At 61.8% G+C, this 44,116-nt stretch carries 43 protein-coding genes (1 of these 43 cut by a window edge); 34 read left to right on the top strand and 9 right to left on the bottom strand.

What is annotated here, in order from left to right:
• The first annotated feature begins 100 nt into the window (after window positions 1-100).
• The gene (locus tag CWE01_RS25340) at window positions 101-1,105 is read left to right on the top strand and encodes a hypothetical protein (RefSeq protein ID WP_100943280.1); all 1,005 of its coding nucleotides are present in this window, start codon (window positions 101-103) and stop codon (window positions 1,103-1,105) included.
• 193 nt (window positions 1,106-1,298) lie between these two features.
• A complete protein-coding gene (locus CWE01_RS25335) occupies window positions 1,299-1,823 on the top strand; it encodes a hypothetical protein (RefSeq protein ID WP_100943279.1) in 525 nt (174 codons plus the stop codon).
• Between the two features lie 130 nt (window positions 1,824-1,953).
• Here the strand turns inward: CWE01_RS25335 and CWE01_RS25330 are convergent, their stop codons facing one another.
• On the bottom strand, window positions 1,954-2,268 hold the full coding sequence (locus tag CWE01_RS25330) for a hypothetical protein (protein ID WP_100943278.1): 315 nt from the start codon (window positions 2,266-2,268) through the stop codon (window positions 1,954-1,956).
• Window positions 2,269-2,615: 347 nt separating this feature from the next.
• On the opposite strand from CWE01_RS25330, the gene CWE01_RS25325 reads away from it, so the two are divergent.
• Window positions 2,616-3,245 carry a hypothetical protein gene (locus tag CWE01_RS25325; protein ID WP_100943277.1) on the top strand — a complete coding sequence of 210 codons (630 nt, stop codon included), beginning with the start codon at window positions 2,616-2,618 and terminating at the stop codon, window positions 3,243-3,245.
• Here the strand turns inward: CWE01_RS25325 and CWE01_RS25320 are convergent.
• The 3 genes from CWE01_RS25320 to CWE01_RS25310 all read right to left on the bottom strand — a co-directional run bounded on the left by CWE01_RS25320 (window position 3,204) and on the right by CWE01_RS25310 (window position 5,030).
• Window positions 3,204-3,878 carry a polysaccharide lyase family 7 protein gene (locus CWE01_RS25320; protein ID WP_100943276.1) on the bottom strand — a complete coding sequence of 225 codons (675 nt, stop codon included), beginning with the start codon at window positions 3,876-3,878 and terminating at the stop codon, window positions 3,204-3,206. The two genes, CWE01_RS25325 and CWE01_RS25320, sit on opposite strands and share 42 nt — an antisense overlap.
• A 147-nt stretch (window positions 3,879-4,025) precedes the next feature.
• The gene (locus CWE01_RS25315; RefSeq protein ID WP_100943275.1) at window positions 4,026-4,394 is read right to left on the bottom strand and encodes a VOC family protein; all 369 of its coding nucleotides are present in this window, start codon (window positions 4,392-4,394) and stop codon (window positions 4,026-4,028) included.
• A 105-nt stretch (window positions 4,395-4,499) separates the two neighbouring features.
• The gene (locus CWE01_RS25310; protein ID WP_100943274.1) at window positions 4,500-5,030 is read right to left on the bottom strand and encodes a GNAT family N-acetyltransferase; all 531 of its coding nucleotides are present in this window, start codon (window positions 5,028-5,030) and stop codon (window positions 4,500-4,502) included.
• A 368-nt stretch (window positions 5,031-5,398) separates the two neighbouring features.
• Here CWE01_RS25310 and CWE01_RS25305 point away from each other — a divergent pair, with 368 nt between their 5' ends.
• On the top strand, window positions 5,399-6,031 hold the full coding sequence (locus CWE01_RS25305; protein ID WP_100943273.1) for a LysE family translocator: 633 nt from the start codon (window positions 5,399-5,401) through the stop codon (window positions 6,029-6,031).
• A gap of 66 nt (window positions 6,032-6,097) precedes the next feature.
• Window positions 6,098-6,496 carry a DUF3224 domain-containing protein gene (locus CWE01_RS25300; RefSeq protein ID WP_100943272.1) on the top strand — a complete coding sequence of 133 codons (399 nt, stop codon included), beginning with the start codon at window positions 6,098-6,100 and terminating at the stop codon, window positions 6,494-6,496.
• Between the two features lie 45 nt (window positions 6,497-6,541).
• Here CWE01_RS25300 and CWE01_RS25295 read toward each other — a convergent pair whose 3' ends face one another.
• Complete coding sequence (locus CWE01_RS25295) at window positions 6,542-7,681, bottom strand: lactonase family protein (RefSeq protein WP_100943271.1); 1,140 nt, start codon at window positions 7,679-7,681, stop codon at window positions 6,542-6,544.
• 96 nt (window positions 7,682-7,777) lie between these two features.
• Complete coding sequence (locus tag CWE01_RS25290) at window positions 7,778-7,969, bottom strand: hypothetical protein (RefSeq protein ID WP_100943270.1); 192 nt, start codon at window positions 7,967-7,969, stop codon at window positions 7,778-7,780.
• Between the two features lie 417 nt (window positions 7,970-8,386).
• Between CWE01_RS25290 and CWE01_RS25285 the strand changes: the two genes are divergently transcribed.
• The 19 genes from CWE01_RS25285 to CWE01_RS25195 all read left to right on the top strand — a co-directional run bounded on the left by CWE01_RS25285 (window position 8,387) and on the right by CWE01_RS25195 (window position 33,174).
• A complete protein-coding gene (locus CWE01_RS25285) occupies window positions 8,387-9,394 on the top strand; it encodes an efflux RND transporter periplasmic adaptor subunit (RefSeq protein ID WP_177410513.1) in 1,008 nt (335 codons plus the stop codon).
• A gap of 52 nt (window positions 9,395-9,446) precedes the next feature.
• On the top strand, window positions 9,447-12,512 hold the full coding sequence (locus CWE01_RS25280) for an efflux RND transporter permease subunit (protein WP_100943268.1): 3,066 nt from the start codon (window positions 9,447-9,449) through the stop codon (window positions 12,510-12,512).
• A 5-nt stretch (window positions 12,513-12,517) separates the two neighbouring features.
• Complete coding sequence (locus tag CWE01_RS25275) at window positions 12,518-15,625, top strand: efflux RND transporter permease subunit (protein ID WP_100943288.1); 3,108 nt, start codon at window positions 12,518-12,520, stop codon at window positions 15,623-15,625.
• A 2-nt stretch (window positions 15,626-15,627) separates the two neighbouring features.
• A complete protein-coding gene (locus CWE01_RS25270; protein WP_256579410.1) occupies window positions 15,628-17,079 on the top strand; it encodes an efflux transporter outer membrane subunit in 1,452 nt (483 codons plus the stop codon).
• A 182-nt stretch (window positions 17,080-17,261) separates the two neighbouring features.
• A complete protein-coding gene (locus tag CWE01_RS25265) occupies window positions 17,262-18,308 on the top strand; it encodes a phytoene/squalene synthase family protein (RefSeq protein WP_100943267.1) in 1,047 nt (348 codons plus the stop codon).
• A 63-nt stretch (window positions 18,309-18,371) separates the two neighbouring features.
• Entirely contained in the window at window positions 18,372-19,574 is a 1,203-nt protein-coding gene (locus CWE01_RS25260) for a DUF3142 domain-containing protein (RefSeq protein ID WP_100943266.1), read from the top strand.
• Window positions 19,561-21,735, top strand: coding sequence for a hypothetical protein (locus tag CWE01_RS25255; RefSeq protein WP_100943265.1), 2,175 nt, complete (start codon window positions 19,561-19,563; stop codon window positions 21,733-21,735). Before CWE01_RS25260 ends, CWE01_RS25255 begins: the two co-directional genes overlap by 14 nt.
• Window positions 21,736-21,847: 112 nt before the next feature.
• Window positions 21,848-22,078: a hypothetical protein gene (locus CWE01_RS25250; protein WP_100943264.1), complete on the top strand. Its 231-nt coding sequence runs from the start codon at window positions 21,848-21,850 to the stop codon at window positions 22,076-22,078.
• A gap of 342 nt (window positions 22,079-22,420) precedes the next feature.
• Window positions 22,421-23,401: a nucleoside-specific channel-forming protein Tsx gene (locus CWE01_RS25245; RefSeq protein ID WP_100943263.1), complete on the top strand. Its 981-nt coding sequence runs from the start codon at window positions 22,421-22,423 to the stop codon at window positions 23,399-23,401.
• A gap of 23 nt (window positions 23,402-23,424) precedes the next feature.
• The gene (locus CWE01_RS25240) at window positions 23,425-24,462 is read left to right on the top strand and encodes a purine nucleoside permease (protein WP_100943262.1); all 1,038 of its coding nucleotides are present in this window, start codon (window positions 23,425-23,427) and stop codon (window positions 24,460-24,462) included.
• A gap of 68 nt (window positions 24,463-24,530) precedes the next feature.
• On the top strand, window positions 24,531-25,253 hold the full coding sequence (locus CWE01_RS25235) for an alpha/beta hydrolase (RefSeq protein ID WP_100943261.1): 723 nt from the start codon (window positions 24,531-24,533) through the stop codon (window positions 25,251-25,253).
• A gap of 125 nt (window positions 25,254-25,378) precedes the next feature.
• The gene (locus CWE01_RS25230; protein ID WP_100943260.1) at window positions 25,379-26,866 is read left to right on the top strand and encodes a helix-turn-helix transcriptional regulator; all 1,488 of its coding nucleotides are present in this window, start codon (window positions 25,379-25,381) and stop codon (window positions 26,864-26,866) included.
• A gap of 129 nt (window positions 26,867-26,995) precedes the next feature.
• Window positions 26,996-27,250, top strand: coding sequence for a DUF1652 domain-containing protein (locus CWE01_RS25225; RefSeq protein WP_100943259.1), 255 nt, complete (start codon window positions 26,996-26,998; stop codon window positions 27,248-27,250).
• 216 nt (window positions 27,251-27,466) lie between these two features.
• Complete coding sequence (locus CWE01_RS25220) at window positions 27,467-28,135, top strand: GntR family transcriptional regulator (RefSeq protein ID WP_100943258.1); 669 nt, start codon at window positions 27,467-27,469, stop codon at window positions 28,133-28,135.
• Window positions 28,136-28,208: 73 nt separating this feature from the next.
• Window positions 28,209-29,015 carry an ABC transporter substrate-binding protein gene (locus tag CWE01_RS25215; protein ID WP_100943257.1) on the top strand — a complete coding sequence of 269 codons (807 nt, stop codon included), beginning with the start codon at window positions 28,209-28,211 and terminating at the stop codon, window positions 29,013-29,015.
• 12 nt (window positions 29,016-29,027) lie between these two features.
• Window positions 29,028-29,801, top strand: a complete 774-nt coding sequence (locus CWE01_RS25210; protein ID WP_100943256.1) for an amino acid ABC transporter permease — start codon at window positions 29,028-29,030, stop codon at window positions 29,799-29,801.
• Between the two features lie 2 nt (window positions 29,802-29,803).
• Window positions 29,804-30,583, top strand: coding sequence for an amino acid ABC transporter ATP-binding protein (locus tag CWE01_RS25205; RefSeq protein ID WP_100943255.1), 780 nt, complete (start codon window positions 29,804-29,806; stop codon window positions 30,581-30,583).
• 30 nt (window positions 30,584-30,613) lie between these two features.
• Window positions 30,614-32,224 (top strand): gamma-glutamyltransferase family protein, encoded by a 1,611-nt coding sequence (locus tag CWE01_RS25200; RefSeq protein WP_100943254.1) that lies wholly within the window; start codon window positions 30,614-30,616, stop codon window positions 32,222-32,224.
• A gap of 62 nt (window positions 32,225-32,286) precedes the next feature.
• On the top strand, window positions 32,287-33,174 hold the full coding sequence (locus tag CWE01_RS25195) for a LysR family transcriptional regulator (RefSeq protein WP_100943253.1): 888 nt from the start codon (window positions 32,287-32,289) through the stop codon (window positions 33,172-33,174).
• A gap of 27 nt (window positions 33,175-33,201) precedes the next feature.
• Here CWE01_RS25195 and CWE01_RS25190 read toward each other — a convergent pair whose 3' ends face one another.
• The gene (locus tag CWE01_RS25190) at window positions 33,202-33,858 is read right to left on the bottom strand and encodes a peroxiredoxin-like family protein (protein ID WP_100943252.1); all 657 of its coding nucleotides are present in this window, start codon (window positions 33,856-33,858) and stop codon (window positions 33,202-33,204) included.
• Between the two features lie 180 nt (window positions 33,859-34,038).
• On the opposite strand from CWE01_RS25190, the gene CWE01_RS25185 reads away from it, so the two are divergent.
• Entirely contained in the window at window positions 34,039-35,337 is a 1,299-nt protein-coding gene (locus CWE01_RS25185) for a chloride channel protein (RefSeq protein WP_100943251.1), read from the top strand.
• Here CWE01_RS25185 and CWE01_RS25180 read toward each other — a convergent pair.
• Window positions 35,267-35,746: a hypothetical protein gene (locus CWE01_RS25180; RefSeq protein WP_100943250.1), complete on the bottom strand. Its 480-nt coding sequence runs from the start codon at window positions 35,744-35,746 to the stop codon at window positions 35,267-35,269. The two genes, CWE01_RS25185 and CWE01_RS25180, sit on opposite strands and share 71 nt — an antisense overlap.
• Window positions 35,747-35,829: 83 nt before the next feature.
• The gene (locus CWE01_RS25175; RefSeq protein WP_100943249.1) at window positions 35,830-36,702 is read right to left on the bottom strand and encodes a LysR family transcriptional regulator; all 873 of its coding nucleotides are present in this window, start codon (window positions 36,700-36,702) and stop codon (window positions 35,830-35,832) included.
• 102 nt (window positions 36,703-36,804) lie between these two features.
• Here CWE01_RS25175 and CWE01_RS25170 point away from each other — a divergent pair, with 102 nt between their 5' ends.
• The 9 genes from CWE01_RS25170 to CWE01_RS25130 all read left to right on the top strand — a co-directional run.
• On the top strand, window positions 36,805-37,926 hold the full coding sequence (locus tag CWE01_RS25170) for a muconate cycloisomerase family protein (RefSeq protein ID WP_100943248.1): 1,122 nt from the start codon (window positions 36,805-36,807) through the stop codon (window positions 37,924-37,926).
• A gap of 24 nt (window positions 37,927-37,950) precedes the next feature.
• A complete protein-coding gene (catC, locus tag CWE01_RS25165; protein ID WP_040067884.1) occupies window positions 37,951-38,241 on the top strand; it encodes a muconolactone Delta-isomerase in 291 nt (96 codons plus the stop codon).
• Window positions 38,242-38,294: 53 nt separating this feature from the next.
• Window positions 38,295-39,200 (top strand): catechol 1,2-dioxygenase, encoded by a 906-nt coding sequence (catA, locus tag CWE01_RS25160; protein ID WP_100943247.1) that lies wholly within the window; start codon window positions 38,295-38,297, stop codon window positions 39,198-39,200.
• A gap of 99 nt (window positions 39,201-39,299) precedes the next feature.
• Complete coding sequence (locus CWE01_RS25155) at window positions 39,300-40,268, top strand: AraC family transcriptional regulator (protein ID WP_100943246.1); 969 nt, start codon at window positions 39,300-39,302, stop codon at window positions 40,266-40,268.
• Between the two features lie 85 nt (window positions 40,269-40,353).
• Entirely contained in the window at window positions 40,354-41,730 is a 1,377-nt protein-coding gene (locus CWE01_RS25150) for a Rieske 2Fe-2S domain-containing protein (RefSeq protein WP_100943245.1), read from the top strand.
• Window positions 41,727-42,215 carry a benzoate 1,2-dioxygenase small subunit gene (benB, locus tag CWE01_RS25145; protein WP_100943244.1) on the top strand — a complete coding sequence of 163 codons (489 nt, stop codon included), beginning with the start codon at window positions 41,727-41,729 and terminating at the stop codon, window positions 42,213-42,215. Before CWE01_RS25150 ends, benB begins: the two co-directional genes overlap by 4 nt.
• 10 nt (window positions 42,216-42,225) lie before the next feature.
• Window positions 42,226-43,248: a benzoate 1,2-dioxygenase electron transfer component BenC gene (benC, locus tag CWE01_RS25140; RefSeq protein WP_100943243.1), complete on the top strand. Its 1,023-nt coding sequence runs from the start codon at window positions 42,226-42,228 to the stop codon at window positions 43,246-43,248.
• Window positions 43,249-43,258: 10 nt separating this feature from the next.
• Window positions 43,259-44,020, top strand: a complete 762-nt coding sequence (locus CWE01_RS25135; RefSeq protein WP_100943242.1) for a 1,6-dihydroxycyclohexa-2,4-diene-1-carboxylate dehydrogenase — start codon at window positions 43,259-43,261, stop codon at window positions 44,018-44,020.
• A gap of 54 nt (window positions 44,021-44,074) precedes the next feature.
• On the top strand, window positions 44,075-44,116 hold the 5' end (the start) of the coding sequence (locus tag CWE01_RS25130; protein ID WP_100943241.1) for a DUF2946 domain-containing protein. 423 nt of this gene lie beyond the right edge of the window; the window shows 42 of its 465 coding nt (coding positions 1-42); the start codon lies at window positions 44,075-44,077; the stop codon falls past the right edge of the window.

Raw genomic sequence — 44,116 nt, 5'->3', positions numbered from 1 at the left:
TAAGTAAGTGCCATTCAAATCAGTCCCCATTTTCCGCATTTCCTGGGCCATGGTAAGGTGAAAGCTATTTTCAATACCGCCCTGTGAGCATCTGGTTTCGATGATTTTCGGTCCTGATCCGTCCGTCATTCTGTTGATTGTCCTGCTGGTATTGCTGGCAGCGATGAGCGGTATCGGGTTGCTGTGGGTCCTGGTTGCCTTGCTGTTCGCGCCGCTGCGCCGTCATTTGCGGCGTAATCCTCGGCGTTATATGTGCTTGGTCGTGGTGGCCCTGGTGTTTGTCGGGCTGGGTGGAGTGATGTGGCGGGACTTCCAGCGTATCGACGATGACGAGCAGGCCCGGCAACAGGCGCTGAACCCTCGATTGCTGGTTGATCTGCGCCTGGGAGAACTGCATTTTCCAGCGGGCAGCCAGGCCCATCTCGGTACCTTGGAGCCTTTGGATTGGGACGGAAAGCCCCAGGCTCACGGCCTTGAAAGCTTGAAGTCCATTGAGTTGCCCGCATCCCTCGAGGTCCTGGGGTTGCCGGTGGTGGCGATTGATTTTTCGCCGGGCTATGACAGCTCCCGCGTCCACCTGGAGCATGACCATTTCGTGCAAGACTGGCACTGTGTCGCTGGCAGCTGGGCGACCTTCAGGCGAGAAATGGAGGACACGTACCGGCCAAGCCGCTGGCATTTTTCCGAGTGTGGCCTTGTCCCTGGCGTGAGTATTGCCGGTGTGAACTGGCCGGCTGGTACGGTGGTGCATGGCGCCGGTTCGGGCTGGATTCTGAGGGCTGAGGACACGGACAACCTGGACATTGCCCTCGACGGACTTCAATTGGCCGCGTTGCGCATGACCCTGGATCCACAGCGTGAGCCTGAGAGTTGGGAAGGGCAGTTGGCGCAGCCTGCCACGCTGGGGGACTGGCGTTACCCGACGGGTACGCGAGTTAGGGGAAATGCCCGTGGTGCTTGGCTGTTCAGCCCTTCTGGTGAACAGGACGCGGTCAATCTGCGCACGGGTGAAAAGGTCGCCCAGGGCCGCTCCATCCTCCAGCAGAGTGGCGCTGAAGCTTCGGTGACCATCAAGGCCAACAGTGAGGTCGGGGTGATCGACTAGTTTGTGATTACCCCGCAATGACCCTGCCGGGCACCGATGCGGATCAAGCGGTCGCGATACTGCAGCCTGCGCCAACCCAGTTAAAACTTCCGACACCAATGAAACATTTGTTAGTTGTCCCTCGCCGCTATGGCACGGACCATGTCCGTAGTAAACGCCAATCACGCTACTTCAGCACGAGGAAAACGGGTTCATGCATCAGAAGAAACGCTCGCCGCAGCACACGGTCATCCACCGCCTGGGCAGTCTGAGCCTGCGTACAGCGGGTGCGATCACAATTACCCTAGCTACCCTTGGTGGCGCACAAGCAGCCACATCCCCCGCTGATACCATCAAGGCATTCAAACTCTGCACTGGCGCGGATAACAACTCGCATGTACTCGAAGGGACCATCGACCAGACCATGCGCAACGACGTGACCGCCATTCACTTCAAGCAAACCCCGGCGCATGCCTCCTTTGATTGGCATAAGGACCCGGAGCCTCAGTACGTCATGACGCTGTCCGGCACCCTGGCGTTCGTGACCAAAACCGGTGAGAAATTCACCCTGCATCCGGGTGAAGTGCTGGTCGCGGAAGACAATACCGGCTCGGGGCATCGCTGGAATCTGGTCGACGATCAGCCCTGGCGGCGTGGGTATGTGGTCCTGAAGCCTGGCGCGCCGGACTCGTTCATCCCGAACGATCCGGTTGCTGCGAAGGTATGTAAAGCGTCTTAGGAATGCTTTACACCGCACCGCTGTAGCGCGCCACTGGCCCGGCAATCAACTGCCGGGCCAGCTCATCATTGGTCATGAGGTCAAGACCGCACATTCAGCCTGGTGCTACCCGGCCATGGCTGTACTGATCTCAGCTGTAGTCCTTGAACGTTTTGTCCTGCCATTCGCCAGAGTTGGGATTGAACACTTTGTCCGGTTTCTGTACCGGCCCTGAGGCCCCAGACCCGGTGTAACCTCTTTGAATAGAGGTGATTCCGCTGATAGGGACTTCATTGATCTGACCGCTGTAGGTGGTCGATTCAAGAAAGGCTTTTCCTGCCTGAGTGTCTACATTTCTCAGTTTGCCTTGTATGCACTGAGGCGACATGGCTCCGGGAAATTGCCCCCAGATGCGAAGGTATTCGCCAACAGGAATATTGTTAAGGTCTTCAGCAAAGTTGCTCATTCTGGTTCCCTCAGAAGGTGATAAAAATTAGCCGTTGCCTGGAAAATATAATCGCTCAGCTGGCAGGTATTAGAATGTTTGATATTTTTGCATATAGCATTTTGTTTTAGGGTGGGGCTGACCGTGTGCTATGAACACACCTTTATGTTGATGGTCAGCTCGCCCGTATATGGCCTGGTCTGTGTTTGTCGGTATTGTCGAAAAAAGGAGCCCATCGCTCAGTCCCCCGTTTTCCTATATCGGGCTTGGCAATCTCTTCAGGCAGGTGACTTGCCCAAGCGATACTCCTTGTAGACGGTGCTGTCATACTTTAACCTTCAAACCCACAGAAATAGCGAGCATCGAGCATGGCTTTTTTATCCAATGGCATCGAAATAGACCCGCAGTTGCCGTTGGGCGCCGAATGTCGCATCGACGCGGGTGGCAAGCTTCTTGGGTGGCTGTGTATCATGCTCTTCTTACCGATGGCCTGCTTTATGGTTTATGCGTTTACAGAAGAGCTCAGAAGTCGCTATCTTATTCACGATCTGCATTTCAATTTTTCAATGGTCTTTGGGGCGCTGTGCTGCATAATGTTTGTCTTGCTAGCTGGTTCAAATATCCAGCGAGTGCGCGCCGCGCACTTGCCGGTGGTGCTATTACGTCCGGGGGAGTTAAGGCTGTGCAACAGCCTGGCACCGATCACGCTGACGGATATACAGGCCATTGAATACTCGTTCTATCGCAATTCGGCGATCGTCATTCTGGTCATCAAACAGCAGGCTGCTCTACCGTTACTGGCTCCTCATCGGTTCGGCATGCCTGATGGCCGGCGCGTGTGGCGCAAGCACCGAGTTATCTTCCCGCTGCTTCAGCCAATGTACGCCGGCCAATTGGTAACGAACAGTTCAGTCATCCAGCGAATAGAACAGTATTGGGCTGCGGCTAACGCCAGATTAAACGTGAGTCACGGACAGTTGGCTGATAATGCAAATTGAGCCGTCGGTTGGCGGTGTGGCATCCGTATAGTCAATTTGATTGTAAATCCCTCCATGGAAATCGAAAGACTTGGACAGCCAGGAGCTTCCCAATTGAAGCGTTGGAGAGGAGGCGGACTGACCGCCGGTGCTGGCACTCACGATAATCGCGCCCCTAGAGTTGCTATGGATGCTCACCTTGAACTTCGCACCTAGCGCAACGTTACCCAGCAGAAATGCAGGCGTTGGATCGGCACCGTTGAATTCCTGTCGAAATGCATAAGTGAGTGAGTTCTTCTCCCAAAACACCTTGATTGCCGGATCTACATCGTCCTGAACGTGCATCTGTGAAACCACTACCTTCTGAGCAGAGTTTACCTTCACCAGGGTCATCTCTTGCCGGTTCCAATGATTGGCGGCGCCAAGCAGAGTCCAGTAAATCGACTCTTTCCATTCGCAGCGCGTTCGATGTGTGCTCTTGCTGGATGCGCCCTTGGTGGGGGCTGTGAGCTGAATAGATCCATCTGCCAGCCGGATGATTACGGTAGGGCATTCTGCGAGAGCCGTAGTGCCGTTCAGCTCCAGCGCTACCGGGTTAGTCGCTGACGTTGGCAACGGGGTCGCAATGTCGAAGCTACTGATATCTACGGTCATGATTATCATCCTTGTCATGAGGGAAGTGCTTGATATGGATGGGCGATTATAGACCACGGTTTTGTCCGCATTGGATTCGATTGAGCGCGGGTATCGAGCCTCGCGACCTCCTTGATCCATGCCGTGCCCAAACCGCCCACTTTGGGGTCAGCTTGATGGTTTTGAAAAGACGTTTACCAGGCTTCCATCTGGATCACGGAGCAGCAGGGAGGTATTGCCCCAGGGCATTATCGTTATTGGCATCACCACTTCCGCACCGCGTACCCGAAGTAGCACGGCCTCGACATCATCCACTTGAAACTCCAGGATTGCCGAGCGGTTGCTGGCGGCGACCGCCAATCCGTTGTTATGAAGACGGATCAGACGTTCATCGCTTATCGCCAGGACGACTCCGTCGAAGTGAATTTCGGCGAACCCGTCAGCAAGATGCCGGGGCTCAATGGTCGAGAGATTTTGATAGAACCGGACGAGGTGTTCAAACTTATTGGTAACGAGGCGGACAGACGAGAATTTCATGATTTGACCTGGCAGAAATGAGAGGCATCAATCTACTTCAGGCCTCTGTCAGTTTCTGACAGTATCGTTTTACAAAACCCGAGAAAAGGAGCAAGAAGTGGGATGTCAACCCTCAAATATTGCCCGCTCAATTTTATAAAAATAGTTTTCCTGCTGGCCCACAGTTAGCTGCTTTATTGATTTATGGGAGAGCTTTCCACCTATTTTCTCCATTGCCCGCTGCGAGCGAATATTTTGGCTGGCAACGTGGAACCAGACGGTGTCGACCCACAGAAACGCATGCTTGAGCATCAGGCGTTTCAGTTCTCCATTTGCGCCGCCACCCCATTTTTCGCGAGATAGGAAGGTGTATCCGATAGCAACCTCACGCTTTTCCTCGCTGAACTCATAGTAACGAGAACTGCCCACTACGTTGCTGCTGCCTCGGTCGATAACGACCAGCGCGCTCTGCGAGGTAAGGGCTTCGTTAAACCATTCGCGAAAGACCGGTTCCTGGTAGCGCGTCGGGCTCGGATGCTGAACCCAGATCAACGGGTCGGATGCGACGCTGTAAAGTGATTCGAAATCCCCGGCTTCCAGCGGGCGCAGCTCAAGTGACTCACCCAGAATTGACGGAGAGATGGGTAGGGCTTGCATCATTTTTCTCCTGAGGTTCGGATGACTTGTTCGGCAACCGCTCGAGTCCAACCGGCACATCAAAGCCTCCATTGCCCCGATGTGCAAACTCTCATGAGCAACGCCCAGCCGTTTGATCAGCCTTTGACGGTGACCGGGCCATGATTGTCGCAGTGGGTACCATGCGGATGGTGCAGATGCCCCTCCACCAGGTAGTCCACATGATCCCCGTGTGTGACTGCTTCATGCCCACAGCCAGGGCGATGTTGATGGGTGTGATCGGGATGCTTGTCGCACGTGCTCCTTTCTCTTTATCACCGCGGTGGCGCACCACTTGCATGTGACTGGTCTCATCTTTGGCGATTCCCTCCGGATCAAGGATTTTCCCTTTGGCACTGCACCTTTGGTTTACTTTCGCCCTGGCCTACCTGGCGACGACTTTGTCTCCAGGTCCAAACGTACTATTGGTCGTGCGCAACGCTCTACGCTACGGCCCTCCAGCCATGGCGGTGACACTGCTTGGCAACCTTGTCGCTCAATTGCTGGTGACCAGCGGCGTGGCACTGGGCGTGGGTGCCATCCTCATCGCCGTGCCTACGGCATTTCTGGCGTTAAAGGTCATTGGCGCCGGCTATCTGATCTACCTCGGGTTGCGCCAGTTGTTGGCCCGCACGCCTGTGACCCGGCCAGAAGGTGAGCCGCAAACCAGCCCGCCGTCATCGAAATGGAAAATTGGCATGGAGGCGTTTCTGGTTTCCGCGAGCAACCCCAAAACGCTGATTTTTCTCTGCGCTTTTTTACCGCAGTTTCTTGATCATGAGCGCCCCATTCCCGGGCAGTTCCTGATGATGTACCTGACCATTGCAGCTATCGTAGTGATGGTCCATTCGGTTTACTGCTACACCGCTTACCGATTCAGTAAACGCCTCAGCGCCGCACATTGGGTTGTGGCCTTGAAGCGCACCACTGGGGCGATATTCATCGGTCTGGGCGTACGCTTGCTGAACACCAGGGCGCTGTGAGCCGAAATCCGGTAAATCCAATTTATCAGTATGGAAGTTACCCATTCCTTTCTTGAGGAACATTCCATGAAAAGCACACGAGCATATGGCTCTTTTGAAATCAAACTAAACCCCGAAGCCCTTAGCGATCTTGCTGGCGGAACAGGTCTTGGACGCATGTCCTTCAACAAGGCATTTCACGGCGACCTCGTGGCGACCAGCCAAGGTGAAATGCTTTCTTTCCGTAGCAGTGTGCTGGGTTCCGCGGGCTACGTGGCGATGGAGACAGTGACCGGCACACTTCAGGGGCGCAATGGCAGCTTTGTATTGCAGCACAGCTCCACCATGACCCGCGGCGTAGCCGAGCAGTCCATTGATGTTGTGCCGGATTCCGGTACTGGGGGGCTGGCGGGGCTCGTAGGTCGCCTGGTGATCACTATTGCGGAAGGTCAGCATTCCTACCAGTTTGACTATTCACTGACCTGAGATAAGCAGGGAGAGGCGAGGGGGCTCACGCCTCTCCCTGGCACTTCACGGGTAACTGACCGCTTGCACCCAATTGGCGCCTTTACCAGACGGTGCGCTGGAGCTACGAGTGAGCGTGCCGTGCAGCGGATCGATGGCATAAACACCCACTTCAGGGCTTTTCTCTCCAGTAACCAACAGCCATTTCCCCGATGGGTCGACGGTGATCCCCCGTGGTTGCTGTTCGACCTTGATGTTCTGCAGGAAGCTCAGCTTGCCGCTTTTGCCGTCTACCGAAAAGGCACTGACCGTGCTGCCGGTGCGTTCAGAGGTGTAGAGGAAGCGCCCGTTGGGGGTGAGCTGGATATCGGCAGCCCAGATCAGATTGGCTGCCAGCGGTGGCGGGGTCGGTTGGCCAGGCTTGATCATCGGCCGGGCGATACCGCGTACCAGGCCGGAGTCAGCGGGGATGGCATTGACTTCGGACAGCTCGCTCAGGCGTCCGCTCTTCGGGTCGATGGCAAACGTGGTCACGGTGCCGGCCATCTCGCTGAGCAGGTAGAGGAAGCGGTTATCGGATGAGATCACCGGATGGCGGGGACCACTGCCCTTGGGCATGTCGATATGGCCCAACGGTGTGAGCTTGCCGCTGGCGGCGTCGAATTTGAACTCCAGGTATTGATCGGAACCCAGGTTGGCGGCGTACACGAAACGATTGGTCTTATCGACAATGATCGAGTGGGCGTTCGGGCCGGTCTTGATGACTTGTCGTACATCATCGCTCACCACGCCCTTGGCATCGATGGCATTGACGCTGATCAGGTCCTCGCCGTACGACGCGCCGAACAGATAGTGACCGGCCTTGTCCGTCGAGATGTAGGCCAGGCTGTCGGCAACCTTGGCGTTCTTCAGGTGCTTGAGGGCACCGTTGGCCGGGTTGATGGCGTAGGTCGCTACCGAATAGGGTTTGCCGCGTATGGAAGCGTAGAGCTTGCTGTGGTCTGGGCTCAGCGCCAGAGGCATGACGCCAGCCCCGACGTCGGTAGTGGCCAGCGGTTGCAATTGCCCCTTTGTCGACAGTTCATAGCTGCTGAGCGTACCGTCATTGGCGTTGGAAACGTAGACGTAGGTGTTGGCCCAGGTCAGTGGGGTGATCATCAACAGCGCGGCACTGGCGAAACCTTGCAGGGTTTTGGTTCGACTCATTTGAGGGGCTCTTTATTGTTGTTTTAATTGTCTGTCATCGTATGACTTGGCCTGATTGTTAGGCGGCCATACCTCCCTTGTCAATCCTGAGGTGGCTCAGGGCGGCACGGCTTGCCAGTGTCGTTCGATCAGCAGCGGTGCCGATAAGCTTTCTGCCTGCTGACACAACGCCATGGACCTGGCGATTGTTTCCAGGCCGGTACACGCCTCAATGCCCTGGCTCAAGTATCGAAACAGTGCTACACCGGTTCCCGTTGCGGCATCCATCTGGATGAGGGGTTGCTCCATGGTTCGGACTCCGTGACGTCTTCACCAACGGAGCACACTGCCGACCCGATGACTTGGGGAAATTCAGACTTTTTTGAATGACAAGGCATATAGGCTAGACCTCGCCCGACAGCGCGCAAGTGTGCACGGGCATTTCTCCACTCCGCTCGTCACTTGCTTAACTGACAAGAGTTTCACGATCGGCGTACTGAGCCAGAAAGCTCAGGTTCAGGTTGCCGGGCGCAACCTCGATAGCAGACTAATCTTCAGTGTCATGGCCAGTGGCCGTTGCCCGTACAGAAGCAAGCCCCAGGGGAGAGATGAGTGAAGCGCAGCAAAGGAACAGTAATTGTGCTGGTGGTCGTGGTGCTGGGGCTTCTTGTCGGGGGCTGGGTGCTTTATCACAGCTTGAACAAGCCCAAGGGCAAACCGCCTTCGATGGGCGATCCGGTGACGGCCGTCGCCGTCAAATTGATGGATGTGCCGGTGTACATCGATGCCCTGGGCACGGTGACGCCGACCCGCAGCGTGACCGTGGTCAGCCAGGTCTCCGGCATCCTGTCCTCGGTGGACTTCAAGGAAGGCCAGCGGGTCAGCAAGGGCCAGGTGGTGGCGCGCATCGATGACCGCGCGCTCAAGGCCCAGCTGGCCCAGGCCAAGGGCCTGCTGGCCCACGACCAGGCAGTGCTGGTCAATGCCCAGCGCGACCTGGCGCGCTTTCGCGAATTGATCAAGGTCGGCTCGGTCAGCCAGCAAACCCTCGATACCCAGGTCGCCACGGTGCAAGAGCAAGTGGGGACAGTGGCGGCGGACGACGGTGCGGTGCAGAACCTGCAAGTGCAGGTGAGTTACTGCACCATCACCTCGCCGGTGGATGGCATCGTCGGCCTGCGCCTGGTGGACCCCGGCAACTTCGTGTCCGCGGGCAGTACCACGGGGATCGCGGTGATCACCCAGATGAACCCGGCCACGGTGATCTTCGCGGTGCCTGAGGATGATCTGGGCGCCATCGACCAGGCCATGACCAAGGGCAAGGTCGATGTCCTGGCCTATGACCGCAACAAACATAACCTGCTGGCCAGCGGGACCTTGCTGGCCCTGGACAACCAGGTCGACACCACTACCGGCACGGTGCGGGTCAAGGCGCAATTCAACGACACCGGCAATGCGTTGTTCCCCAATCAGTTCGTCAACGCCCGGCTCAAGGCCGACGTCTTGCAGCAGGTCGCGGTGGTGCCGACCCTGGCGATCCAGCACGGTAGCAAGGGCGATTTCGTCTTCGTGGTGCAAGGCAACAAGGCCAGCTTGCGCAATATCAAGAGCGGGCCGGTCAGTGGCGACCTGACGGCGGTGCTGGAGAATGGCGTGAAAGTCGGCGAGCAGGTGATTACCGAAGGGGCCGACAAACTGGACAACGGCTCACCCGTCAAGGTGGTCAGCCAGTGAGTTCAGCAATGTCTCAGACACTCAGTTTGTGCCTCCCAGGTAGTCATTGCTCATGAACGTCTCCAGACCCTTTATCGAGCGCCCCATCGCAACCACGCTGTTGATGGTCGCCATCTTCCTGCTGGGGTTGCTCGGCTATCACTTTCTATCGGTTTCCGCCCTGCCCGAAGTCGATTACCCGACCATCCAGGTCTTCACCCAGTACCCCGGGGCCAGCCCGGATGTGATCAGTTCCTCGATCACCGCACCGCTGGAACGCCAGTTCGGTGAAATGCCCGGCCTCAAGTCGATGGGCTCCACCAGTTCCAATGGCGCTTCCGTTATCACCCTGCAATTCGACCTGTCGCTGTCGCTGGATATCGCCGAACAGGAAGTACAGGCTTCGATCAATGCCGCCGGCACCTTCCTGCCGGCCAACCTGCCGTACCCACCGGTCTACAGCAAGGTCAACCCGGCCGATGCACCGGTCCTGACGCTGTCGCTGACCTCCGATGTATTGCCGCTGACCAAGGTCGAGGACCTGGCCGACACCCGCCTGGCGCAGAAGATCTCGCAGATTTCCGGGGTCGGGCTGGTCACCATCAGCGGCGGCCAGCGCCCGGCGGTACGGATCGAGGCCAACACCTCGGCGCTCAACAGCATGGGCCTGTCCCTGGAGGATGTGCGCACTGCCCTGGGCGCGGCCAACGTCAACCAGGCCAAGGGCAATATCGACGGCAAGTTCCAGGCGTTCTCCATCGGTGCCAACGATCAACTGCAATCGGCCGAGGAATACCGCGACCTGGTGATCGCCTACAAGAACGGTGCTCCGATCCGCCTCGCGCAGATCGCCACCTCGATCCAGGGTGCGGAAAACCCACGGCAGGCGGCCTGGACCAACGACACACCGTCGATCGTGCTGAATATCCAGCGCCAGCCGGGCGCGAACGTGATCCAGGTGGTCGACCGGGTCCAGCAACTGCTGCCCAAACTGCGCGCCAGCCTGCCGGGGACGCTGAAAGTCAGCGTGCTGACCGACCGCACCCAGACCATTCGTGCCTCGGTCACCGACGTCCAGTATGAACTGGGCGTCGCGATACTGCTGGTGGTGCTGGTGATCTTCCTGTTCCTGCGCAATGTGCCGGCCACGATCATTCCGGCCGTCACCGTGCCGCTGACCCTGATCGGCACCCTGGCGGTGGCCTACGCCCTGGGCTTTTCCCTGAACAACCTGACCTTGATGGCGCTGACCATTGCCATCGGTTTTGTGGTCGATGACGCCATCGTCATGATTGAAAACATCACCCGATACCTGGAGGAGGGCGATACACCTTTGCAGGCCGCGCTCAAGGGCTCGGCACAGATCGGCTTCACCATCATTTCGCTGTCGGTGGCACTGATCGCGGTGATGATCCCGCTGCTGTTCATGGGCGATGTGGTCGGGCGGCTGTTTCGCGAGTTCGCCATGACGGTGGCGGTGACCATCGTGATTTCCGCGATCATCTCCCTGACCCTGACCCCGATGATGTGTTCGCGCATGCTGCGCAATCACAGCGGGGAGCGGCGTCCGGACTTTTTCGACAAGATCAACGGCTACTACGTCCGCGGCCTTGACTGGGTGTTGCTGCACCGCACCTTGACGCTGATTTCCATCGTTTGCACCGCCTTGCTGACCCTGTTCATCATTGTGATCATGCCCAAGGGCTTTTTCCCCGAACAGGACACCGGGCTGATCCAGGGCATTTCCCAGGGTTCACCCACCGTGTCGTTCCAGCAGATGGAGTTGCAACAGCAGAAACTTGCCGCACGGATTCTCAAGGACCCGGCGGTGGCCAGCCTGTCGTCCTTTGTCGGTATCGACCAGACCAACCCGACCATCAACCAGGGCAACCTGCTGATCAACCTCAAGGATCGCGGCGATCGCGACAGCGCGGCGGTGGTGATTCGTCGGTTGTCGGATGCCAATGCCGATGATTCCGGGGTGCGCCTGTACCTGCACAGCGTGCAGGACCTGACCCTCGACGCGACGATCTCGACCACCAGCTACCGCCTCGGCTTGCAGGCCACCGACCCGCAGGTCCTGGAGGAATGGACGACCAAACTGCTGGCGGCCATCGGCAAGGACCCGATGTTCAGCGATGTGCAAAGCCAGGCGATGCAGTTCGGCAACCAGATCCAGATCAATATCGACCGCGCCACGGCTTCCCGCCTGGGCGTCACGCCCCAGGCCATCGATAACGTGCTGTACGACGCCTTCGGCCAGCGCCAGGTGTCGACCATCTACACCCAGCTCAACCAGTATCACGTGGTCATGGCCACCGACCGGCCACCGCGCAATATCGCCGACCTGCTGACAGGACTTTATGTCACCACCAGCAGCGGTGCCGTGGCGCCCCTGGCGAGCATGGCCACCCAGCAGGTGATTCGCACGCCCATCACCATCAACCGGCTGGGCCAGTTCCCCTATGCCGACATCTCCTTCAACCTGGCTCCCGGCCAGACCCTGGGCGCGGCCGTGACGCGCCTGGATCAGATTGAAAAAGACGTCGACCTGCCCCTGACCGTACAGGCCAACCTGGAGGGCGCCGCCGCGACCTTCCAGTCCTCGCTGTCGAACCAGATCTTCCTGGTGGCGGCGGCGATTATCGTGGTCTACCTGATGCTCGGTGTGCTCTACGAGAGCTTCGTGCACCCGGTGACCATTCTCTCGACCTTGCTCTCGGCGGCCCTCGGCGCCTTGCTGGCGTTGCTGGTCACCGGTACCCAGTTCGACATCATCGGTCTGATCGGGATTGTGCTGTTGATCGGGATCGTCATGAAGAACGGCATCATGATGGTCGACTTCGCCCTGGAGTTGCAGCGCAAGGACGGACTCGACCCGGTGGCGGCGATTCGCAAGGCGGCGGAACTGCGTTTCCGGCCGATCCTGATGACCTCCATGGCCTCGCTGTTCGGTGCGGTGCCGTTGGCCTTGGGCACAGGCATCGGCTCGGAGCTGCGTCATCCGCTGGGCATCGCGATCATCGGCGGGCTGTTGCTCAGCCAGTTGCTGACGCTGTTTTCCACGCCGGTGATTTTCCTGGCGATGAACCAGCTGGAACGTCGCTTCAGCAAGCGTCAAGCCGAGACTGAGGGCTGATGCCGATGAACATCAGCGCGCCGTTTATCCAACGCCCGATTGCAACCATCCTGCTGGCGGTCGGCCTGGCCCTGTTTGGCTGGCTGGCGTTCCTGTTGTTGCCGGTGGCACCGTTGCCGCAAGTCGACTTTCCGACCATCAGTGTCCGTGCCTCGCTGCCGGGCGCCGATCCGGAAACCGTCGCCACGTCGGTGGCTACGCCACTGGAACGGCAGTTCGGGCAAATCGCCGGGGTGACCCAGATGACCTCGTCGAGCAGCCTGGGTTCGACCCGCATCAACCTGCAATTCGACCTGAACCGCAATATCGACGGCGCCGCCCGCGACGTCCAGGCGGCCATCAACGCCGCCCGCAGCAACCTGCCCAGCGATTTGTCGGGTAATCCGACCTACCGCAAGGTCAACCCGGCCGACTCGCCGATCATGATCATCAGCCTGACCTCCGACAGTGCCACGCCGGGCCAGATGTATGACGTGGCCTCGACCTTGCTCGAGCAGAAACTGCTGCAGACCAGCGGTGTCGGCGACGTCAACGTCGGTGGCGGGGCGCTGCCGGCGGTGCGTATCGAACTCAACCCGGACCGGCTCAACCATTACGGTGTCAGCCTGGAGCAGGTCCGCGCGGCGATCACCGCCTCGAACGCCAACCTGCCCAAGGGCGCGCTGTCCATCGACGATCTCTCCTACGGGATCGGCGCCAACGACATGCTGTTCAAACCCGAGGATTACGCGCCGCTGATAGTCAAGCAGAGCAACGGTGACGTGGTGCATATCGCCGACCTGGGTTATGTCCGCGAGGATGTCGAGGACCTGCGCAACTTCGGCCTGTCCAACGGCCGGCCGGCGGTGTTGCTGGTGGTGTTCAAGCAGCCGGGGGCCAACGTCATCGAGACGGTGGATGCGGTCAAGGCATCGCTGCCGTTCCTGCAAAGCTCGATCCCGGCCTCGATCAAGCTCAATATCCTGCTGGACCGCACCACCACCATCCGGGCGTCACTGCACGATGTGGAAGTCACCCTGCTGGCGTCGATTTTCCTGGTGACCCTGGTGACCTTCGGTTTCTTCCGCGACTGGCGCAGCACCCTGGTGCCGGCCATCGTGGTGCCGCTGTCGTTGCTCGGCACCTTTGGCGCCATGTATTTCCTCGGTTACAGCCTGAACAACCTGTCGCTGATGGCGCTGACCATTTCCACCGGCTTCGTGGTGGACGATGCGATCGTCATCGTGGAAAACATCATGCGCCACCTGGAGCGCGGCGAAAGCCGGGTGAAAGCGGCATTGGCCGGGGCACAGGAGGTCGGCTTCACGGTGTTGAGCATCAGTGTGTCGCTGATCGCGGTGTTTATTCCCCTGCTGATGATGGGCGGTATCGTCGGGCGGCTGTTCCGCGAGTTTTCCATCACGCTGTCGGTGGCGATCCTGATTTCGATGCTGATCTCCCTGACCGTGACGCCGATGCTCTCGAGCATCCTGCTGCGCCCGAGCCAGGAGACGGGGTCGGATCACGAGTACCCGGACTCGCGCTTCCATCGCTTCTATGACCGGACCCTGGGCTGGGTCGTCGAGCATTCGGCGCTGATGGGGCTGTTGACCGTGCTGGTCATCGTGCTCGCCGGCGTGCTCTATGTGCTGGTGCCCAAGGGCTTCTTTCCCCAGGAAGACACCGGGCGGCTGCAGGGCAGCATCATCGCCCCGCAGAGTATTTCCTATGCGGCGATGCAAGAGGCGTTCAGCAAGATCAACCAGACCGTGTCGAAGAACCCGAATGTCGATACCGTCGGTGGTTTTATCGGTGGCGGCGGTGCGATCAACAGTGGTCAACTGTTCATTGCGCTCAAACCGGTGGGGGATCGCAAGGACAGCGCCGACCAGGTGATCGCCCAGGTGCGCAAAGCCCTCGGTGAACTGCCAGGAACCCGGTTGTACCTGCAATCGGCCCAGGACATCACCGTCGGTGGCCGGCAGAGCGGGGCGCAATACCAGTACACCATGACCGCCGATGACCAGGACACCCTGGACGAATGGGTGCCCAAGGTCGTGGCGGTGTTGCATACCCTGCCACAACTGACCGACATCAACACCGACCAGCAGGACAACAGCCTGCTGGCCAACATCAGCATCAACCGCGACACCGCCGCCCGCCTGGGGGTCAATATCGGCAATATCGACCAGACCCTCTACGACGCCTTCGGCCAGCGCCAGGTCTCGACCATCTACAAGTCGGCCAACCAGTACCACGTAGTGATGGAAGTGGCGCCGCCGTACTGGACCGACCCGGAGGCACTCAAGTCGATCTATGTCCCGACCGGGCCCGAGGCGTCCACCCAGGCGGGCGGCACCACGACGCTGCCATCGACCGCGCCGACCATGGTGCCGCTGTCGGCACTGTCGGATACCGGCATCCAGCGCACGGCGATCTCCATTGCCCACCAGGGCACGTTCCCGGCGGTAACGGCGTCGTTCAACCTGGCGCCGGGCACCTCCATCGGCCAGGCCACCGTCCTGGTGGAAAATGCCGTGGCCCAGTTGCGCATGCCGGCCAGTGTGGTCGGGCAGTTCGCCGGTACGGCCCAGGTGTTCCAGTCGTCGGTGGCCAGCGAGCCGCTGCTGATCGTCGCGGCGCTGTTGTCGGTGTATATCGTGCTGGGGATGCTCTACGAGAACCTGATGCACCCGCTGACCATCCTCTCGACCTTGCCCTCGGCCGGTGTCGGTGCGCTGATCGCCTTGCTGCTGACCGGCACCGAGCTGTCGATCATCGCCCTGGTGGGGGTGATCCTGCTGATCGGGATCGTCAAGAAGAACGCCATCATGATGATCGATTTCGCCATTACCGAGCGGGTCCAGCACGGGCGCAGTGCCCGCGAGGCGATTCACCGGGCCTGCCTGATCCGCTTCCGGCCGATCATGATGACCACCATGGCGGCCATTCTCGGGGCCTTGCCGCTGGTCCTGGGCACTGGCTACGGTTCGGAGTTGCGCCGTCCGTTGGGGATTTCCATTATCGGCGGGTTGCTGCTCAGTCAATTGCTGACGCTCTACACCACCCCGGTTATCTATTTGTGGCTGGACAGCGCTTCCGAGCGGCTGCGCCGGCGCGGCAAGGAGTCTTGAAAATGATGATGGGTCGACGCGCCCCTTACCTGGTCCTGTTGCTCAGCCTGAGCATCAGCGGCTGCATGGTCGGGCCGGATTACCAGAAACCGCCGATCGAACTGCCGCAGACCTTCAAGGAAGGCGCGCAGTGGCAACGGGCGGCCGCCAATCCCCAGGGTGCGCTGGACAGCCAGTGGTGGCTGGATTACCACGATCCGATCCTCAACGACCTGATGGTTCGCGCCGCCAAGGCCAACCAGTCGATTGTCGCCGCCGAGGCGGCTTATCGCCTGGCCCAGGCGCAGGTCGCTTCCAGCCGGGCCGGGCTCTGGCCGACGGTGACCGCCGGACTGTCCGGTTCCCGTGGGGTGGGCAGGAGCGGTAGCAGCGGCAGTAGCGGTACGACATCGAGCACTTCGGGTGGCTCCGTCGAACAGAGTGTCAGCGCCACCCTCGGCGCCAGTTGGGAGCCGGACCTGTGGGGCCTGGTACGCCGTGGCATCGAATCGAGCCAGGCCTCGGCCCAGTCCTCCGATGCCTTGTTGGCCGGGGTGCGCCTGTCCATCGGCGGCAGTGTCGCCAGCAACTATTTCGGCATCCGCCAGCTGGATATCGATATCCGCTTGCTGAACGAACAACAGCGGATCAACCAGCAACTGCTGGACATCACCCAGACCGCATACACCCAGGGCACCGCGTCCAACGACCAGTTGCTGGTGGCCCAGGACCAATTGACCACGGTGGTGGCCGCCTTGCAGACCTCGCAGCGCTCGCGCGAGCAGTTCGAGCATGCCCTGGCGGTGCTGGTGGGCGTGGCGCCGGCGCAGTTCAGCCTGGCGCCGGTCGACAGCTTTGCCTTCAACCTGCCGGCAACCCCCTTGAGCCTGCCATCGGGGCTGTTGCAACGGCGTCCGGACGTGGTCGCCGCCGAGCGTTCGGTGGCTGCGGCCAATGCGAAAATCGGTGTCGCCGAGGCGGCGTTCTATCCCAATCTCGACCTGACGGCCCAGGTCGGCTACACGGGCAGCGCCCTGGGCGGCCTGTTCTCCTTGCCGAACCGGATCTGGAGCGTCGGCCCGGCGCTGGCCGAAACCCTGTTCGACGGCGGTGCGCGTTCGGCGGCGGTCAAGGAGGCCGAAGCCACCTATGACGAGGAAGTCGCCAACTATCGCGGCACGGTGCTCAGCGCCTTGCAGAACGTCGAAGACAACCTCTCGACGCTCAATCACCTGCAGACCCAGACCCAGGCCTACCAGCAGATCTACCAGCGCAACCAGCAACTGTTCGGCAGCCAGCAGGCCCAGCAGAAGGCCGGTACGGTCAGCCTGCAAGATGTGTTGACCCAGCAACTGATTCTCTTGCAGACCGAGCAGAGCCTGCGTGACACCCAGGGCCAATTGACCCAGGGCAGCGTCAGCTTGATCCAGAGCCTTGGCGGTGGTTGGCAAGGGGGCGACTTGACCGGTAAGTGAGGCGTCGTAGCCTGTCGGTTTGCCCAGGGGGAGGCCACTCCGACGACGGTGTCGGTGAATATTTTTTGCGGTGGGCGCTGGCTCGTTATAACAATCTGTTGCAAGGCGGTATCTTGTCGGTGTTTTCCAGCCGTTAAGATGCACGCGCCCCAAGCGATTTCTTTTATTCAACGAGCCTGACCATGCCCTTTACCCAAGCAACCGGAGCATTGGCACCGCAGAGCGCCCTCGGTTATCAGGAGGCGATTTTTCCTCAGGTGTCTCGTTCTTTTGCCCTCACCATCCCGCAATTGCCGCCGCCGTTGAACACGGCCATGACCACCGCCTACCTGCTCTGTCGGATCGCCGACACCATCGAGGACGAGCCGACGCTGTCGATTACCGACAAGCAGCATTATGAAGCGGCGTACATTCGGGCAGTTCTCGGTGAGATCGATGCCCAGCCGTTCTGTGATGAGCTGGCCCCTTTGCTTTCCGAGGCCAGTTCGCCGGCGGAAAGAGCACTGTTGAGTCAGTTGCCACGGGTACTGGAAGTGCTGCAGACCCTTGACGAACCCCAGCAGGCGGCCATTGTGCAGTGCCTGCGGGTGATGTGCCCCGGCATGGGGGATTTCCAGCGGGTCGTTGGTTTGCAGGGGCTGGAGACCTTGTCCGAGCTCAAACGCTACTGTTACTGCGTTGCGGGCGTGGTGGGCGAAATGTTCACCGAATTGTTCGTCGACTTTGCGCCGGAACTGGTGGTTCATCAGGAGCGGATGGCCTCACTGGCCGTGTCGTTTGGCGAGGGGTTGCAACTGACCAATATCCTCAAGGACCAATGGGAAGACCGGCAGCGTGGCGTTTGTTGGCTGCCACGGGACCTGTTTGCGCGACATGGCGTGTGCTTGTTGTCGTTGCACACGAGTACGCAACCTGGCTATGGGCCGGCGCTGACAGAACTGATCGGCATTGCCCACGCTCATCTGCGCCGAGCCTTGGACTACACGCTGCTGATTGCACCCGAGCGCGCCAGCTTGAGGTTCTTCTGCCTGCACTCCATTGGCCTGGCGATACTGACGTTGCGTAACCTGCATCGACGTGCCGATTTTCATTCCGGGTCGCAGGTGAAAGTGCCCCGCGGCCTGGCAATGACAACCATCAGCACTCTGCGCTCGCTGGGTGGAGACAACGCTGGCTTGCGGGCGCTGTTCGATCGGGCGACGCGTTCGTTGCCGTTGACCAGTCTCTGAAGTGCCGCGCTGTTGAGGTAAGATGCCGGCAAAACAGGCCCGCCGTGTTCGATAAGGGTTCGTATGTCCTTGATTTTTTCTGCCCGCAGGCTGGTGCCCCTCGGCCTGCTCTTGCTGTTCAGCGGCTGCCAGCCCGCCCCGACAACGCCCCTCGACCAACAACTCTATATCTGGCAACGCCAATGGCGCCCGGGCCATGAGCAGGCCCTGGCCCAGAGCCGAGCGGACTTCTCGACCTTGCGGGTGCTGGCCCTGCAGGCCCAGCCCAAGGCCGGGTGGAGCAGGGCGCGGGTGGATCTGGCGCAACTCAAGGCCGATGGCCGGCCGGTGATCGCGGTGATTCGCCTCGATGGCCAGCTTCCGGCCCTGGATCTGGAGTTGGCGAACACGCAGATCTCGACGCTGCTGGCTGATTGGCAAGCGGGCGGTGTAACGCCCGCCGGGCTGGAAATCGACCATGACAGCGGCAGTGCACGCCTGCCCGGGTATACCGATTTCCTGGTCAAACTGCGCGGCCTGCTGCCGCCTTCATTGAAACTGAGCATCACGGCCTTGCCCGCCTGGCTCGATAGCCCGCAACTGCCGGCCTTGTTGCAGGCGGTCGACAGCAGCGTGTTGCAGGTGCACGCCGTGAGCAACCCGAGGCTCGGGCTGTTCAATCCCGGGCAAGCCAGGGACTGGGCCGAGCGTTGGGGACGGGTCAGTGACAAGCCGTTTTACCTGGCACTGCCGGCTTATGGCGTGGCGTTGTTGCCGGACGATCAGGGCGGGCCTGTGGTCGAAGCCGAAGTCGCGTTGAGCCGTGGCGGCGAGCGCCGTGAGCTGTTGGCCGATCCGCAGCAACTGGCGACCCTGGCCCAACAACTGCGGGCCAAGCCGCCGGCGCATCTGGCCGGGTTGATCTGGTTCCGCCTGCCGCTGCCCGGTGACCGTCGCGCCTGGAGCCTGACCACCTTGCGCGCGGTGGCCCGTGGCGAGGCCCTCGCGAGCCAATGGCGAGTTGAACTGTCGGCCCGTGACGGCCTCTACGACATACGCCTGGCCAATGTCGGCAATCTCGACCGGCCGCTACCCGAGCGGGTGGTACTCGACGCCGAGCAATGTGATGGCGTCGACGGCATCAATGGCTATACCTTGCAGCAAACCTCGAAGCAGCTCATTTTTACCCGCCAGTCCAGCGCGCGCATTGCCGCTGGTGGCCAACGTGCGCTCGGCTGGGCGCGCTGTACCCGAATCGATCAAGGAGCCTGGAATGTCTACCCGTAACTGGCCTCGGCACCTGCTGTGCCTGTCCCTCAGTCTGCCGTTATCGGCATTGGCCTGCGGTCCGGACTTTCCCTTGCGTCTGCTGAACGATCGCGCCCAGTCCCTGGCCGATCTGCCGGAAACCAATTTTGCCTTCGAGGTCAATCGTCTCGGCGAAGCCGTGGCCGGCCTGAAACCGGCGACCGAGGCGACGCTGACGCCGTACTGGGACAGCGACGACAACAGCAAGCCCTATCGCGAGCAACGTGACAAAGTGGAGGCCAGCGAGCTGCCGGAAAACCTTCGGGCCGAGGTCACGCGTCTGCGCGCGCTGCAAGATCCGCAGCAGGTCGAAACCCAGGGCGCCAGCCTGCCAGCCGAGCTGCGGCTGTATATCGCCGGTGCCGTGGCCTTTCAGGCTGGTGATGCGCAGCGGGCGGCGGAGTACTTCCGCCAGGTCCTGGCCTTGCCGGCCGACCAGCGCAAGTTGCGCAGCACCTGGGCCGCGTATTCCCTCGGTCGGGCCTTGGTCGCCCTGAGTGTCCAGGCCGAGGCGGGTGTCGATACCCCGACGGATAATGCCAAAGCCCCAGCGGCCACCAGCATTGATCTGCAAGCCCAGGCCCGACTCGCGTTCCAGCAGACCCGGGACCTGAGCGCCGGGGATTTCAGCGATCCGCTGGAACTGGGGATTGCCAGTCTGGGTGAGGAGGCCCGGCTGGTCAGGCTCGACAATGACTGGAACCGCGCCATTGCGCTATACGCCAGCCAGAGCCGGTTGGGCTCCAACAGTGGCTACACCTCGCTCAAGCAGATCTCCGGCGAGCTGGCGGGATTGCCGGATGACGAGCTGCGTACCCTGCTCAAGGAGAAAAACGTCCAGGAACTATTGACCGCCTACGTATTGAGCCGGGTTGGCGGTTCCTTCGATGAGCAGTCGGAGCAGGAGCAGCGACTGTCCAAGTTGCTGCTGGCCAGTGCCGCCGGCAGCCTGGATAACGCTGATCGCCTGGCCGCCCTGAGTTACCAGAAGGGCGACTACACGGGAGCCAAGACTTTTCTCGAACACGCCGGTGACGGCGGCCTGGCGTGGTGGGTGCGGGCGAAGCTGGCGTTGCGCGATGGCGACAAGGTTCAAGCCGCGGCCGCCTATGCCAAGGCGGCCAAGGCGTTTCCCAAGGACGAAGCCTGGGGCACACGGCGGGCACCGGACTGGAGCTTCGAAACCGTCCAGCCTGGCTGCCGGGTCGAGGGCGAAAGCGCGATCCTGGCACTGGACCGTGGCGACTACCTGCAAGCGTTCGACCAGCTTTACCGCAGCCAGGATATCTATTGGCAGGATGCCGCGACCGTGGCCGAACGGGTGCTGACGACCGACGAGCTGAAAACCTATGTCGATGCTCATGTGCCCGCAGCGCCGGCGGCCAAGCCCGAGGACAAGGAGAATTACGTGCGCCGTCCGGTGGCCGCGCAGTTGCGTGAGCTGCTGGCCCGGCGCCTGCTGCGCGAGGGGCGCTACGATGAGGCGCCGAAGTACTTCGACAGCCCCGAATTGCAGGCTACGGCGCAGGAGTATGGCCGCGATCGCCAGCAGGCAGTGTCGCGCTGGACCGCCACCGGGCGTGCCGAGTCGCTGTTTGCCGCTGCCACGTTGGCGCGCAAGTCGGGCATGGAAATCCTCGGCTACGAGATGGCGCCGGATTATCGCACCCTGGACGGTTACTACGCCCTGGACACGCCTGCGTTGCAACCGGCACCGTTTCTCGAAACCGCGGAAATCCAGCGGCAACAGGCTACCGTGGCCAAGCCCGACCGGCGTTATCACTATCGTTGGATCGCGGCGGACCTGGCCAGCCAGGCCGCCGACCAGTTGCCCCATAGCAGCCAGGCATTCGCCGCCGTGTTGTGCAAGGCGGCGAGCTGGGTTGCCGGGAGTGACGAGGAAATCCAGTTATACCAGCGTTATGTCGAGCAGGGCCCGTACGTAAGCTGGGCGACGAATTTCGGCCAGCAATGCCAGGAACCGAACTTCGACCAGGCCAACAAGCGTTACCTGACCCAGCCTTTGAACGCCGTGCGTTCGGCCTTACGGCCTTACAAGGTGGTGCTGATCGTGGCGGTTCTGGCGGTATTGGGTGGGTTGGCGGCATTGTGGGTGCGTCGGCGCAAAGCGAAGCTTTGAAGCAAGGTGGGCCAGGGCGTGCTATTGCTTAGGGATACATCCCCTTGAACCTTTCATGAAGTTGGCGGCTCTGGTGCTTCATGTATTGCCCACAGACCCAAGAGGTGACGATATGCCGGTCAAGCACGATTTGCTCGCGGACCTGAAGTTGAACAAGGAGGCGCTTGCGCAGCACAGGAGCAAGGACCCCAGGCTCAACCAACTGCTTGATCAGTACGACGATATCGACAAGGAAGTGCTGGCGGCCGAGTCGGCCCAGGCGGCGGATGATCCGTTGCGCACGCTGAAGGAGCGGCGACTGAAAGTGAAGAACCAGATCGTCGAGCGTCTCCAGGCGATTTGATCCTTGTAGGCGCTGGCTTGTCATTGGGCCCATGAGCCTTGTGGCGCCTATCCGGGCGCCATCGCCAGCAAGCCGGCTCCTACAAGTCCGTGTATCACTACGACCCCCCGTCAAGCCCGGAACCTGTAGGAGCCGGCTTGCTGGCGATCGCGATCTCACCTTTGTCCCCGAAACACCTGACCCAATCGACAGTTTCGATATTCTATTTCCATATATTTCAATATTTTGTAGGAGCTTTATAAAGCTTATGTAAGGCTATGGGTGAGGCCAGGGAGTGCCGCACCATCGGAGGAAGGTACGCCTGGCCATTTCCACCGAGCACTATAAAAACAGGGAGTTTCAATGTCTGTCTTGTTCCAGCCGCTGTTCCGGCACGCCGTGCCATCCCCGCGTTTTAGCCGTCTTGCGTTATCCCTGCTGTGCGCCAGCCTGGCGCTGCTGACCCATAGCGAAACCCAGGCCCAACCGGCTCCGGTCGATGAGTCCGCCCAGGGCGAAGCACTGAGCCCCGATGCCGGCCCGCCGGCGAAGAAGGGTGTCTACCTGTCCGACTGGTTCAACCAGGACCTGACGGTGATCGGCAGCAAGGACATCAGCTTCGGGCCACGCCCGGCCGACGATGTCTATCTGGAATACGAATACTTCGGTCGCAAAGGCCCGTTCGAACTCTACGGCTACGTCGATATCCCCAAGGTCTTCGGCATCGGCAACAGCCATGACCAGGGCGCCTGGGACCACGGCTCGCCGGTCTTCATGGAGCACGAACCGCGCATCTCCATCGACTCCCTGAGCGGACGCAGCCTGGCGATCGGACCGTTCAAGGAATGGTATGTGGCCTTCGACTGGATCTATGACCACGGCAGTCGCACCGCCAACCGCGCCAATACCCTCTACAGCGGCCTCGGCGCCGATATCGACACCCATTCGCGGGTCAATCTGTCGGCCAACTTCTACGGGCGCTACCAGTGGGAGAACTATGGGGCGAGCAACGAGTATTCGTGGGACGGCTACCGTGCCCAGCTCAAGTACATCGTGCCCATCGACCACTTCGGCAATGGCGCGTCGCTGACCTACATCGGCTTCACCAACTTCGATTTCGGCTCCGACCTGCACAAGACCGATCCGGCGCGTACCGCCAACGCCACGGTGGCGACCAACGTGCTGCTGTATTCCTTTACACATTTGCGCTTTACGCTGGTGGGACGCTACTTCCACAACGGCGGCAACTGGCGCGATGGCAGTCAGCTGAATTTTGGCGACGACGACTTCCGCGCCCGCTCCAACGGCTGGGGTTATTACGCCGGCGTCGGCTACCAATTCTGAAACCCTCGTTAATAGGAGCGTCCATGCGCACTGTGATTCGTCACTCCCTTATCGCCGGCGTGCTGCTCGGCAGCCTGGCCGGACAGCCAACCTGGGCCGCACCGGCCTCGCCGATCAAGCCCAAGGTCATGCTGATCACCATGTTCGCGCCGGAAGCGCAGGCCTGGATCGAGCGTCTGGCCCTCAAGCATGAAATCCCGGTACCAGGCCTCAGCGCCGAGTACCCGAACATTCATTGCAATGACCAGGACACCTGCCTGCTGGTGACCGGCATGGGCCAGACCAACGCCGCCGCCTCGACCCTGGCCCTGGCGTTGTCACCGCAGTTCGACCTGCGCCAGTCATATTTCCTGATTGCCGGGATTGCCGGGATCAACCCCCATCAAGGCACCATCGGCACGGCGGCCTGGGCCCACTACCTGGTGGAGTTCGGCACCCAGTGGGAGCTGGACTCGCGGGACGCGCCGAAAGACTGGCCCACCGGCTACATTGGCATCAACACCCGAGGCCCGAACGAGAAACCGCCGCTGGACTACAAGACCGAAGTCTTCGAGCTCAACCCCAGGCTGCAGGCCAAGGCGTTTGCCCTGTCGCATCAAGTGACCTTGAGCGAGAGCAAGGAATCCGCGGCCTGGCGGGTCAAATACCCTTATGCGCCGGCCAACCAGCCGCCGGTCGTGACCCGCTGCGACACCCTGGCGGGTAACACCTGGTTTTCCGGGACACGCCTGAGCGAGCGGGCCGAGGTCTGGACCCGCTTGCTGACGGACAACAAGGGCGTCTACTGCACCACCCAGCAGGAAGACAACTCCACCTACGAGGCCCTGCTGCGGGCGAGCAAGGCCGGGCGGGTGGACATCAATCGCCTGGCCGTGGTGCGTGCCGGCTCGGATTTCGACCGGCCGTATCCGGGCTATAGCGAAGTCGACAACCTGCTCAAGTACGCCGACCAGGGTGGTTTTGTCCCGGCCCTGGAAAACCTCTACCGCGCGGGCAACCCGTTGGTGCAGGCGATCCTCGGCAACTGGAAAGCCTGGGAGCAGGGCGTTCCCGAGAACTGAGTGGTTCGGTGGGGCGCGGCGCCAGTGCTAAGCTGGGCGTCCCACCGATCGCCCGGAGACCCCCGACCATGCTCAAACCCCTGGCCCTGGCCTTGTTGCTGGCCTGCACCGCATCGGCGGCACAGGCCGAACTGCTCGCCGATATGCCGTTGACCTACCAGGCCCAGGCCAATGCCGATACCCACGACCAGCCGCTGGTGATCTTCCTGCATGGTTACGGCAGCAACGAAGACGATCTGTTCGGTATCAAGGACGACCTGCCGGCCAACTACACCGTGCTTTCGGTGCGCGGCCGCCTGGAGCTGGACCTGGGGGCCTACCAGTGGTTCCACAAGAAGGTCGGGGCGGCGCAGTACGACGGCGACAGCGACGATCTGCTGCAGAGCGCCGCGGCCATCACCGACTTTGTTACCCGGGTCACCCAGAAGTATCACACCCAGCCCGACAAGGTGTTCCTGGTGGGTTTCAGCCAGGGCGCGATGATGACCTATGAGGTTGCGCTGCGGCATCCCGAGGTCCTGCGCGGTATCGCTTCCCTCAGCGGTCGGGTGCTGCCGGCGTTGCGCGCGGAGCTCAAGGGCGGGACGAAGTACGCCGGCTTGAAGGTCTTTATCGGTCACGGCACCGCCGATCCGCAGGTGCCTTACGCAGGGGCGACCGAGGCCCTGGGCGTGCTGAAGGGCCTGTCCATCGAACCGGAGTTTCATTCCTATCCCGGCGTCGGCCACACCATCAGCGCCAGCGAAGTCGAGGATCTGAAAAACTGGATCAGTGCTTCATTGCAACACTGACCGGCCGGAAATTTTTTCCGACTGCACTTGCGCGGGCTGCCGGGGTCAGAGAATTGACCCCGCCGAACGAGCACCGCAAACCCTGTGGGAGCCGGCATCGACCGCCAAACCCCTTGGGAGAAACAATGAGCCAGGATGTCCTAGCAACCGAAACCAATCGCCGTCAATTGCAGCAGATCATCGCCGGTCTGTCCGAGGGCGTGATCCTGATCGAGGTCGATCAGAGCATTCTCTGGGCCAACGATGCCGCACTGGCGATGCATGGCGTCAGCCAGCTCAGCGAACTGGGCGCCAATGCCGAGCAGTATCAGGAACGTTTCCACCTGCGGTATCGCAACAACCATCCGCTGAGCGCCGACCAATACCCCATCGCCCGGGTCGCCAATGGCGAGACCTTTAACGATGTGGTGGTCGAGATGAGCATCCAGGCCGATGAGGAGACGCCCCTGTGCGTGCTGCGTATCAGCAGCATGATCCTGACTGACCGGGCCGGCACTCCCGAGTCCCTGGTGCTGATCATCAGCAACGCCACCGACTGGGCCAGTGCCGAACAGCGCTTCGAGAAAGCCTTCAGTGCCAACCCGGCACCGGCGGTGATCTGTCGGCTCAGTGACCTGCGCTACGTCAAGGTCAACCAGGGCTTCCTGGAAATGACCGGCTATACCCGCGAACAGGTCATCGGCCGCTCGGTCTACGAACTGGACGTGCTCGAAGACGCCGAGCGCCGGGACCTGGCCATCCAGCGCCTGGGGGAGGGTGCAACCATTCCGCAAATGCAGGCCGAGATAAGGCTGGCGGACGGTGGCAGCAAGCTGGTGATCGTCGCTGGCCAGCCCCTGGATATCCACGAGGACAATTGCATGTTGTTTTCCTTCATGGACCTGGAGCCGCGGCGCAAGATCGAAATCGCCTTGCGCCAGAGCGAGGAGCGTTTTGCCAAGGCTTTTCGCCTGACGCCGGTACCGACCCTGATCTGCAGTGCGGACAACCAGCAGTTGATGGACGCCAACGAAGCCTTCCTCAACATCACCGGTTATCCCGCCGAGGAATTGCTCGGGCACAGTATCCAGGCCGTAGGATTTATCGAGGACGGGGTGGTCTGCGAACGGCTGTTCGCGGCCCTGGGAAAGGCCGGCAGCCTGGAGGGCCTGGACCTCAGGATCCGCCAGAAAAACGGTGAGCCCATCGACTGCGTGCTGTCGGCCGACACCGTGGTGATCCAGGACGCGCCTTGCTACCTGCTGGTGCTGACCAATATCACCGAGCGCAAGCGTTCGGAGCTGGAGCTGGTGGCGGCCATCGAGGCGGTGATGCAGGACGCGTCCTGGTTCAGCCAGAAGCTGATCGAAAAGCTCGCCACGGTGAAAAGTGTCAGCGCACCCAACCTGGCGAGCTTTTCCTTCGGTGACCTGACCCCGCGCGAGCGCGATGTGCTGGGCCTGATCTGCGAGGGCCTGGCGGACAAGGAAATTGCCGCACGACTCGAACTGGCCCTCAATACCGTGCGCAATCACGTTGCCACGGTGTACTCCAAGCTCGACGTGCATAGCCGTAGCGAGGCGATTGTCTGGGCGCGCGAACGTGGCCTGTTTGTCACCCGGGACAAACGCTGACAGTGCAAATGCACCAGTGCCACTAGTGCATATACAAGTGTATGAACCCCGTGATTTTTCTTAGCATGGTTGCCTGACGCGCGGGCGGGCCGCCTGTGTAACGAATAACCAGGTACGGGACTCACCGGTGTGCTCTCTCTAACGGAATTACGTAGCTTGCTCGAAAAGGGCTTTGCGCCCCTGGCCTGTGAGTGTGTGCTGGGCGAGGCTTCGCTGAGTGTCAGGGTCTATGACCCCGAGACCGGGCGGGTCGACCTGATGGTCACGGGCATTTCCCTGAGCGTGTTGCACCAGCGCGAAGGGGCACTGCGACTGCTTGAAGAACTGCTTGAGGACCTTGAGTCCAATATGCTCAAGGCCGAGCGCGGTTCCGTCGCCCGCTAGCCGATGTGTTACCGGATACTTTGCTTCACTCCTTTGGCGCGTCGCTGCGCGCTTTTGTAGCACTCCGCCGCCACGGCGCCTCCTCCCGAAAACCCAGGCTTCTGACAAAAGCCTATTCCCATCAAACCGTTGAATGCGCTTGCGGGAAGCTGGCATGACTTATGCTTTTTTTGTATTCGTGGATAATTGGATACAAAAAGACAAAGGTGCTTCCCCATGCAGTTCACCCCCACTTACGTTGAGCGTCAGCCCCAAACCGCCGAAGAGGAGGCTTATACCTTTCTGCTGGAGGCGATCTGTTGCGGTCGCTACCGCAAGGGCGACCGGCTGATCGCCGAGGACATCGCCGGCGAGATCGGCATGAGCCGCATGCCGGTGCGCGAAGCCTTTCGCCGCCTGGACGCCCAGGGCCTGGTGACCTTGCGGCCCAATCGCGGGGCGATTGTCAGCGGCCTGGAGTTCGACGAACTGCAGGAAGTCTTCGATATGCGCAGTGCCCTCGAAGGCCTGGCGATCCGCGTGGCTGTGCCGAAGATCGGCGAACGCCAGTTGGCGGCCCTGGAACGGATGCTCGACGAGATGGACGACTACCGCGACGAAAGCGCCGAGTGGGTCAGCCGGCATCGGGCCTTCCACGAATACCTTTGCAGCCTCAGCGGCCGGCCACGGCTGATGAAGCAGATATCGGCCCTCTATTCGCTGATCGAGGCGCCGATGCGCCTGTGGCTGCAACACAGCGAAAAACCCTTGAGCGCCCGCCAGGAGCACGTGGTGATCCTCGACGCGATTCGCGCGGGCGATGCAGCACGCGCCGAGGCCGTGGTGCGCCTGCACATCGAGGGCACGGTGCCGGCGTTGATCGATTTTCTGCAAACGAAAAAATAGAACCGGGCTCAAGCCCGGCCGTGTTTTGACTTCGAGTACTGCCCCCGTTATCAACGAACAGGAGTGTCTGGTCATGCATAAACCCCGCGTGTTGTTTGCCGCTGTATCCCTGGTGCTGCTGGTGCAGGGGGCGGTTGCCGCGCCCCAGGTGCCGGAGCGTTTGCAGAAGGTCGCCAAACTGACCTATTGCTCGGGCATGGACTCACCCCCGCTGGTGTCGTTCGACGAGGCCCAGAAGCCCAAGGGCCTGACCATCGACCTGGGCCTGGAAATCGCCAAACGGCTGGACAACAAAACCGTGCAATGGCGGGTGATTCCCTTCTCCGGGCTGCTGCCGGCTCTGTTGGCGCAACAATGCGACATGATCGTCGACCAACTGTTCGACAAACCCGAACGGCGAGAAGTGATCGACATCGTCAACTACATGTATTCCAGCCAGTCGGTGGTGGTGCCCAAGGGCAATCCCAAGCACATCAAGGCCCTCGACGATCTCTCCGGGCACAAGGTGGCGGTGCTCAATGGCTCGACCATCAAGACCCTGCTCGACGCCGAGAACGATACCCTGGCCAAGGCCGGCAAGGCGCCGATGAAGCTGGTGGTCTACAACACCGACACCGATGCCTTCCAGGCCCTGCGTATCAGCCAGGTCGACGCCTATGGCACCACCGTGGAAACCGCCGGCTACTACGCCGCCATGGCCCCCGATCTGTTCGAAGAAGGCGTGCCGGCCTTCAGTCGGATTCTCACTGGCCTTGGGATTCGCAAGGACGATCCGCAACTGAGCAAGGCCGTGCAGCAGATCGTCAGCGATATGCGCAGTGACGGCAGCTACGCCCAACTGCTGGACAAATGGCATGTGACCAGCGACACACTCGACTGAGGCGGGCGCCCGATGAATTTCAATTGGCAAGTGTTCTGGCAATACCTGTTGCAGCCCAGCGGCGTTTACCTCACCGGGCTCTGGCTGACCTGCCTGATCAGTGTGCTGGCGATGTCGCTGGGCTGTGTGCTGGGGCTGGCGGCTGCGTTGCTGCGGCTGTCGCGCAATCCCTTGCTGCACCTGCCGGTACGCTTCTACGTCTGGCTGATGCGCGGCACCCCGCTGCTGGTACAGATCGTCTTTCTCTACACCGCGCTGGCGGCCGGCGGGATCTTCCGTTTCGAGGACCTGGAGCTGTTCGGCCTGGTGATCCCGGGCAATATCCAGGCGGCGATCATCGCCCTGGGCCTCAACGAAGGCGCCTATATGGCCGAGATCATCCGCGCCGGGATTGGCGCGGTGGACAAGGGCCAGTACGAGGCCGGGCGTTCGCTGGGCATGACCTTCGGCAAACTGATGCGGCGCATCGTCCTGCCCCAGGCCTTTCGGGTGATCGTGCCGCCGTTGGGCAACGAGTTCAACGTGATGCTCAAGAACACCACGCTGGTCAGTGTGATCGGCGTGCAGGAATTGTTGCTGAGTACGCAGATGGTGACCTCGGCGACGTTCCGGGTGTTCGAGCTGTACCTGGTGGTGGCGATCTATTTCCTGCTGTTGACCACACTCTGGGGCTTTTTCCAGCGCTGGCTTGAGACACGCTTCGGCCAGTCCGAGCGGCCCGCGCCGCCCACCGCCGGCAGCCGCCTGTTCGGTCGCGGCGCCCTGAAAATGCTGAGGGGACGTTAAGCATGGCGCACAAGAGCGAAGAACTGATCATCGAGGCCCTGGACGTTTACAAGTCCTTCGGCGACTTGCCGATACTCAAGGGCATTTCCTTGCAGGTCCGCCGTGGTGAAGTGGTGGTGCTGATTGGCGCCTCGGGGTCGGGCAAGACCACCTTCATCCGTTGCATCAACCTGCTGGAAGATATCCAGGGCGGGCGCATTCGCGTCAACGGCAGGGCCATGGGTTACCGGGAGCGCGCCGACGGCAGCCTGGTGCGTGACTCCGAACGCAATATCGCCCGTCAGCGCCGGGACATCGGCATGGTCTTCCAGCGTTTCAACCTGTTCCCGCATATGACCGCCCTGGAAAATATCATCGAGGCGCCGATCCAGGTGCTCGGCGTGCCGAAGGCCGAAGCCCTGGAGCAGGCGCGGGCCTTGCTCGCACGGGTCGGCCTGGCGGACAAGGCCGGGCATTACCCGTCGATGCTTTCCGGCGGCCAGCAGCAGCGGGTGGCCATAGCCCGGGCCCTGGCGATGAAGCCTCAAGCCATGCTGTTTGACGAGCCCACCAGCGCCCTCGACCCGGAAACCGTCGGCGAGGTGTTGCAGGTGATGAAGCAGTTGGCCGAGGAGGGCATGACCATGGTGGTGGTCACCCACGAGATGGGCTTTGCCCGGGAAGTCGCCGACCGCGTGGTGGTCCTCGACCAGGGCGAGCTGATCGAGCAGGGGCCGCCGGAGCAGATTTTCAGTCGGCCGGCGCACCCGCGAACCCAGGCTTTTCTCAGCCGTGTGTTGTGAAACCAACCCTTGTTTGGAAGAACTTTTGCCATGTTGAAATTTTCTGCCCACGAGTACCCTTATCCGTCGCAACGCCAGAGCGTATTTGCCCGTCGCGGCATGGTCGCGGCTTCACAACCCCTGGCCGCTGAAGCCGGCATCGAGATCATGCGCAAGGGCGGCAATGCCATTGACGCCGCCATCGCCACGGCGGCGGCGCTGACGGTGGTCGAACCCACCGGCTGCGGCCTCGGTGGCGATGCCTTCGCGCTGGTCTGGTGCAAGGGAAAACTGCACGGCCTCAACGGCAACGGCCAGGCCCCGGCGGCCCTGAGCATCGATGCGGTCAAGGCGGCCGGGCATACACAGATGCCGCTCCATGGCTGGACGCCGGTGACCGTGCCGGGCTGCCCCTCGGCCTGGGCCGAATTGTCGAAACGCTTTGGCAAGTTGCCCTTTGCCGAGCTGTTGCAGCCGGCCATCAGCCTGGCCCGTGAGGGCTTTCCCGTGTCGCCGGTCATCGCCTACAAATGGCAGCAGGCACAGCTGGAATTCAGCCCGCATCGCGACGCCGTGCTCGAGCCCTGGTTCGAGACTTTCCTGATCGAGGGCCGCGCGCCCCGGGCCGGCGAGCTGTTCCACAACCCGGCCCAGGCCCGGACCCTTGAAGAACTGGCCGCCACGGCTTGCGAAAGCCTGTATCGCGGTGAACTGGCCGCGCGCCTGGATGCCCATTCCCGTGCCAGCGGCGGCTACCTGCGCAGCAGCGACCTGCAGGGTTATCGCGCGCAGTGGGTCGAGCCGATCCATATCAACTACCGGGGTTATGACGTCTGGGAAATCCCCCCGAGCGGCCAGGGCCTGGTGGCGCTGATGGCGCTGAAAATCCTCGAAGGTTTCCGCTTCGATCATCGCGACAGCCAGCAGACCTGGCATCGCCAGCTGGAAGCCATGAAGCTGGCCTACAGCGACGGCCTGCACTACATCACCGACCCCTTGCACATGCGGGTGGCGGTGGCGGACTTGCTCAGCGACGACTACAGTGCCCGGCGTCGTGGACAGATCGGCGAGCAGGCGCTGCCGCCCAAGCCCGGCGATCCCCATGCCAGCGGCACGGTGTACCTGGCCAGTGCCGATGCCGAAGGCAACATGGTCTCGTTTATCCAGAGCAACTACCACGGCTTCGGCTCCGGCGTGGTGCTGCCTGACAGCGGTATCGCCTTGCAGAACCGCGGCCAGGAGTTCAGCCTCGACCCGAGCCATGCCAACTGCCTGGCGCCCGGCAAGAAGACCTTTCACACCATCATTCCCGGATTCATCAGCCAGGGCGCGGAACCTCTCGGCCCGTTTGGCGTGATGGGCGGCTATATGCAGCCCCAGGGCCATGTGCAGATGGTGATGAACCTGGTGGACTTCGGTCTCAACCCCCAGGCCGCCCTGGATGCGCCGCGCTGGCAGTGGCAGGGGGAGATGAAGGTCGGTATCGAGCAGGGAGCTTCGCGGGACCTGGCGATGGGACTGGCGCGGCGCGGTCATCAGGTGCAAGTCGCCTGTGACCTGACCGAATATGGCCGTGGCCAGATCATCCTGCGCGACCCGGTCAGCGGTGTGCTGTGCGGCGGTACTGAACCGCGTACCGATTCTCATATCGCCGTGTGGTAACCGGTGGTTAAATCCGCAGGGCGCTATGCACTGGCGCCTCAATCTGGGTGGGGAGAAACAGGATGGACCGGCTGTCGGCGATGGAAACCTTTGTCTGTGTGGTCGAGACGGGCTCGTTCTCGGCGGCTGCCAGGCGGCTCGAGGTCGGCCAGCCGGCGGTGTCCAAGACCATCGCGCAGCTGGAGACACACCTGGGGGTACGACTGCTGTTGCGTTCCACCCGTGGGCTGACGTCAACCGAAGCCGGTGCGGCGTTTTTCGAACGGGCCAAACGCGCCATTGACGAAACCCATGAAGCGGAGCTGGCAGCCCGGGGGGCCGGTAGCGGCCTTGCCGGCACGCTGCGGGTGTGTGCCGCCGTGACCTTTGCGCGGCTGCATATCCTGCCTCATCTGGAGGGCTTTCTGGCCTTGCACCCGGGATTGGATATCGACGTGGTACTGGATGACCGCAACGTCAACCTCGTGGAAGAAGGGATCGACGTGGCCTTGCGCATGGGCGAGTTGAGCGACTCCGGGCTGACGGCGCGCAAGATCGGCCAGTGCCAGCGCATGGTGCTGGGCACTCCCGCGTATTTCGAGCGGCATGGCGAGCCGACGTCGCCGGCGCAGCTGGTGGACCATCAGGCGGTGATTTATACGCAGAACGGTGGTGGCACCCACTGGTTGTTCAAACGCGGCGCCAGTGAACAGGCGGTCAGCGTGTCGGGGCGGGTGCGGGTTTCGGCCGCGGAAGGGGTGCGAACGACGGTGCTCGCGCACCTGGGGCTGGCCTTGTCTTCGCAGTGGATGTTCGCCCCGGAGCTGGCCAGTGGCGAGGTGCGGCAGGTGCTTCAGGACTGGCATCTGCCTGGCCTGGATTTATGGGCGGTGTTTCCCAGCGGGCGCATGGCCAGCGCCAAGGCCCGGGCCTTTGTCACCTATGTCGAGCAGTTGCTGGCGAACAGCTGAAGCCGCCACCGAAGTGGCGGCCGTGGCTTAACCGCGTAGCGCCGGCAGCAGCTCGGACGGATCCGGACGCAGCGTGTAGTCCGGATTCACCTCGGCGTAGAGCAGGATACCGTCCTGGCCGATCACGAAGCGCCCCGGCATCGGCAGGCTCCAGCTCGGGTCATCGTTGACGGTCGGCAGGTCGTTGCCGAAGCCTTTGTACAGCTCGACCAGGTAGTCCGGCAGTTCGAAGCGCAGACCGAAGGCTGCGGCGACCGCACCGCGGGTATCGCTGAGGATCGGAAAGCTCAGGTTGTTCTGGCGCACCGATTTGCGGCTGTTGGCCTTGATCTGCGGAGAGATCGCCACCAGGCTGGCGCCGAGTTCGCGGAAGGCGGGCAGGGCTTCTTCCAGGGCCTGCAGCTCCATATTGCAGTAAGGGCACCATACGCCACGGTAGAAACTCACCACCAGCGGCCCCCTGGACAAGAGTTCCGTGGAGGAAACCGGATGACCGTCGGGATCGTCGAGGGTAAAGACCGGGGCCTTGTCGCCGACCTTCAGGGCGCGCTCGGCCAGGCCGCTGGCGATCAGTTCGTCGGTGGCGCGTTTCATCACCGCATGGACCTGTGGCGGTGCGTTGTAAGGTGGCTTGCCGCTGACGAAGTCGGCTTTGAAGGCATCGAGTTTGGCTTGCAGTGTCATGGTCGTTTCCTGATGAGTACCAGTGAGGGATCGTTCAATCACCCGGTCATGCTCACAGGCCGGCCCCGGGCTCGGTAGAGAGAGGCGCGGCATAGCTCCTATTCTTGCCGGGAATACCGGATAATCACTTCCGGCGTGCGGCCACCCGGTCGTTGTGCACCTGACCTCGCGGAGTCTTGAATGGCCTTGCCGGAACCGTCGCTACACACTGAAATCAAGGTTCGTTCCAGAGCCCACGGATTATTCGTTCTTTGCCTTGTAGTGATCCTTACCGGTATTGGCGCCGGCCTCGGCGGTACGCTGCTGGCGATGTTGTTGCACGCTATCCAGCACCTGGCCTATGGCTATGGCCAGGACAGCCTTACCAGCCATGAAAGTTTCCTGCTCGGCGTGAGCAGCGCCTCGACTTCGCGACGGGTCCTGGCCCTGGTGTTGTGCGGTCTGGTGGCGGGCCTGGGCTGGTGGGCGGTCTATCGATTCGGCAGTCCACTGGTGGGTATCAAGAAAGCCGTAGCGCCCGATGGGCCGGCGATGCCGCCCAAGACCACGGTGTGCCATGCGCTCTTGCAGATCATCACCGTGGCCCTGGGCTCACCACTGGGCCGTGAAGTCGCCCCCCGGGAGATCGGCGCCCTCGTTGGGGCCTGGTTATCGCGCAAGGCGCAGTTGCCCCCCCAGGCCCATCGGCTGTTGATTGCCTGCGGGGCAGGGGCCGGGTTGGCGGCGGTCTACAACGTGCCGTTGGGGGGCGCGGTGTTTGTCCTGGAAGGGTTGCTGGCGGTTTTCAGTTGGCCGGCGGCAATCATCGCCCTGGCGACGTCGGCGATTGGTGCCGCCGTGGCCTGGGTCGGGCTGGGCGCACAGGTGCAATACGTGGTGCCGAGCCTGGCACTGACACCCGGGCTGCTTGCCTGGTCAATGCTGGCCGGGCCGCTGTTCGGGCTCGCCGCCTATGGTTTCGTGCAACTGACCGGTCGTGCCCGGATCCATGCCGCCCGCGGCTGGCGCTTGCCGGTGTTGTCCCTGATCAATTTCACCCTGATCGGCTGCGTGGCGGTCTATCTGCCCCAGGTGTTGGGCAACGGCAAGGGACCGGCGCAGTTGGGTTTCGACAGTGAGTTGACGTTGGGGCTGGCGGCCGCGCTGTTGGTGGCCAAGGTGCTGGTGACCAGCGCCAGCTTGCGGGCCGGGGCCGAGGGCGGACTGCTGACGCCCGCCCTGGCGATTGGCGCGCTGATGGCGATTCTCCTGGGGGGATTGTGGAGCCTGGCCTGGCCAGGGATTGCCCTGGGGGCCTTTGCCATCGTCGGTGCGGCGGCATTCCTGGCGGCGTCCATGAGCATGCCGATCACTGCCATTGTGCTGGTGGCGGAGTTCACCCGGATCGATCACGATTTCCTGGTGCCGATCATTCTCGCGGTGGTGGGTTCGGTGTGCATGAGTCGCTTGTGCGAAGTGATCGGTCGTCCGACACGCTGAGGCTTGCCACCGGGCGCAAGCCACTGGCGAGGATCCTGCTGGCCCTCTTGGCCTTGGCCAGACCATCGGGGTCGCCATTCAGCAAGCCTTGCAGCGCACCGGCACACAGCCGCGACTGGAAGTCATCGCGCCCGGCGAATTGCTGGTGCAGCAACTCGACCCCTTGCAGCGCCATGGCCAGGATCGCCTCGATACCGCCCGGCCCCTGGATCGAACTGATCATCACATGCCGCAGGGCCTTGCGGTACTGGCTCTGGGTGTGGATCGCGGTGATATCGACGCCGCTCCCGGCAAAGACCTTCTCCAGCAGCCCTCGCACGGCGTCGTCCTGGAGAAAGGGTTCGCCGCAGTCATCCTCGAACACCAGGCCCTTGGCGGTGAGTGTGACCCCCGTGCTGTGCTCGGTCATTCTGCTTCCTTTGTAGATCACGGCAGATTTGCAGTTTGCAACCAACCGCGGGATCAGACAAATGAAAAGCGCTCGGAAAAGTGCTACTCGTCATGACCGGTCAACAATTGCAGGCAGCGCTGCAACACCTCCGAGACGTCGCCCGCCCGGTAACTGAGCACGATCGGCGAGGTGATGCTGCTGTCCTGCAACGACGTGTAACCAATGTCATCCCGATGCAAGCGCTGAACCGACGCCGGCACCAGGGCAATGCCGACCCCGGCGGCCACCAGGCCAATGGTGGTCTGCAGTTCGTTGGCCATCTGCGCCACGTGGATACTCAGGCCATGCCCGGCGAACACTCCGAGCACGTGGTCGGCATAGCTGGGGCGCGGGCTGGCGGGGTAGAGGATAAACGGCTGCGCGGCCAGCTCCTTGAGGCTGACCGGCCGCCCGAGCAGCGGATGCCCGGCCGGCAAGGCCGCGACCAGGGGATCCTGGCGCAGGACTTTCTGGACGATGGCCGGGTCATCGAACAGCATCCGGCCGAAGCCGATGTCGATCCGCCCGCTTTTCAGCGCCTCCAGTTGTTGCAGGGTGATCAGCTCCGACAGGCCCAGTTCGATATCGCCAAAACTGCGCAGGCGGCGGATCAGGTCGGGCAGGGCGCCATAGAGGGTCGATGGGGCAAAGCCGATGCCCAGCCAGCGCTTGCGGCCGGCGGCCACCCGCCGGGTATCGTCACAGACCCGCTCAAGCTGTTCGAGCAACTGGCTGGAATGCTCCTGGAAAAATCGCCCGGCCTCGGTCAGGCGCAAGGGCCTCGAACGCTCCAGCAGCGCCACCCCCAATTCATCTTCCAGTTGCTGGATCTGCCGGCTCAGGGGCGGCTGGGCGATGTTCAACAGCTCGGCCGCACGGGTGAAGTTCAAGGTCTGGGCGAGCACCTTGAAATAACGCAAATGACGAAGCTCCACGATACCTCCTGGGTATGAAGCGAGACTTATTCAATATTGGACCGGCGCTGCCTTGAGCGTCAATCATGGCTGAAAGACCAATACCTCGTAGATGGATACGCCATGAGCGCTGTAACGATCGAACACTTCGATACCCAGATTGTCGACTTGCCCACCATACGTCCGCACAAACTGGCGATGCACACCATGCATGGCCAGACGCTGGTGATCCTGCGTATCCGTTGCAGCGACGGCATTGTCGGTATCGGCGAGGCCACCACCATTGGGGGCCTGGCGTACGCGGGGGAAAGCCCGGAAAGCATCAAGGTCAACCTCGATACCTGGTTCGCGCCGCTGCTGATCGGCCAGGACGCCAGCAACGTCAACGCCGCCATGCAACGGGTCGACCGGGCCATTCGCGGCAACACTTTCGCCCGCTCGGCGGTGGAGACCGCCTTGCTCGATGCCCAGGGCAAACGCCTCGGGCTGCCGCTGGCCGAACTGCTCGGTGGCCGCCTGCGCGAGGGTGTGGAGGTGGCCTGGACCCTGGCCAGCGGCGATACCGCCAAGGACATCGACGAAGCCGAACGCATGCTCGATCTGCGCCTCCATCGTCATTTCAAACTCAAGATCGGTGCCGGCGAACCGGCGCGGGACATCGCCCATGTCGCGGCGATCAAGCGTGCCCTGGGCGACCGCGCCAGTGTGCGGGTGGATATCAACCAGGCCTGGAGCGAGGCCGTGGCGGTGCGTGCCTGTCGCCAACTGGCCGATGCCGGGGTCGAACTGATCGAGCAGCCGCTGTCCCGCCATGATCGTGCCGGCATGGTCCGTTTGAGTGCCCACAGCCCGATCCCGCTGATGGCCGATGAAGCCATCGAGTCGGTGCAGGACAGCTTTGCCCTGGCGCAAATGGGCGCCGCGAGTATTTTTGCCTTGAAGATCGCCAAGACCGGCGGCCCACGTGCCGTGCTGCGTACTGCCGCAATTGCCGAAGCGGCCGGCATCGGCCTGTACGGTGGCACCATGCTCGAAGGCAGCATCGGCACCCTGGCAGCGGCGCACGCTTTCGCCACCCTCGACAAGCTGGAGTGGCACACCGAACTGTTCGGCCCGTTGCTGCTGACCGAGGACATTCTGATCGAGCCGCCGACCTATCGTGATTTCCAGCTGCTGATCCCGAAAACTCCCGGGCTCGGCCTGACCATCGATGAAGAGCGCCTGGCGCGTTTTGCCCGCCACTGACTTCCTGAACCAAGAGGACACACCATGCTTTTTCACGTACGCATGACCGTCAAACTGCCCACCGACATGCCCGCCGAACAGGCCGCACGACTCAAGGCCGACGAACGCGAACTGGCCCAGCGCCTGCAACGGGAAGGCACCTGGCGCCACCTTTGGCGCATCGCCGGCTTGTATGCCAATGTCAGCGTCTTCGATGTGCCGGATGCCCAGGCGCTGCACGATACCCTGATGCAACTGCCGCTTTATCCCTATATGGAGATCGAGGTCATGGCGCTGTGCAGGCATCCCTCTTCGGTCCATGCCGACGACCGCTGAGCCCGGGTTTTCCAAGGTTTGCATCCACAAGAACAATGATGAGGAACAGCAGCATGACCGTTCGTATTTCCCAAACCGCCGAAGTCCAGAGCTTCTTCGAAGGTGCCGCCGGCCTTGACCAGGCTGCCGGCAATCCACGGGTGAAGCAGATTGTCCACCGGGTGCTGAGCGACAGCATCCGCCTGATCGAAGACCTGCGGATCTCGCCCGAAGAGTTCTGGAAGGCCGTGAACTACCTCAACGAACTGGGCAGCCGCCAGGAGGCCGGTCTGCTGGTCGCCGGGTTGGGCCTGGAACATTATCTCGACCTGCTGCTGGATGCCGAAGACGAGCAGGCCGGCCATGTCGGCGGCACGCCACGGACCATCGAAGGGCCGCTGTATGTGGCCGGTGCGCCACTCTGCGAAGAGGAGGCCCGGCTGGATGATGGCCTTGACCCGGGCACCGTGCTGTTCATGCGCGGCCAGGTCCGCGACCTCGAAGGCAAGCCGCTGGCCCATGCGCTTGTCGATGTCTGGCATGCCAACACCGGTGGTACTTATTCGTACTTCGACCCTTCGCAATCGGAGTTCAACCTGCGCCGGCGGATCCGCACCGACGCCGAAGGCCGCTACCGCTTCCAGAGCATCGTGCCTTCCGGTTATGGCTGCCCGCCGGACGGCCCGACCCAGCAGTTGCTCGATCAACTGGGCCGGCACGGCCAGCGCCCGGCGCATATCCACTTCTTCATTTCCGCCCCGGGTCATCGTCACCTGACCACGCAGATCAACCTGGCCGGTGACCCTTACCTGCACGACGACTTTGCCTACGCCACCCGCGACGAGCTGATTGCCGAAATCGTCTTCAAGGAAGACGCGAACGGGCGGCATGCCGAGATCGACTTCGATTTTGCCTTGCAGTCGACCGATGCCGCCAAGGAGCAGGACAAGGGCGAGCGGGTGAGGGCACTCGAAGCCTGACCCTCGCCGCATTCCGGCGTCAAAGGTCCCGCGCGCGCCTGCCCGCGGGACTTTTGTCGTCGTACCAGCCTTGATCGAAAAACAACAGAGGCTTATCCCATGACCACCTTGTTGAGTGAGCGCAGCCGGATCTTCGAACAGGCCGATGCCTACGCGGTCTCCGAGTACGTCAACCAGCATGTCGGTAGCCATTGCATTCGTCTGCCGCCCAAAGGCCGCCCACAGGCGAGCATCAAGCACCGGACCTTTTCCAGTCTCGACCTCTGCCGCATCAGCTACGGCGCCCGGGTCCAGGTAACGTCGCCGGCCCTGGAAACCATCTATCACCTGCAGATCCTCCTGAGCGGGCATTGCCGTTCGAGTTCCCAGGGCGAGGAGCGGATCTATACGCCCGGCGAGATCCTGCTGATCAACCCGGACGATCCGGTGGACCTGACGTATTCGGCCGATTGCGAGAAATTTATCGTCAAGCTGCCGGTGCGCTTGCTGGAAAATGCCTGCCTGGACCAGCACTGGCTGCTGCCGCGCCAGGGCATCCGCTTCGATAGCGCGCGCCGCGACCTGGCCGGGCTGGATGGATTCGTGCCGTTGCTGGCACTGATCTGTCACGAAGCCGAGAGCTGCGCCGGGCCCGAAGTGCAGGCGCTGTACGAGCGTATCGTTGCCAGCAAGCTGCTGGGATTGCTGGCGAGCAATGTGCAGCGGGTCAGCCCCGAGATCGAGAGCAGCGGTGGCTTCGAAGCGGTCCGCCAGTTTATCGAGGCACACCTGTGCGACGAGATCGGCATGGAGCAATTGCGCGAAGTGGCACGGGTCAGCGAGCGCTCCCTGTACTTGCTGTTCGAGCGGCAGGTCGGTATTTCGCCCCGCGACTATGTGCGCCAGCGCAAGCTGGAGCGGGTCCATGCGCTATTGCAACTGCCGGGTGCGCGCAGTGTCACCGAAGTGGCGCTGGACCACGGTTTTGTCCATCTGGGGCGCTTCTCCGAAACCTATCGCAAGCGCTTTGGCGAGTTGCCCTCGCACACCTGGCGTCGTCGCCGGGAAGCGGTTGCGCTGAACGGATAACGATTTGCAGGGGGTGGATATTGTGGCGGTCAGGGCAGGCATAAGGTGAGGGCGCCTGAGACAAGAACAATGGAGGGCCCAGCCCATGACCGACACACTCGACAGACTCGCCTGCCAGATCCGCGAGTCGGTTCAGGAAGACCCCGCTCGTGGAGTTTTCCGCTGCCGCCGCGACATCTTTACCGACACCGAATTGTTCGCGCTGGAGATGAAACACCTCTTTGAAGGCGGTTGGATCTACCTGGCCCATGAAAGCCAGGTTCCGCAGATCAACGACTACTTCACCACCGTCATTGGCCGCCAGCCGGTGGTGATCACCCGTGACAAGCAGGGCGTGCTGCATGGCCTGATCAACGCCTGTGCCCACCGTGGCGCCATGCTCTGCCGCCACAAACAAGGCAACAAAGGCTCGTTCACCTGTCCGTTCCACGGCTGGACCTTCAGCAACGCCGGCAAGCTGCTCAAGGTCAAGGATGGCAAGACCGGTGCCTACCCCGACAGTTTCGACTGCGACGGCTCCCATGATCTGCGGCGCCTGGCGCGTTTCGAAAACTATCGCGGGTTCCTGTTCGGCAGCCTGTCGGAGCAGGTTCCGACGCTGAACGATTACCTGGGGGAAACCCGGATCATCATCGACCAGATGGTCGACCAGGCCCCCGAAGGCCTGGAGGTGCTGCGCGGCAGTTCGTCCTATGTCTACGACGGCAACTGGAAGCTGCAAATCGAGAACGGCGCCGACGGCTACCACGTCAGCTCGGTGCACTGGAACTACTCGGCGACCATGCAGCGGCGCAACTATGAGTCCGAGGGTACGCGCACCGTGGACGCCAACGGCTGGTCGAAAAGCCTGGGCGGCGTCTACGCCTTCGAGCATGGCCATATCCTGCTCTGGACCCGTCTGCTCAATCCGGAGGTCCGTCCGGTGCATGCCCATCGCCAGGCCCTGGCTGAACGACTGGGCCAGGAACGTGCGGACTTTATCGTCGATCAGACCCGCAACCTGTGCCTGTACCCCAACGTTTACCTGATGGATCAGTTCTCGACGCAGATCCGCGTCGTGCGGCCGCTCGCGGTGGACAAGACCGAGGTGACCATCTATTGCATGGCGCCCAAGGGCGAAAGCGCCGAGGAGCGGGCGACCCGCATCCGCCAATACGAGGACTTCTTCAACGTCAGCGGCATGGGTACGCCCGACGACCTGGAGGAGTTCCGCTCCTGCCAGACCGGCTACCAGGGTTCGATCCCATTGTGGAACGACCTGAGCCGTGGCGCTAAACAATGGCGGGAGGGGGCCGACGAGAACGCCCGGGCGATGGGCATGAATCCGCAGCTCAGCGGCATCAAGACCGAGGACGAAGGCCTGTTCGTACGCCAGCATGCGCACTGGGCCGCGAGCCTGCTCACGGCGCTGGAACGTGAGCGCAACGACCTGATCGCCACGGACAAGGAGGGCCAGGTATGAGCCTGTCACGTGATCGCTTGCTGGACTTCCTCTACCGCGAGGCCCGGCTGCTCGACGACCGCCAATGGGACGAATGGCTGCAATGCTACAGCCCGAAAGCGGAGTTCTGGATGCCGGCCTGGGATGACCACGACAGCCTGACCGAAGACCCGCAGCGCGAGATTTCACTGATCTATTACCCCAACCGTGACGGCCTGGAAGACCGCGTGTTCCGGATCAAGACCGAACGCTCCAGCGCCAGCACCCCGCAGCCACGCACCGCGCACCTGATCGCCAACCTGGAGGTGCTGGGTGGCGATGGGCGAGAAGTCGAACTGCGTTTCAACTGGCACACCCTCAGCCATCGCTACAAGACCACGGATTCCTACTTCGGAACCTCGTTCTATCACCTGGATGTCAGCGGCGAACAACCGCTGATCACCCGCAAGAAGGTGATACTCAAGAACGACTATATCCACCAGGTCATTGATATTTATCATATTTGAGGGTGGTCCCATGACGTATCGCATAGCCCTGAACTTCGAGGACGGGGTCACCCGGTTTATCGACTGCAAAGTGGGCGAAAAGGTGCTCGACGCCGCCTTTCGCCAGCGGATCAACCTGCCCATGGACTGTTCCGACGGCGTCTGTGGTACCTGCAAGTGCCATTGCGAAAGCGGCGCCTACGACCTGGGCGAAGACTATCTCGACGAAGCGCTGGGCACCGATGAAGTCGATCAGGGTCAGGTGCTGACCTGCCAGATGATTCCCGAAAGCGACTGTGTGCTGGCCGTGCCGGTGCCGTCCAGTCTCTGCAAGACCGGCACCTCGCGCTTCTACGCGACCCTGGCGGGGATCACCGTCCATGCCGACGCGGCTCTGGAAGTCAGCTTCGCGCTTGAACAGGCCCCGGTCTTTCTGCCGGGACAATACGTGAACATCGCTGTCCCCGGCAGTGAGCAGACCCGCTCGTATTCGTTCAGCAGCCTGCCCGGCGACAGCCACGCCAGCTTTTTGATCAAGCATGTCCCCGGTGGGCTGATGAGCGGCTGGCTGGGTGGGGCGCAACCCGGCGAAAAGGTCTCGATGAGCGGGCCGCTGGGCAGTTTCTATCTGAGAGCGGTCACCCGTCCGCTGCTGTTTCTCGCCGGCGGCACCGGGCTGGCGCCGTTTCTGTCGATGCTCGAAGTGCTCGCCGAACGCAACGAACGTCAGCCGATCCATCTGATCTATGGGGTTTCCCGGGACCAGGACCTGGTGATGCTCGATGCGCTGCAAGGTCTCTGCGCGCGGTTGCCGAATTTCAGCTTCGCCACCTGCGTTTCGGACCCGCAGACGCGGCATCCACGCCAGGGTTATGTGACTCAACACCTGGCCCCCGAGGCGCTCAACGGTGGCGATGTCGACGTTTACCTGTGCGGGCCGCCACCAATGGTCGATGCCGTCCGACAGCACTTCAAGACCGAGGGCGTGACCCCGAGCAGCTTCCACTACGAGAAGTTCACCGCCAATGCCATCGTCACTGGCGATGCCGCCTGAGGAGATCGTGATGAACCCACGTTTCAAGGACAAGGTCGTGCTGGTCACCGGCGCGGCCCAGGGCATAGGCCGTCGAGTGGCTGAACGCTTGCTGGAGGAGGGCGCCTGGCTGGTGGCGGTAGATCGTTCCGAACTGGTCCACGAGCTGCGCGGCGAACGGACCCTGACCCTGATCGCCGACCTGGAGCGTCATGCCCCATGCACGGAAGTCATGGGTGCTGCTCAGGGGCGCTTCGGCCGGATCGATATCCTCATCAACAACGTCGGCGGAACCATCTGGGCCAAGCCTTTCGAGCACTACCAGGAAAGCGAGATCGAAGCCGAGGTCCGTCGCTCACTGTTCCCGACCCTGTGGTGCTGCCACGCGGTATTGCCCTACATGCTGGAGCAGGGCAGCGGCGCGATTGTCAACGTGTCGTCGGTGGCCACCCGCGGGATCAATCGGGTGCCCTATGGCGCGGCCAAGGGCGGGGTCAATGCCCTGACCGCCTGCCTGGCCTTCGAGACCGCCGGCCGTGGGATTCGGGTCAATGCCACGGCGCCGGGGGGGACCGATGCGCCGCCACGACGTATTCCGCGCAATGCCCAGGCTCCCAGCACGGATGAACAAGCCTGGTACCGGCAAATCGTCGAGCAGACCGTGGACAGCAGCTTGATGAAACGTTACGGCAGCATCGACGAACAGGTCGGCGCGATCCTTTTCCTCGCTTCCGATGATGCCAGCTACATCACCGGCGTTACCTTGCCGGTGGGCGGCGGGGACCTGGGCTGATCAGGCGCGCAGCGCAGCCATATAGGCTATATATAGGCAGTGGGTTGCGGCACAATGCCGCAACCCCTGCCCATGCGTTGTATCGGTGAGCGTTGT

This window comes from Pseudomonas sp. QS1027, from assembly GCF_002814235.1.
Classification (GTDB): Bacteria; Pseudomonadota; Gammaproteobacteria; order Pseudomonadales; family Pseudomonadaceae; genus Aquipseudomonas.
This window is presented reverse-complemented; position numbering and strand designations above follow the sequence as displayed.

Coding starts and splice junctions, on each gene's coding strand:
- CWE01_RS25340 (WP_100943280.1), top strand. CDS start 101: ATGATTTTCGGTCCTGATCCGTCCGTCATTCTGTTGATTGTCCTGCTG.
- CWE01_RS25335 (WP_100943279.1), top strand. CDS start 1,299: ATGCATCAGAAGAAACGCTCGCCGCAGCACACGGTCATCCACCGCCTG.
- CWE01_RS25330 (WP_100943278.1), bottom strand. CDS start 2,268: ATGAGCAACTTTGCTGAAGACCTTAACAATATTCCTGTTGGCGAATAC.
- CWE01_RS25325 (WP_100943277.1), top strand. CDS start 2,616: ATGGCTTTTTTATCCAATGGCATCGAAATAGACCCGCAGTTGCCGTTG.
- CWE01_RS25320 (WP_100943276.1), bottom strand. CDS start 3,878: ATGACCGTAGATATCAGTAGCTTCGACATTGCGACCCCGTTGCCAACG.
- CWE01_RS25315 (WP_100943275.1), bottom strand. CDS start 4,394: ATGAAATTCTCGTCTGTCCGCCTCGTTACCAATAAGTTTGAACACCTC.
- CWE01_RS25310 (WP_100943274.1), bottom strand. CDS start 5,030: ATGCAAGCCCTACCCATCTCTCCGTCAATTCTGGGTGAGTCACTTGAG.
- CWE01_RS25300 (WP_100943272.1), top strand. CDS start 6,098: ATGAAAAGCACACGAGCATATGGCTCTTTTGAAATCAAACTAAACCCC.
- CWE01_RS25295 (WP_100943271.1), bottom strand. CDS start 7,681: ATGAGTCGAACCAAAACCCTGCAAGGTTTCGCCAGTGCCGCGCTGTTG.
- CWE01_RS25290 (WP_100943270.1), bottom strand. CDS start 7,969: ATGGAGCAACCCCTCATCCAGATGGATGCCGCAACGGGAACCGGTGTA.
- CWE01_RS25285 (WP_177410513.1), top strand. CDS start 8,387: ATGGGCGATCCGGTGACGGCCGTCGCCGTCAAATTGATGGATGTGCCG.
- CWE01_RS25280 (WP_100943268.1), top strand. CDS start 9,447: ATGAACGTCTCCAGACCCTTTATCGAGCGCCCCATCGCAACCACGCTG.
- CWE01_RS25275 (WP_100943288.1), top strand. CDS start 12,518: ATGAACATCAGCGCGCCGTTTATCCAACGCCCGATTGCAACCATCCTG.
- CWE01_RS25270 (WP_256579410.1), top strand. CDS start 15,628: ATGATGATGGGTCGACGCGCCCCTTACCTGGTCCTGTTGCTCAGCCTG.
- CWE01_RS25265 (WP_100943267.1), top strand. CDS start 17,262: ATGCCCTTTACCCAAGCAACCGGAGCATTGGCACCGCAGAGCGCCCTC.
- CWE01_RS25260 (WP_100943266.1), top strand. CDS start 18,372: ATGTCCTTGATTTTTTCTGCCCGCAGGCTGGTGCCCCTCGGCCTGCTC.
- CWE01_RS25255 (WP_100943265.1), top strand. CDS start 19,561: ATGTCTACCCGTAACTGGCCTCGGCACCTGCTGTGCCTGTCCCTCAGT.
- CWE01_RS25250 (WP_100943264.1), top strand. CDS start 21,848: ATGCCGGTCAAGCACGATTTGCTCGCGGACCTGAAGTTGAACAAGGAG.
- CWE01_RS25245 (WP_100943263.1), top strand. CDS start 22,421: ATGTCTGTCTTGTTCCAGCCGCTGTTCCGGCACGCCGTGCCATCCCCG.
- CWE01_RS25240 (WP_100943262.1), top strand. CDS start 23,425: ATGCGCACTGTGATTCGTCACTCCCTTATCGCCGGCGTGCTGCTCGGC.
- CWE01_RS25235 (WP_100943261.1), top strand. CDS start 24,531: ATGCTCAAACCCCTGGCCCTGGCCTTGTTGCTGGCCTGCACCGCATCG.
- CWE01_RS25230 (WP_100943260.1), top strand. CDS start 25,379: ATGAGCCAGGATGTCCTAGCAACCGAAACCAATCGCCGTCAATTGCAG.
- CWE01_RS25220 (WP_100943258.1), top strand. CDS start 27,467: ATGCAGTTCACCCCCACTTACGTTGAGCGTCAGCCCCAAACCGCCGAA.
- CWE01_RS25215 (WP_100943257.1), top strand. CDS start 28,209: ATGCATAAACCCCGCGTGTTGTTTGCCGCTGTATCCCTGGTGCTGCTG.
- CWE01_RS25210 (WP_100943256.1), top strand. CDS start 29,028: ATGAATTTCAATTGGCAAGTGTTCTGGCAATACCTGTTGCAGCCCAGC.
- CWE01_RS25205 (WP_100943255.1), top strand. CDS start 29,804: ATGGCGCACAAGAGCGAAGAACTGATCATCGAGGCCCTGGACGTTTAC.
- CWE01_RS25200 (WP_100943254.1), top strand. CDS start 30,614: ATGTTGAAATTTTCTGCCCACGAGTACCCTTATCCGTCGCAACGCCAG.
- CWE01_RS25195 (WP_100943253.1), top strand. CDS start 32,287: ATGGACCGGCTGTCGGCGATGGAAACCTTTGTCTGTGTGGTCGAGACG.
- CWE01_RS25190 (WP_100943252.1), bottom strand. CDS start 33,858: ATGACACTGCAAGCCAAACTCGATGCCTTCAAAGCCGACTTCGTCAGC.
- CWE01_RS25185 (WP_100943251.1), top strand. CDS start 34,039: ATGGCCTTGCCGGAACCGTCGCTACACACTGAAATCAAGGTTCGTTCC.
- CWE01_RS25180 (WP_100943250.1), bottom strand. CDS start 35,746: ATGACCGAGCACAGCACGGGGGTCACACTCACCGCCAAGGGCCTGGTG.
- CWE01_RS25170 (WP_100943248.1), top strand. CDS start 36,805: ATGAGCGCTGTAACGATCGAACACTTCGATACCCAGATTGTCGACTTG.
- catC (WP_040067884.1), top strand. CDS start 37,951: ATGCTTTTTCACGTACGCATGACCGTCAAACTGCCCACCGACATGCCC.
- catA (WP_100943247.1), top strand. CDS start 38,295: ATGACCGTTCGTATTTCCCAAACCGCCGAAGTCCAGAGCTTCTTCGAA.
- CWE01_RS25155 (WP_100943246.1), top strand. CDS start 39,300: ATGACCACCTTGTTGAGTGAGCGCAGCCGGATCTTCGAACAGGCCGAT.
- CWE01_RS25150 (WP_100943245.1), top strand. CDS start 40,354: ATGACCGACACACTCGACAGACTCGCCTGCCAGATCCGCGAGTCGGTT.
- benB (WP_100943244.1), top strand. CDS start 41,727: ATGAGCCTGTCACGTGATCGCTTGCTGGACTTCCTCTACCGCGAGGCC.
- benC (WP_100943243.1), top strand. CDS start 42,226: ATGACGTATCGCATAGCCCTGAACTTCGAGGACGGGGTCACCCGGTTT.
- CWE01_RS25135 (WP_100943242.1), top strand. CDS start 43,259: ATGAACCCACGTTTCAAGGACAAGGTCGTGCTGGTCACCGGCGCGGCC.